Genomic DNA, 57,526 nt, shown 5'->3' with positions numbered 1-57,526 from the left:
GCGAGCATGCATCCGGCGGTGCCGGTGTGGCCGAACCGGTCTAGTTGTCCGGAGTTCAGATAGCGCAGCCGGAAGTCGTGGGGTCCGGGTCCGACGTCGACTCCACAACCCCGACCCCCGACCCCCCCCCCGCACCCCCCGCCGCCGGGTGACCGCGCGGTCAGCCGAGGTCGCGCTCCGGTGCGGGGTGCTGCCGTACCTGGGGAGCGGTCGGCGCGGGTCCGGGGCGGCCGGGGCGGGACCCGGGTTCGGGCTTGGGGCCGGGGCTGGGGTCGGGGCTGGGGTTGTTGCGGCTGGCCTCCGCGCGCAGGAGGGCGCGCAGGACGGCGTACGGGTCTTTGAGCATGGGTTTCCCTCGGTCCGTGCGTGATGGGTGCTGGCGGGGGGCCGGGAGGCCGGGCCGGTCAGCAGCGCAGGACGACGGAGCGCGCGGGGTGCCGGGCGGGCGGTGGCGGGGATGCGGGCGCGGCGCACCGGGTGGCGGGGGGAGCGGGTGGCCACGGCGGGCGCGGGGGCCGCGGTGCCGGGCGCCGGGGCGCGGCCGGGCGGCGGGTGGCGCGGGCGGGTGCCCGCAGGGCCGGGTCGAGCAGGTCGTACTCGGCCGCCGTACCGCCTGCTCCGGTGTCGCCGGCCACCGCGGCGGGCGGCCCGGCCTGTGCCTGTGCGTGTGCGTGCGTGCCGGGTACGAGCAGGGCGAGCAGCAGCACCAGTACGCGCGCCCAGGCGCGTCGGCGGGCGGCGTGCGACGCCGTACGGGAGCCGCTCGATGACTCGGCCATGGTTCATGCTGGCGACGGGCGGGGCGGGGGCGCACGTCGGAGGGGGCCGGTCGGGGTCGGGCCCGGAGGGCGGCGGCGGCCGGTGTTGTTTCTACTTCCTTCTTCTACTGTCTCTCACTTCTCCTTGGCGGCCTTCGCCGCCGCCTTCATCTCCTGCTTGTGCGCGCGGACCTTGGCCAGTGACTCCGGTCCCGTGATGTCGGCGACCGAGCGGAAGGCGGTCGGTTCGCCGTAGGGACCCGCCGCCTCGCGCCAGCCGTCCGGGCGGACGCCGAGCTGCTTGCCGAGCAGGGCGAGGAAGATCTGCGCCTTCTGCTTGCCGAACCCGGGCAGGTCCTGGAGGCGGCGGAGCAGCTCGCGGCCGTCGCCGGCGTCCCGCCAGACGCCGTCGGCGGCGCCGTCGTAGTGCTCCACGAGATAGCGGCACAGCTGCTGGACGCGGCCCGCCATCGAGCCGGGGTAGCGGTGCACCGCCGGTTTCGTGGCGAGCAGCGTGGCGAACTCCTCCGGGTCGTACGCGGCGATGTCGTGCGCGTCCAGGTCGTCCGCGCCCATCCGGCGGGCGATGGTGGCGGGGCCCTTGAACGCCCACTCCATCGGAATCTGCTGGTCCAGCAGCATCCCGACCAGCGCGGCGAGCGGGCTGCGGCCGAGCAGTTCGTCGGCCTCCGGGTCCTGGGCGAGGTGCAGGTTGACGTCCATGAACCGATGATCGCGCGTCGGGTCCCGGGCCGCGCGCCCGGCTCCTCGCGGTCGCCGGGGAGGGCGTACGATTCCGCCATCCGAGCTTTTAGTTAGGTGAGCCTAACCTAATAAGGTGATCAAACAAGGTGGTGATGGCGGGGTGGGCGTCGAGATCCGCCGTGCGGCCCGGGGCGTCCCGCACCTGCGTGCCGACGGTCCCGACGCACTCGCCCGCGCCCAGGGCCGGGCCGTCGCCCGCGAGCACGGCGGGTGGCTGGAACTGCGGCGGCACCGGGCGCAGGGCACCTCGGCCGCCCTCCTCGGACCCGATGCCCTGTCCTGGGACCGGTTCGCCCGCCGCGCCCGCCTCGCCGACACCGCCCGCCGCTGCTTCGCCGCCTTGGAGGAAGGGGAACCGGAGACTGCCGGGTGGGTCCGGGCGTACGTCACCGGGGTCAACGAGGGGCTCGCGGAGAGCACCGGTGCCCGGTTCGGGAAGGCGGGGTTCGCGCCCGGCCGCTGGGAGCCGTGGACACCGCTCGCGGTCCGGCTGTCCCTGCACATCCTCGCCACCGGCTTCCCGGCCAAACTGTGGCGCGAGCAGGTCGCCGGGCGGCTGGGGCCGGCGGGGGTCGCCCTGTTCGGCGGGGAGGGGGAGGGAGCGGACCCGGATCCGGGGGCGGGGATGGGAATGGGAATGGGAATGGGAATGGTGATGGGGCCGTATGCCGAGCCCGATGACCACGCCGGTCATCAGCGACTGCGGCTGTCCTGCCCGGAGTTCGACGTCGTCGGCCTCGCCGTGCCCGGCGTCCCCGGTCTGGTCCGCCGCGCCGACACCGGGACCGTCGCCTGGACCTTCACCCCCGGCGTCGCCGACCGCCAGGACCTCTACCACGAGCGGCTGCGCCGTACCGGCGCCGGTGTCGAGGCGCTCGGCCCGGACGGCCGCTGGCACCGCGCCGCCCGGCACACCGAACTGGTCCGGGTGGCGGGCGAGGGGACCGTCGAGACCGAGGTGATCGAGACCGCCCGGGGGCCGGTGATCGCGGGCGGCCCCGAGGGCCTCGACGACGGCACCCCCGTCGCGCTCAGCCTGCGGTACCCGGCCCGGGTCACCGCCGACCTCGGCTTCGGCGCGCTGCTGCCGCTGCTGCGGGCCCGCCGGGTCGCCGACGTGGACCGGGCACTGGCCGCCCGGACCGAACCGGTCGGCGTAGTACGGGCCACCGACACCGAGGGCGGCACCCTGCACCGGGGCACCGGCCGGGTGCCGGTCCGCGCCGCCGCCAACCTCGTACGACCGGTGCCGGCCTGGGAGCCGGGGCACGAGTGGCAGGGCTGGCGGGAACCGGCGGGTGCCGAGGGGGCGGGTGCCGAGGGGGTGGGCAGCGGGGACGGGTGGCCGGACGCCGACGGTCCGCTGCTGGAGCGGCTCGCCGCCCTGGACGGGCTCAGCCCCGGGGCCGCCGACCTGCGGGACCGTCTGCTGGGCCGGGGCGCGCGGGGGGACGCCGGCGGCGCCGCGTACGCGGCGGTGCGTTCCGCCGTCGTACGGCGACTGGCCGCCGAACCCGCCTTCGCCGCGCTGGCCGCGCCGCCCGCGTACCCCGAACTGTTCCAGCCCTGGCTCGCCCTGACCCCGCGCGTCGCGCACGCCCTCGGCCGGCTGCTGCGCGCCGAGACGCTGTACGCCATCGACCGTACGGCCGTACTGCGCGCCGCCGTCGAGGAGGCGACGGCGGCGGCCACCGCCGACCGGTTCGCTGGAACAGGCGGTGGCGGCTGACCGGCGGTGACCGGTTCGTCGGAGAAGGATGGGGAGGGGGGATCGTGGCGGCCGGTTCGTAGGGGGAGTCGGCGGTGGCCGGCTCGTCGAAGAGGGCGGCAGCCGCCCGGCGGCGTACGCTGCCGCGGATGAGCAGTCCGCCGACCCCCGAGGAACTCGCCGCGCACTACGGGCTGGAGCCGATCCCGCGCGAGGGCGGCCTGTTCCGGCGTACCTGGGCCGGGCCGGAACGTCCCGACGGCCGCCCGGCCGGCACCGCGATCGTCGCGCTGCTGACCGCCCGCCCCGGCGACTTCTCCGCCCTGCACCGCCTGCCCGTCGACGAGATCTGGCACCACTACCTCGGCGACCCCCTGCGCCTGCTCCTCCTCGAACCCGACGGCAGCGCCCGTACGGCGGTCCTGGGACCGGACGTGCTGGGCGGCCAGCAGGTCCAGCTCACCGTCCCGGCCGGTACCTGGATGGGCGGCCGGGTCGTGCCCGGCGGCGCCTGGACCCTCTTCGGCTGCACGATGGCGCCCGGCTTCAGCTACCCGGACTACGAGCACGGCGACGCCGGGAAACTGACGGCGCGCTACCCGGCCGAGGCGGCCCGGATCATGGAACTCTGCCGCCCATGAGCCTTCTTGACGGACAGACGGCCCTGGTCACGGGCGCGGGCGGCGGTATCGGCCGGGGCATCGCGCTGCGCCTCGCCGAGGAGGGCGCGGCGGTCGCACTGCACTGCCGTACGTCGGTGGCGGCGGCCGGCGACGTGGCCGCCCGCGTGCGTGCGCGCGGCGGCCGGGCGGTCGTGCTGCGGGCCGACCTCACCGACGAGGACGCCTGCCGGCACCTGGTCGAGGAGGCCGCCGACTGGGGCGGCGGACGGCTGGACGCGCTCGTCAACAACGCCGCCGTACAGCCGGTGCGGGAACTGCCCGGGATGACGGCGGCCGAGTGGCGGGCGGTGGTGGACACCGACCTGACCAGCGTCTTCGCCTGTACGCAAGCCGCGGCGGAGGTGATGCGCCGTACCGGCACCGGCGGCACCGTCACCCACATCGCCTCCATCGAGGCGCGTGCCCCCGCCCCCGGCCACGCCCACTACGGCGCGGCCAAGGCGGCGGTCGTCATGCACGCCCGCGCGGCGGCCCTGGAGTACGGCCCGTGGGGCATCCGCGTCAACACCGTCTCCCCCGGCCTGACCGACCGGGACGGCCTGGCCGGGGCCTGGCCGGAGGGCGTACGGCGCTGGCTGGACGCGGTGCCCGCCGGCCGGCTCGGGCGCCCGGAGGACGTCGGCGACGCCTGCGTGTTCCTCGCCTCCCGGCTGGCCTCCTTCGTCACCGGGCACGACCTGGTGGTGGACGGCGGGGTGTCGGCGCGTCCGTCCTGGTGATCGACGTGGTGATCGTCCCTTCCTGGTGAGCACGTGGCCCCTCGCGTCCGTACGTATCCCCGAGCCGGTGAGTCGCACGACGGGATGGTGACGTGAGGGGTGGCGGGAAACGTGAACGGCGTGAACACCGTGAGGAACGCCGTGGACGCCGTGGACGCCGTGAAAGCTGTGAAAGCCGTGAACGCGGAGGACGTCGTGGAGTTCAGGGGCTGGTGCTGCTCGGCACCGTGCTGGTCCTGTTCGTCCTCTTCCTCCTCGGCGCCGGACCGGCGTCCGCGCACGCCGCTATCACCGCCACCGATCCCGCCGACGGAACCGTTCTCGAGCACGCCCCGCGGCACCTCACCCTGACGTTCAGCGAGTCCGTCGGCCTGCGCGACGACTCCTTCCGCGTCCTCGGCCCGGACGGCCACCGCGTCCGCACCGGGGAGGCGGGCCGTGCGGACGATCGGTCCGAGACCGCCCGGACCTCCCTTCCCCGCCCGGACCGGCTCGGCGAGGGCACGTACACGGTGGCCTGGCGGGTGGTGTCCGCCGACAGCCACCCGGTCTCCGGCGCGTTCACCTTCTCCGTGGGCCGGCCCTCCGCCACGGCCGTGGACCCCGGTCCGGCCGAGGACCCGCTCACCGGCGCCCTGCACACCACGGCCCGCTACCTCGCCTATCTCGCGGGCGCTTTGCTCGTCGGCACGGCGGCGTTCGTGGTGCTGTGCCGTCCGCCGGACGCCGGGCGGCTGCGTCCGCTGGCGGCGACTGGCTGGTGGACCCTGCTGGCGGCCACCGTCGCCCTCCTGCTGCTGCGCGGCCCCTACGAGGCGGGCACCGGCCCGGCCACCGCCGTCGACCCCGGCGTCCTCGGCCACACCCTGACCACCCGGCCGGGGGTACTGCTGCTGGCCCGGCTGGTGCTGCTCGGGGCGGCCGCATGGCCGGCGGCCCGGCTGCTGCGGCCCGGCGGCGGGACGGAACGCGAGACGGGACGCGGGGCGTGTGCGGCGGGCGCCGCGCTGGCCGTCGTACTGGCGCTGACCTGGGCCGGTGCCGAGCACGCGGCGGCCGGCAGCCAGGTCCCGGTGGCGCTCACGTCGGCGTTACTGCACCTGCTGGCGACGGCCTGCTGGCTGGGCGGCCTCGCGGCCCTGCTCACGCTGCTGCGCCGCACCCCGGCCGGACCGGCGCTTCCGGCCGCCGTCGTCGCCCGGTTCTCCCGGCTGGCCCTGGCCTCGGTGACGGTCCTGACCGTGACCGGCGTCTACCAGTCCTGGCGCGGCCTCGGCTCCTGGCCGGCCCTCACCGGCACACCGTACGGCAGGCTGCTGCTGGCCAAAGGGGCCGCGGTGCTCCTGCTGCTGGCGGCGGCCGGGGTGTCACGCCGGTGGACGGGACGGATGGTGGCGGCGGCGGGGGAACGAGGAGATGCGGTGAGCGCTGCGGCTGGCCCGGGGCTCGCGCCGGTTCCGGGCCTTGCCCCTGTTCCCGCCCTCGCCACTGCTTCTGTACGGGCTTCTGCTCCCGTACACAGCTCAGCGCCCGCGCCCGTTACCGGACCTACGCCGGCGCCCGGACCCGTTCCCGTTCCCGGACCCGCGCCCACACCCGGCCCCCACCCCCCTACCAATACCAATCCCCGCACCATCACCCCCCACCACGCCCACCACCCCCTGCGCCGTTCCGTGTTCGCCGAGACGGTGATCGCCGCCGGTGTGCTGCTGATCACCACCGTGCTCACCGGCACCTCGCCCGGCCGGGCCGACGGCGAGGCGGCCGGGGCCGGACAGGTGGCCGCGCTGAGCCCCGCGTCCCTCACCACGATCCCGTTCGACGTCGGCACCCCGGGCGGCCGGGGAACCGTCCAGATCACCCTGGACCCCGGCCGCACCGGCGAGAACGCGGTGCAGGCCGTGGTCTTCGGCGCCGACGGCGGTCTGACCGCCGTACCCGAACTGCGGCTCTCCTTCTCCCTCCCCGACCGAGACATCGGCCCGATCGACGCGGGCCTGACCGACCGGGGCGGCTACTGGAGCGCCAACTCCGTCACCCTCCCGCTCCCCGGCACCTGGACGATGCGGGCGACGGTGCGGGTGTCGGACCTGGACCAGACGACCGGGACGGGACGGGCCCGGGTCGCGCCGTAGCCGCCGCCGCAACAGCGCTCCAAGCAAGACATGACGCGCCGTCAGGAGACGGCCCGGCCGGTCAGCTCCGGGTCGGCGTGTCCCTCGACCACCTCGCGAGCCACGTCCCGCACCGACCGCCGATGCGCACGGGCGTGTTTGCGCAGGACGTCGAAGGCGTCGTCCGGGGACAGTCCCAGGAGAGTGCCGAGGACCCCCTTGGCCTGTTCGATGACGACGCGGCCGGTCAGCGCCTGCTCCAGCTGACCGGTGAGCGTCCGGCTGCGGTCGGCCTCGCGGGCCCGCTCCAGCGTGACGGCGGTGAAGTCGGCGAGCGAGGCGCCGAGGACCGCCGCGTCCGGGGTGAGGGAATGAGGGGCGTCGGTCAGCAGGACGAGGGCGCCGCCCGCCGTGGGGCGGGTACGCAGGGGGAGGGCCAGGACGCAGGTGTGGCCCAGCCGCGTGGCCCGTGGGGCGTAGCGCGGCCAGCGCCGTCGGCAGACCTCGCCGTCGAGGGCCTCCGGCGCCGGGCGGAGAACGGAGGCGCGGCGGCATTCGTGACCGGGTCCCTCGCGCCACTCCACGGCGTCCCGTTCGAGGCGCGACACCTCGGGGTCCGAGCCCGCCACGAACGCCGGGCCCCGGCCGTCGAGTTCGAACACCACGGCCGCGGCGCGGACGCCGAGCAGGGCGGGGGCGTGCTGGGCCAGGGCCGTGAGCGTCCTGGACACGTCCAGGGGACCGGCCTCAAGGCCGCCGGCCAGGGCCACAAAAGCGTCGGCCAGCCGTTGTTCCGACGTCATGGCACTCCACGCTACGCCGCGGAGGAGGCCAGACACACCGCTTCGGCGCTCTTCCCCCATACCGGCCAAACCTGGAAGAGGTATGCACCTCATTCGGCAACCATTCTCAGGAAATTACACTCGAAGGAGGTAATTAATCGCCAGGGAATCATTTCTCCCCACAAGGCCGCCCCGCTCCCGACACCTGCCGTCCTAGGGTCGAACCAACCGCCACCCTTGCTCCCGGTGGATCTGGCCCATCCTCAAGTCACCGGGAGACCGCGATGCACCAGAAGCCCCAAGCTTCCTGCGATCCCACCCCCACCCCCATCCCCATTCCCGCCCCCACCCCCATTCCCATCCCCATCCCCGCCCCTCCCCCTGCTCCGGCTTCCGTCATTCAGCAGTCGCGGATCTACGAGACCGCCGGCCGCACCGTCGTCCAGTTGCTCGGCGAGATCGACTTCGCGGTGGTGCTGCGGATCGCCGCCCGGCTGGACACGCTCACCGAGTCGCCCGGCCCGGACGTGGTGATCGATCTGCGCCTGGTCGGCTTCCTGGACTGCAGCGGCCTGGGGCTGCTGTGCCGCGCGCGCCGGCGGGTCGAGGAACGGGGCGGGCGGCTGACGCTCACGGGGGCGTCCCCGGGCATCCGCAAACTGCTCCGGATCGTCGAACTCCACCGGACCTTCGAGGCGGTGGACACCCTCGGCGAGGCCCTCGACGTCCGCCCGCGCCCTGAGGCCTGATGCCACGCCCCACTGTGATCGAAAGTCCTGCCGGAAGGCCGGCCGGGAGCCCGACTGAAAGCCCAGCCGGCCATCCGACCCCGCCGAGTCCCTGATCACGCCCCGCAACAACGGCATCACCGACGTACTCCCGGCCGCCGTCCCTCGGCGCGGCCCCGCACTATCGCATCGGCCGCTTCCGTGTCCTACTTCTTGTTAAAGTGACAGTAACCGAAGTACCGTAAGCCGCATGCAAGATGACGTGTGGTCACCACCTCCTGTGCTGCTGACCGTCGACCTGGTGATCCTGACGCTGCGCGAAGGGCGACTGTGCGTGCTGCTCGTGGAGCGGGGCGAAGATCCCTTCCAGGGCATGCAGGCACTGCCCGGCGGTTTCCTCAACCACGCCGGTGAGGAGATCCTGGACGCCGCCCACCGCGAGCTGGCCGAGGAGACCGCGCTGGGTGCCGGATGGGTGCACTTGGAGCAACTGGCCACCTACGGGGACGCGAGCCGTGATCCGCGGGGCCGGGTCGTTTCGGTGGCCCATCTGGCCATCGCGCCGGGACTTCCCGCGCCGGTCGCGGGCACCGATGCCACGGACGCCTCATGGGTTCCCGCGGACGCCGTCCTCAACGGTGACGTGAAACTGGCCTTCGACCATCACCGCATCGTGACGGACGGAATCGAACGCGCCCGTACCAAGCTCGAATTCTCCGCGCTGGCCACGGCGTTCTGTGGAGAACTCTTCACCATAACCGAGTTGCAGCAGGTGTACGAGGCGGTTTGGGGCACTGAACTCGACACCCGTAATTTCTACCGGAAAGTCCAGGCCGTGAAGGGGTTCATCGTCCCCGCCGGCTCCGGACGCAGGAGTACGGGAGGACGGCCCGCACGGCTGTACCGGGCCGGACCGCGGACGGTGCTGTTCCCGCCACTGATCCGCCCCACGCCCTCCCCGACGGAAGAGGAAACGACAGAGGGAGCGGGATAAGAAACGGGCTATGGAACGGAAGTAAAGACAGTCGCGATAGCGGGAGATATTGCGGGAGATATAACGGAAGAGAAGGGGAACGAATGCCGAAAGACCTGGTGGTGATCCTCACCGCCCTCAACCTCGAGTACCAGGCCGTGCGCCGGAAACTGGCCGCCCCCCAACTGCACCTCCACGAGCGGGGGACGCGGTTCGAGGTGGGAACCGTGCAGGGCACCTCATGCCGTGTCGCACTCGGTCTGACGAACAAGGGGAATCACTCCGCCGCGGTGATCGCGGAGCGCGCGATCCAGGAGTTCTCACCGGTGGCCGTGTTGTTCGTCGGCGTCGCCGGTGCCCTGTGGGACACCGCCCGGCTGGGCGACGTGGTGATGGCGACACACGTGTACGCCTACCACGGCGGGACCAGCGAGGACGACGGGCTCAAGGCCCGCCCCCGGGTCTGGGAGGCGGCGCACGGCATCAGCCAGCTCGGCTCGCATCTGGCCCGGCTGAACGACTGGGCCGACGACATCCCCGGCCGGGGACCCGCGCCGCAGGTGCGCTTCGGCGCGATCGCGGCCGGCGAGGTCGTGCAGAACTCGAAGATCTCCGCCGAGGCGCGGTGGATCCGACAGCACTACAACGACGCGCTCGCGATCGAGATGGAGGCCGCCGGTGTGGCGCAGGCCGGTCATCTCAGCGGCGCACCGGTGGCCATCATCCGGGGCATCAGCGACCGGGCGGACGGCACGAAAAGCAGCGCGCAGGACCGCAGCCGGCAACCACGGGCCGCAGCGAACGCGGCGGCATTCGCCGTCCGGCTGGCCGTGGAACTGGTAGGAGAACAGGAGCAGATCGCAATGAACGAGGCAGAAAGGGCCCGTGCGGCCGACAGAACCGCCAAGCGGGTCAGCAACACCGCCTACAACAGCTCCATCGGCATCATGGCCGGGACGGTCGAGAAGAGCACCGTCCACATGAACACGGCGCCGAAGGCGACCGGCCCGGCCGATCTACTCACGGAACTGGACGACTTCCGCGTTCAACTGAAGTCGCGCCACGCCGAGGGCGCCCTCGACGACGACACCTGCCGAGAGGCCCTGGCCGAACTCGATTTCGCCCGCCGGGCGGTACGGGAGAACACTCCCGAATCAGCGAAAAGGGCGACCATGGCACTCAAACGGTTACGCGGCCTCATCGCTGCATTCACCGATCTCACGGCCAGGCTGGCACCGCTGGTGGTCGCGGCGGGCGGGTTGTCATGAACGACGGTACCGGCGGCACGTACAACTCGGCCGCGTACAACTCGGCCGCGTACAACTCGAATGTCGGCATCCAGGCCGAGACGGTGCACAACTCCAACGTGTACTTCGTCCATCCGGACGCGTCGCCGCAGGAGAAGTACCAGGTCGGTGTCCGCTTCCTGGCGGACGGCATCCCCAGCCGGGCCCGCGACATGATCAGCGACGCGATCGCCCACGGGTACGACAACGCGGAGGTCCGCTTCCACTGGGTGCTCGCCATGCTCAGCGCCCGCGCTTACCACGACTTGAGCACCGAGGAACTCCAGCGGCTGCACCAAGCCGCCGGGCTCGTGGGCACCTACGCCGAGGGAGAGTGGAAGGACGCCCTGCGCGCCGCCTACGAACTGCTGGCGATGCTCAGAACCGCGGACGGTGAGCCACAGCGCGTACTGGAGCGGCTGCTGGCCCTGTCACCTCACCAGCGCGACGCGATCCTCCACCACTTCGACCTCGTCCTCACCGGCGGGCTGAAGGACAGCCTGTGGGCCGAGAACCGGGAACGGGCCGAGGCCGCCCGGTTCGCGAACGGCAGGGTCCAGCGAGTCTGGGCCTACTTCGAACCCGACCCCATCGGGCCACGGGCCCTGCCGCCCCGGCCGAGCACCGCCGAGGCGGCCCAGGCCGCCCTGCCCGCCCGAGCCGGTCTGTTCACCGTCATCGCCTCCTTCCTCTGGATCTCGGCGCTGCTCGCGAATCCCGGCGCGGCCGTCGTCGAGTTGCTGCTGGCGCTCGGCGCGGGCCTGACCGCGGCGCACTTCGGCCGCCACTGGCGGTACCAGGACCATCGGCTGAAGGCCGGGAACGGGGAGGCCGGCACCGCGCAGCCGGGCGCTCCCGCCGGCACCGGGGACGGTTTCACCAAGAACGTCCGCCACTCGTTCGACTTCTACTTCAGTACCCGCGTGCCCCACGGATTCGCCCCGCACGAATGGCTCGGTCACACCGCCCACATCCGCGGCGGCCTCGCCGCCGAGATCGCGCTTCTCTACCGTGAGAGCCGGATCAACGTGGATCGGGTCAACTGGCTGATCCGCCATCTCGCCGAGGACGCCCGGGACCGCCACAACAACGGCACCCTGTTCGACAACCGCGGCCAGAACCAGACGCCGGCGGTGGCGAAGGCACTGTGCGTGGCCGCCCTCGTCGTCCTGGGCTGCACGACGCTGGCCCTGTTCGGGACAGGGGTGTCGGACGCCGGCGCGGCGCATGTGCTGCTGTCCTTGCTGGCCGTGGCCGGCGCGTTCTGGTCCGGACGCGCGGCCGCCTCCTCCTGGCTGGAGGCGCGGAACGAGGAGCGCCGACTGGCCGAGGAGACCCGGGAGTACGAGGCGCGGTTGGCCGACAGGCAGGCCGCCTACCACAAATGGAAGACGTTGCTGGACAACACACGTCCCAGTGAGCTGGCGATGGAGACCTGGCTCACCTGCGACAAAACGCTGTTCGTCGACGAGGCACTCCGCCACTACCAGCTCACCTGGCGCGACCTGATCACCCACACCATCCTGATGACACCCGCGCGCCCCTACAAGCGCGGACGTGTGAAGGGCGGTCCCTGGCGGTACTCGCGCTACAGCTTCCGTCTCTTCCTGGTCACACCGGACGGTGTCCCGGAAATCAGCACGGAATACGAATTCGCCGACGGCAGGCGCGGGGACGAGCAGCGAAGCAACTACCGGTTCGACGCGCTGTCCTCCGTACAGGTCACGGAACGTGCCAATGTCGGCTACGACCTGGAGCTCGTCCTCACCAACGGGCCCGCCAAGAACATCCGCGTCAAAGACGCCGACACTCATCAACTGGCGCCGGACGAGAACGCCCAGGAGATCTCCGAGATCAATCTCAACGCGGCGGGGTTCATCCACACCTTCCGTCTCCTGGAGGGAATCGCGGCGGACGGAAAGGGCTGGATAGAACGGAACGACCCCAACAACCTGCCGTCCTTCCGCGCCGACTGAGCCGACCCGCCCTCGAGTCCTCAAGGGCGGGTGGGGAGCCGCAGCACCGGCGCCCTGCCCGTCCACACCTCAGCCCAGTCGGCACGTGAGTTCAGGGGGTTCCGTGGCCGCCACCGAAGACGTCACCGAGGGCAGACTGCTGCTGGCCGAGTACGACCGCATCAAGGAGGAGCAGAAGACCCGGATAGGTTTCCGTGACAACCTGCTCTACTTCACGCTCGCCGCGTCCACCGCGGTCCTGGCGATCACCGTCCAGAGCGGGCAGGCGCAACTACTGCTCGCCGTGCCCGTGATCTGCCTGGTCCTGGGCTGGACCTACCTGGTCAACGACGAGAAGATCTCAGCGGTCGGCTGCTACATCCGCGACCAGCTGGGACCGAGGCTGGCCGAGCTCAGCGACACCCGCAGCGCCGTCTTCGGCTGGGAGACGTACCACCGCGACGACGTGCGACGCACCACCCGCAAACGACTGCAGGCCGCGGTGGATCTGTTCACCTACCTGGCACTGCCGATGATCTGCGTGACCGCCTACTGGTGTTCCCCCACCGTCCGCCCGCTCCTCCTCCTGATATCCCTCGCCCAGACCCTCACCCTGGCCGTACTGGGCTGGCAGTTCCTGCGCTATGCGGAGCGCTAGCGGACGCGATCCGCTCCGCCCGGCCCGCCGCCTCATTACCGCGTGAGGTCAGCGGGGAGGGGCAGGCGGAGCGATGCGGTGGGCGAGGACTGCGGTGCCGACCAACTGGCGAGCAGCCTGAGGCGGACCTCCGAGGGTGCGCCCGGCTCGGCCACGCAGATGATCAGACCGTCGACGGCCCGTCGTGGCAGGGGCAGGTCCGGGGAGCGGAGGCCACCTCCAGACGGCCGACTTCGGGATGGTCCAGCCACTTGCCCCCTTCGCGACGGAGCCCTCCCGGCGAACTGACCGTCGGTCCCCAACGTCGAAGGGCCCCGCAGCAAGTTGCGGGGCTCTTCGACGTATTGCCCGGTGAGAGCAATGGCGGAGGATACGAGATTCGAACTCGTGAGGGGCTGCCCCCAACACGCTTTCCAACTGTTCGTGTGGGGGTTCGGGCGGGTTCGTGGTCGTCCTGACCTGCTAAGTAGCACCGCCAGTAGGTCTGTTCAGACCCCGCCGAACGGAGGTGAATGCAACCCGAACTGCAACCCTCCTGCGTCCAGGGCGACCCCTCTTAGTATCGGCCTTGCGGCTGGTCCGACGGTGCCCGCGTCCCAGGTCCGATGCATGATCAGTACTGTCCGGGTACATTCGGCGAGGCCGAGGACCGTCAGGGGGCTGCGTTCGCCCTTCGCCCGGACCGGGGTGCCCCGACCCCACTGCGCCCCCCGACGTTACAGACAGAACCGATCACGCAACGGACCCTGACTCTGTCGCCCTGGCAGGTTCAGGCCAATTTCACGCCTGCGGCGCGAGGCCAGTGGATGCAGTAATGAGAAGGAAGGCAGAGTAAGCGATCTTCAAACGCATGGCATCTCGATCTTTGGGCGCTCGGAATAAGCCCCTCCACTTGTTGCTGCACTGGTGGGACGCCTCTTCGCGCACTTAGCGTCTCTGAGGTCAAAGCACCTCAACCGAGCGGTTAAGGAGTCTCTGTGCGACGCCTGTTTTCCGACCACCGCAGAAGATCGCTACGTATGACCCTGCTGGCCCTACTGGCGGCCTTCGGCACCACTGTCGTGTCGGCCACCTCAGCGAGTGCCCACTACGTGTACTGGATCGAGCAGGTGTGGTCGAACGCTGACTCTTCCAGGTGCCTACTGAACCGCGCAGAAACTTCGCACGGGTCCACGGGCGGTGGTTACTTCAAGGGGACGGCTGAGTCGCTGGCAGACATCGACCCCAGCCCGCTGGACTGCGTCCTGACGTGGAACCGCAACACCGGTGAACTCGCTGTGGGCATCGTCGTCTTCAAATGGTACGTGGACGTCAACGGTGACGGTAGTTGGCTCGTCTGCGACTATACGGACGATCGCTACTACAACAGCGAGCCAGCCTACCAGTTCAACCTGCAGTGGACTGCTCCGGCGGAAACGCTGTGTGGTGAGGGCTACTACGGCATCCAGAGCAACGCGGGCATGGTGGACAGCGGTGAGTGGGTGGGGCTGAACGCCAGCGTCTGGTCTGGCTCTCACCTGCTCCCGGACTACAGCGAGCTGGCCACCAAGGCCGCAGCCGCAGACGAGCCGGTGGTCCCGGACTGGTTGAAGAGCGCGGACACGAGTGACGATCCCGCCTCCATGCCCGTGGCCAACGAGAACGGCGAGCCTCAGAGGAACAGCGACGGCTCGCTTTTCACAGTGCCACTGGAACTCCCCGAACCGCCTGCTGCTGCGATGAGAAGCGCGCAGCAGGACCCGGCGGGAGAGCGAACGTTCACCACGGACGCTGACGGCAACGTGACCGAGACGGTGACGGTGGCCGGGTCGTTGACACGCCCCGCGCCTTAGCCTGCTCTGGTCGGCACGGCTTGAAGCCAGTCGCCGGTCCATTGTGCCCGGTTGGAGGGTAGGGAACAGCATGCGCGGCATTCGCTCAGCGATGCGCTTACTTGAAGGTGCGTGCGCCGTCACCGTGGTGGTGAGCGTTCTCTATGTCCTGCTCCTGCCGTTGATTGCGAGCCGTCACGCGTTGTTGGACGCTTACAAGCGCGGTGGGCTCACGCCACTGATCCTCATCTTCGCTGGCGCGTGCGTCTGCTGGCTCTGCCTACGCCTGGCCAGAGCGTGGCAACGTACATCGGTCGTGCTGGGTATCGGGGGTGCGTGCGCCGTCGGTCTCCTGGCCTTGGCGTGGTGGGAAATCCCTCGCGGCACAGTGGAAGATCAGCACGTCACGCCTTCCCCGACCACTGGGCGCTTTCACCAGTCGCGGCCCCCGGACAGTATCCCCGGAGCAGCGACTCCCCCGGTATTGCCAGAAGTCGAGCCGTAGATCGACATAGCCCCTCGGTCGCCAAGCGGCGTCCGGGGGGTCGACCATGACGCGTCGCAGATCACGCGTACTCGCGATGGCGCGGTCCCATCCGTCGTGATGACGCGGTCTCAGACACTGCTGCGCTGCGTACTCCAGCAGTAGATTGTGATCACGAGCCGTCGTAGTTGTGGCCGTGGACACCACTCACTGCGGAAGCAGAGGCCTTATTGCCCGCCTAGTCGGAGTACAGCAACCACGTACAGGCTTCCGGACACCGTCAGAAGCAGAAAGGCGAGAGTCGTGTGGAGGGCAAGCCCTCGCCCTGGGGCAAGCCCCAGATGTGCCCGGGCCGCACGGCTCACGCGGGGTCTGCGGACACCTAGTAGGACTCCGTTAAGTTGTTCTGGCTCTTGGGTTCTGGCTGGTGGCGGGCGTTCTGGGCAGGGGACGGTGGCAGGTGGTGCAGGTGCCGGTCCAGCAGTTCAGCAGGTCCTGGATGGTGTCGAGGATCTGGTAGAGGGTGAGTCCGCTGTATCGGCTTTTGGGGCCAGGCGCTGTTCGGTGAGGAACGCGTGGGCGGCGGTGACCAGGGTGACGTGGTGGTGCCAGCCGGTCCAGGAACGTCCTTCGAAGTGGTCCAGGCCGAGGCCGTGCTTGAGTTCGCGGCAGTCGTGCTCGATCCGCCAGCGGATCTTCGCCAGGCGGACCAGTTCGGCGACGGGGGTGTCGGCGGGCAGGTTGGAGAGCCAGTAGTCGGTGGGTGCTTCGGCGTCCTCGGGCCATTCGGCCAGCAGCGTCGCCTCGGGCAGGACGCCGTCCCAGTGGCCGTGCCCGGCAGCGGCGGCGGCCTGGGCCAGGCGGCGGGAGCGGATCCCGGCCGGCCGCACCCGCAGCACCACAAAGCGCGAGCGCATCGGCCCGCGGGAGCCTTCCCGCCAGGTCACCTCGGTGAACGCCTGCCGCCCACGACCGGCCGCCAGGGCGGCCACCGGGGACGGCTTGTCGCGGTAGCGGGGCTGCGGCCTGCGGCCGTTGCCCGACCACGCTGGGGCGGTGGGCCGTGCGTCGTGCGGGTGGACGGTCACATCGGAGCGGACGGCGACGACATAGCCGATGCCCCGGCTGTCCAGGCCGTCGCGGAAGTCGGCGTTCTGCCCGTAGCCGGCGTCGGCCACCACCACCGGCGGCACCAGCCCCCACCCGGCCAGCTCATCCAGGATGTCCAGGGCCAGGCGCCACTTCTCCCGGTGCCCGACCTCCTGCGGCATCCCGGTCTTCTGCCGCCGCACGGCATCGTCCGCCCACTCCTGGGGCACGAACAACCGCCACTGCAGCGGACAGGAAGCGGTGTCGGAGACCGCGTGCACGCTCACCGCGACCTGGCAGTTGGCCTGCTTGCCCATCGCCCCGCAGTACTGGTGCGCGACGGCCACCGACATCTTCCCGTCCTTGGGGAACGACACGTCATCGACCGCCCACGCATCCGGACGGATCTGCGGCACCATGCGCTGCGCGATCCGCCGCCGCACCGGCACCGGATCCCAGGTCGACTGGTTCACGAACTGCTGCAGGTTCTGCTCGTTGCCATCCGGCAGCCGATCCGCCATCGGCTGGATCGACTTCCGCCGTCCGTCCAGCATCAGTCCCCGCAGATAGCAGTCGCCCTTCGCCCGCTGATCTTTGCGCGGCACCGACGAGAACACATCAGCCACGAATAACGCCAACATCGCGCGAGCACGGTTCACTTCATGTGCGTCCACACCCCCAACATGCCCCCAAACAGGACCCCGAGACAGACCTAACGGAGTCCTACTAGCGCGGCGTTCGCGTCCGCCTTCTCGATCGCTCGGCGCAGTTTCCTGCGGCTTCTCTCGGTCGTGATACCCAGGCGTACACTGTGGGCGTCGCGCACCAACAGGGTCCGGTACGTGCCGCCGTACGAGAAGGTCGTCAGCAGTCGGACAGTGGTGATCCGGTTGAGTGCGACGGATCGTTCGCCGGTCAAGGTATGCGCAGTCAGGTGCGACGATGAGTACCGGAACGGGGCTCGCTCCTCGCAAAGCGCCGGTAGCAGGACGGCGCTGGCGATCATGGACAGCAGGCCGATCACGATCGGTGCGCCTTCGGGAACTACTCCTGCCCTGGCCAGGCCGTAGCCGCCGAAAGGCAGCAGGATGACCGTCACCGCCAGGCCAGACCCCATGCGCGCACGCGCCACGCTGCGGAGTGCGGCTGCTTCCACTGATGCCTCCATCTCTACCGGCAGACATCAGAATGCAAGCTTGGCGGGCCTCCGCGCATTGCCAGTGCCCGGCAGTCTTCGACTCGGGAACCAGCGGGCCGGAACTCCAGCCGTAGTCCTCGATCTTGCTGGCTGGGGCGTCCAGGCATGCGTACGGCCACCAGTGATCATCGGTGTGTGAAGACAGAAGAACAGCTGATGGCCGCGGAGCAGAGCATAGAACCTGCCCGCTGGCAGGAGACGTTCGAGGTCCTGATGGGCCGCATCGCCGGGAGGTTCGCCCGGGTTGAACCACGTCGGCATGCCCGTGAGCTGGTCCTCGGGCTGCTGGCCGGTCTGCCCCGCAAGAACTGCTGGACGCTCGCCGAGCACGCCGGCCACTCGACCCCGGACAGCTTGCAGCACGTGCTCGCCCGGGCGAAGTGGGACGCGGACTCGGTCCGTGACGACCTGCGCGGCTTCGTTGTCGACGACCTTGGCACCGACGATGTCGTCCTGGTGGTCGACGAGACCGGTGACCTGAAGAAGGGCACGCACACGGTCGGTGTGCAGCGCCAGTATGCCGGCACCGCCGGGCGCATCGAGAACAGTCAGGTCGCCGTCTTCCTCACCTACTCCACCCCGCGTGGGCACACCGCCATGGACCTCGAGCTCTACGTGCCCCGGTCCTGGACCGAAGACCCCGACCGCTGCCACGCGGCCGGCATCCCCGGCACCCTCACCTTCGCCACCAAACCCCAGCTCGCCATCCGGATGATCGAACGGGCCCTGGACGCCGGGACTCCCGCTGCCTGGGCCACCGGCGACGAGGTCTACGGCGACAACACCCACCTGCGGGACGCCCCTGGAGAAGCGGGGGCAGAACTACGTCCTCGCTGTCTCCTGCCGTCATCACATCACCACGCCGGCCGGAAAGATCCGCGCCGACGCCCTGGCCAAGAAGATCCGGAAACGGGCCTGGCAGAAGCTGTCCGCCGGCACCGGAGCCAAGGGCCACCGCCACTACGAATGGGCCCTGGCCGGCATTGCCGACAACCGGCCCGGTCACCGGCACCTCCTCGTCCGCCGCAACCGCCGCACCGGCGAAATCGCTTACTATCGCTGCTACTCGACCACGCCGACCCCGCTGCAGTCCCTGGTGAGAACGGCTGGACGGCGGTGGACGGTGGAAGAGACCTTCCAGTCCTCCAAGGGCCTGGCCGGACTGGACGAACACCAGGTCCGGCGCTGGACGTCATGGCATCGCTGGGTCACCCTCGCGATACTCGCGCATGCTTTTCTCGCTGCGATCACCGCACTCGAACACAGCTGGCACAAGCCCTCCGACGGTCTGATCCCAATGACCCGCAACGAGATCCAGCACCTGTTCACCTCGCTCGTCACCCAGCCGCTTCACACCGCCTCGCACCGCCTTCGCTGGTCGCAGTGGCGACGGCATCACCAAGCCAGAGCCCGGGCAGCCCACTACCAACGGCAGCACGCTCAGGACACCCAACCAGCGTGGAGATCAACATCTACGGCTGGACTGCTAAGCGCACCGTCTGCTGACGGACGTGCACTTGAGGCGGTCCTCGCTAGCGATTCTTCCTGCGTGAAGCCTTTGCCTGCTTCTGCTGCCGCTTCCTCGCCTGCGCGGCCTGCTTCTGCGCCGCCAGCGCGCGGCGCTCTGCCGGGGAGAGCATGGCTCGACGAAAGGCAGACTCCGTCAGATGCTCATCGGCGCCGAGCCAGGCAGGCGCCTTCCCAGCCGTTGTCTCGTCGTTCGTCAGAGCAGCGGTGAGTTCGTCTTGCAGGTCCGCAGCCCGGTCATAGTTGATGACCTCGATCGGTGCGCCATAGACGACTCCCGGGCCAACCGCAGTCTGCTTGAACCAGTAGTCGTTGTAGGCCACGATCGCGCCTCCGCTGCCACGGGCGTCTCCCTTGGGCAGGCTGGCTCCATACATATCCGAGCCCTCACCTCGGCGGCCTTCCGGGCTGCTCAAGAAGGGGCAAACCATCGCAGCGTAGATCATGCATGTCCGATGCCCCGGGGCCTCGCCGGTGGGCGCCGCGTTGAGGAACTCCTTCTCGACGCCCAGTACGGCGGTGATCATCTCGGCTTCGTCGCCGTCGACGACCCGCCAAACCGGACCGGGCTTCATCTCCCGACCGCAGACTGTGCAGCGGCGCTCTTCGACGCACAGGAACACCCGGCGCATGCTCGTATTGGCGAACTGAGGGGATCCGTCCTCCCACGGGGTGATCGCCGGGACAGGGTAGCCGCGGTCGTCCTGAGGGCGCGCTGCGATGCCAGTAGGCATGGAGACGTCGGTAACTCGCATTCGGCGACTATATGACTGGACTGGTCCATCCCGAGTAGGAATCGGTCAGGTACTGCCGGCCTCGGATCGCCCCAGTTCCTCACCGGGAGAATTCGGTGAGGAACTGGGCAGACTCTGCCCCGCTCAGCAGCGCCGAGCGTGGCGGTGCTCAACTCGCAGCTCTTTGACTCTTCATTGGGTAGGCGGCGGGGCTCGGGTGGCCCGAAGGCCAGGGCCCGCGGGCGCGGGCGGTTGAAGAGTACGGTGCAGCGGTTCGTCCGCCCGCTCCGATTGGGACGTAACGCTCAGTCGGTGATTCGCTCGTCACGTATGCCGTCCACGAGGGCGGCGAACGGCTCGGGCCCGATCAGCAGGACGGAGCCGCTGGCGTTCTTCGAGTCGCGGACGGCGACCGCGCGGTGGGCGGTGTGGGTCAGGTCGGCGACCTCTACGCAGTTGTTGCCGGAACCGCTGCTGTAGGTGGACTTGAACCAGGTGGCCACACCGTCCAGGTCGGGCGCGGTGAGCGTGCGGGTGTGTGTGGTCATTCCGTGATCTCTCGCGATAGTTGGGTCAGGAACTTCGGTGTGTCCTCTGGTGGGAGGGACGACGCCACCAGGGCGTTGAACTTCCGCGCGAACTTCGCGACCTCGCGTGGGGTGTCGGAGACCGACGAGGCGCCCCACGCGTTGTCCACCTGGACCGTGGTCGGCAGCGTGTCACCGAGATGAAGGATGCTGAAATCATTTACCGCGACGTACCCACGCACAGTGTGCGGGAGTACCTGGACGGTCACGTTGTCGAGCGCGGCCAGCCTGGTGATTTCGTCGTACTGCTCGCGCATCACGTCGGGACCGCCGACGAGGTAGCGCAGGGCCGGCTCATACAGGATCGCCCACAGTCTGCCGGGCTCCTCGTCGCGGGTGAGGTACTCCTTGCGCTTCATCCGCAGGGTGACGCCCTGGTCGATGAACTCGTTGGTCGTGTCCTCGACCTGTTTGGCGATCTCGTACAGGGCCCGTGCGTACCGCTCGGTCTGAAGCAGCCCGAGGATCACGATGGGGTGGAACGCCTGCATTTCGACGGCGGCGGACTCGATGCCGATGAAGCGCGGCATGCCCGAGGGCATCGAGCCCTTGAACTGGGTCCACCACTCCCGGCTGGAGGCCGCGCGCTGGATCGCCAGCAGCCGCTCGATGTCCTCTTCCTCGGTCACGCCGTAGCGGCCGAGGAGTTTGCGCAGGTCACCTGCGTTGCGTAGGTCCTGGAGTCCGGTCTCGACCCGGTAGAGCTTGGTGTCCGACATCGACAGTCCGTGGACGGCCTCTTCCAAGGTGAGATCGGCGAGCTTGCGCAACTCACGCAATTCGTAGCCCAGTTCGATCCGCCGTGCTGTCGGTCTGGCTCGTGCTGGCACCCGCTTGCCTCCCCGGCGTATGTGTCCGCTGCCGCTGCGATGTGCGGAGTGTGGCACGGCATGAGCCCGCTGAAACAGCCATGCGCTTGCCCTGGCATGTGCCACTTTCCTTGCAGAGACGTTTTCGGTGCGGTTTCACTTGCGGACCCACTATGCCTGCGGCCACGGTGAATATGACGCCGGATGCAGAAAGTTGGGCACCGGCGGTCACGAAGGAGGTCTGCCCGCTCCGCGCCCTTGCCGGGGCAGGCCATCCACCCGCTGCGGCTTAACCACTCGGAGGCGTCATGTCCTTGCGCTCCAGCTCCAGCTCCATCGAACCGGCGACACACCCGTGCCTGACGGGCAAGAAGGCCGCGGCCCCGATAGCTGCGGACGCCATTGCCTTCCGCGCAGCCCGCGGCTTGCCGGCCGGATGGAGCGCTGAGGACTTCGAGGTCTACTTGGACTTGGAACGCGTCGGCGCCCCGGCTGCTGTTGCGGTGGGAGGCGATGCGGCGTGAGCGGGCAGGAGACGGCACCCTTCCGGATCGGTGACCGCGTACGCGGCATCTCCTACGTGCCGTCCGAGCAGCGCGGTCGGGAGAAGCCCGAGGAGTTCGAAGGCGCTGTGGTCCAGCTTGGCAGCGGCTACGCCGGGGTGGATGCGGACCGTGCTTTCGTGTGGGCGCGGCTGGAGAACGGCACCGAGCGCCAGTCCCTCGTCTGCGAGACCGAGCTGCTCGCGCCGGCTGACAGAGCGGCGGCGGAGGAGTGAGCGCTCGGCACCGCCTGCCCAAGCGACCGAGACCGGACGGGGAAGGCGTGTTCGCTGGGATCATCCTGCTCACGGCCAACCTGCTGGGTCTCGGCGTCATCGTCGCCAGCCAGACTCCGCCCTCAGCCAGTGCGGCCGTCGCCCTCGACGCCCCGCCGGCACAGGGCACCCCGGACGCCGGTTCGGTTACCGCGAAGAAGGGCAGCGGACCGGCTCATGCCACCTCACCCCCGAGGGCGGCGAAGCCCGCGTGCTACGGCGCGGGCTGCACCACCGTCCCGTCCCGCCCGGAGAGCAGTGGCCCGGGCGGGACGGGGCGGCACCAGACGCGCACGACAGCGGCGTCAACCTCCATGGACTCGCCGACCCGTACGAGTCGGGATCTGGCTCCTTCAACCGTCGCCGCGATGCGATCGCAGATGCCTAGGGTGATGTCATGACTACGGTCCGAGAAACCGATGACACGGCGGCCTCGCTCCGCGCGGCCATGGTGAGCGAGCTACGCGAGATGGGCGTGCTCCAGTCCGAAGCGGTCGCGACGGCGGTCGCGACGGTGCCCCGGCACCTGTTCGCGACGGGGGAGCGGCTGGAGGCGGCGTATGCCGCCAACAAGGCCCTGGTGATCAAGCGCGACGAGCAGGGCCACGCGATGAGCTCGCTGTCGGCCACGCACATCCAGGTGGTGATGCTGGAGCAGGCCGAGGTCGAGCCGGGGATGCGAGTGCTCGAAGTGGGCTCCGGCGGCTACAACGCCGCTCTGCTCGCCGAGCTCGTCGGGAAGACGGGCACGGTGGTCACCGCTGACATTGACGGGGAAATCGTGAAGCGCGCCCGCGCCTGCCTGGACGCGGCTGGCTACGGTCGGGTCCAAGTGGTGTTGGCGGACGCCGACGGGGGCGTGCCCGAGCACGCCCCGTTCGACCGGATCATCGTCACGGCCGGAGCATGGGACATCCCGCCGGCGTGGCGGGAGCAGACGTCCGAGCGGGGCAGGCTCGTCGTCCCCCTGCGCATGCGTGGGATCACTCGGTCGTTCGCGTTCGACCAGGTCGGCCAGGATCTCGTCAGCGCCAGCTACCGGCTGTGCGGTTTCGTGCCGATGCAGGGCAGCGGCGCCTACACCGAGCGGCTCCTCCCGGTCGCGGACGGGGTCGCTCTTCAGGTCGACGACCAGCGTCAGGCGTTCGACACCGAGGCTCTGGCCGTCGCTGTGCACGCACCGCGGCTGGAGGTCTGGTCCGGCGTCTCGTTCGATCTGCCCGATGAGCTGGAGTTGTTCCTGGTTACCAGCACGCCCCAGATGGTGATGCTGCACGGCAGCAAGGCTCTGGTCGACCAGGGCGTACTTGCGCCATCGGTGCTGCGCGGGGTCCCGGCTCTGGTGGCCGGCGGCAGCTTCGCGTACCGGACCAAGCGACCCAACGAGGAGACCGGCGGCTTCGAGAGCGGGGTATTCGCCCACGGGCCCGAGGCGGAGTTCGTCGCCGCACAGTACGCGGAACTGCTGCGAAGGTGGGCGACCGATCACCGGCGGCGAGGTGCGGCCCGCATCCGCTACGTGCCGATGCCCGAGGGTAGCGCCGTACCGTCCGCACAGATCGTGGCAAAGCGGCTCGGTGCCCTCGAAGTTTCCTGGTCATAGGCTCCCCGCCCCTGGCAGACCGCCAAGGGTGGGGCCGAAGGCACCATCCGACTCTCATGGAGGTTGTTGTGTCCGCACAGTCCGAGGAATCAGTGGCTACGGTCCCCGCGGCAGCGAAGGGTCCGGATGAGAACGTCGACGACTGGGACCTGGATGTCTCCGTCGTCGAGTCGGGCCCCGAGGCCGACCGGCTCATTCAGATGACCGATGACGGCTGCGGAGCGACCTGCGAGTCCGCCTGCTCGACGACCTGCCCGTAGACCGTCCAGCTTCTCGAATCTGTGGTGTCCGGCCGGGCCTGTGGTCGGACACCACACGCCGATAGGGGACCTCTGGTGTACGAGCCCATCGATGCGGCCCTGCTGCGTGCGGCGGCCTGGTCACCGGATCGCCGCATCCGGTTCTGGCCCACCTTGACCGGCGACAGCGAGGGCCCGGCATCCTGGCGGCCGTGGCTGGAGGAGACCATGCAAGTCCCTGGCTTCGCCGCCGCCGTGGAACAGGCCAGCCCGGTGCTGGCACACCGGGTCCAACAAATCTGTGAGGGGCGTCAGCCGCCCGAGCCGGTCGTCCGTAAAGCGGTGGCCGCTCTCATGCGCTACGTGCTTCGCGCCTCAAGCCGGGCCACGCCCTTCGGTCTCTTCGCCGGAGTGGCGCAGGCCCGCATCGGGGGTGAGTCGGGAGTGTGCGTCGGCACCGGCCACCAGGCCGTCGCCCGGCCGGATGCGGCCTGGCTGGCGACGGTGATCGAACGTCTGGAGGCCGATCGCGTGCTCCAGCCCCGCCTGACGGTCCAGGCTCATCCGCTCGCAGTGGAGCGGAACGGTCACGTGGTGCTGGAACACCGCCCCGCGGGCAGCGACGGTGGCGCCCCGGGGCGGGTGCAGGTGCGTCTCACGACGCCCGTCAAGGCTGCGCTGGAGGCGGCCCGCGCCCCCATCCGCACGAGGGATCTCGTGGCCAAGTTGGGCGCCGACTTCCCCCATGTTCCCGCACCCACGGTCAGTCGGCTCCTGGCCGGCTTGATCGCCCAGCGTCTTCTGGTCACGAATCTCCGCCCGCCGATGTCGGCCACGGACCCGCTCACCCATGTGCTGACCGTCCTTGGTGCTGAAGGCAATGAAGGCAATGAAGGCAATGAAGGCAATGAAGGCAATGAGGGCAATGAAGGCACCGCGGCGGCGGCTGAGCTGACGGTGAAGCTGCATGAGATCACCCGAGCGCTGGTGCGGCACAACACCACCACCGACCCGACGACCGCCCAGGCCGCACGCATCGACATCACTGCGGTGATGTGCGAGCTCAGCCCGGTCGCCGGGCCAGCGCTGTCGGTCGATCTGCGCCTCGACGCCGACGTGACGCTTGCCCACTCGGTCGCGGCGGAGGCCGCGCGGGCGGCCACCGTACTCGTCCGCCTCTCGGGCCGCTCCGCGCTCTCCCGTGCCTGGGTGGCCTGGCACGGCCGCTTTCTGGAGCGCTACGGCCCGCGCGCTGTCGTGCCGCTCCTTGAGGCGGTGGACAGCGACACGGGTCTGGGCTACCCGGCCGGCTTCCGCGGCGGCCCACCCGCCCCTGCGCTCCCTCCCTTGAGCGCGCGGGACACCAAGCTGCTGACGCTCGCGCAGAACGCGGCCCTGCGCCGCCAACGCGAGATCGTGCTGGACGATGCCATGGTCACCGACCTGGCCGAGAAAATCGGCCCGGAGACACGCATCCAGCCGACGACGGAACTGACCGTACGGATCGGGGCCCACAACGTGCAGGCCCTGGACGCGGGAGAGTTCACGCTGGCGGTTGTGGGGGCGTCGCGTTCTACAGGAACGACGACCGGCAGATTCCTGAGCCTGCTCGACACCTGCGACCGAAAAAGGATGGCCGCGGTGTACGCGGCGGCGCCCACCGCGACCGAGAACGCGCTGACCGTCCAGGTATGTGCGCCCCCGCTGTACGTCAGCACCGAGAACGTCGCCCGGACCCCGCTGGTGATGCCCGCCGCCGTCTGCCTCGGCGAGTGCCCCGAAAGCGGCAGTACGGATCTGGTGCCCGTGGAAGACATCGCCGTCACGGCGGATGCCCACCGCCTGTACCTGATATCGATCTCGCGGTGCCAGCCGCTTCAGTTCGTGACCATGAACGCGGTGGAGCCGACCCGCCGCACCCATCCGCTGGTGCGGTTCCTCACCGAAGCCACCCACGCGCTGAGCGTCCCGTGCACCACCTTCGACTGGGGAGCAGCCGCCGGACTGCCGTACCTTCCCGCGCTGCGCCACGGACGCACGATCCTGTCCCCGGCCCGCTGGCGGCTCACCGCCGCCGACCTCGCCGACCTCGCGGTCGGCTGGCGGCAGTGGGACCGGTCCCTGTCCGCGTGGCGCGAACTGGCCACCGTGCCGAACACCGTCTACCTGGGCGACGGTGACCAGCGACTCCGCCTGGACCTGGCCGAGCCCTCACACCGGGCTCTGCTGCACGCTCAGATGCGGCGCGACGGCACGGCGGTCCTGCGCGCCGAGAGTGCCGCCGACGCCGGCTGGATCAACGGCTGCCCCCACGAAGTCGTCATCCCCCTCGCCACCACCAGCAGCCCAGTCAAGGCGCCGCACTGGCTGCGCACCGACCCCGTGGCGGGGCACGCGCACGGCCGCCCGCCCGGCTGCGACGGCCGGTTCTTCATCAAGCTCTACGCACACCCGGACCGCCACACCAGCATCCTTACTCACCATCTGCCTCACCTGCTCGACCGGCTGGGCGACGAGGTGCGGTGGTGGTTCCTGCCCTACCGCGATCCCGACGATCATCTGCGGCTGCGACTGACTGTCCTCGACGGCCAGGCCGCCGACACCGCCGCGCGGATCGGCGCCTGGACCGAGCGACTGCGCCAGGCCGGGCTCCTGGCCCGGGTGCAGTGGGACACCGACTTTCCCGAGACCGCCCGCTTCGGAGGCCCCCAGGCGTGGGAGGCCGCCGAGGCGTACTTCGAGGCGGACTCCGAGACCGCCGCCGCGCAACGAGCCGCTAGCGCGGCCAAGACCGGGCCCGACCCGCGAGCCCTGACAGCAGCCAGCATGCTCGACCTGGTCGTCGGCTTGATCGGAGACCCGGCTGAAGCCATGCGGTGGCTCATCGACTGCTCCCGGACCACCGGCACGGCGCCCGACCGCACCCTGTACGACCAGGCGATCACCCTGGCGAACCCCTACGACCGCACTGCTCTGGCCGCCCAGCCCGGCGGAGGGCAGGTCATCACCGGGTGGACGAGGCGGCACGACACGCTGACCGCCTACCGCAGTGCCCTCGGAACTACGGGAGGGGACACGGCGACCATCTTGCTGCCGGAGCTGCTGCACCTGCACCACACCCGCATGGCCGGCCTCGACATGGAGGCCGAACGCCGCTGTGTGCATCTGGCCCGCGCCGCAGCCCTCAGCTGGACCGCCCGTACGACGAGGGGAGCATCGTGAGGCCGATACCCCAGGCTCTGGCTCTGTCCGACACGCTGGCCGCAGAGGTGTCCGACCCACGCACCGCCTGGGATGCGGCACCGCCGGGCGGACGGTCCTGGCCGCAGTCCCTGGCGGGCGGCGCTGCGGGCATCGCCCTGCTCCACATCGAACGCGCCCACTGCGGCCGGGGCGACTGGGACACCGTGCACACCTGGCTGGCCTCGGCCGCCCATGGCGACCTGACCGCCGCCGCGAACGCCAGCCTCTACATGGGGGCTCCGGCCCTGGCATTCGCCATGAATGCTGCGGCACGGAACTCCAGCCGGTACCAGCGCGCCTTGAAGAGGCTAGACGACGCCACGACCACCGTCACGCGCCGCCGCCTGGACCAGGCTCACGCCCGCATCGCAAGCGGCGGGACCCCGGAGATGAAGGAGTTCGACGTGATCCGCGGGCTGGCGGGGCTGGGCGCCTACCACCTCAAACGTCACCCGGACCACCCGATCACCGCCGATGTCCTCGCCTACCTGGTACGCCTGACCGAACCTCGTGCTCAGGAGCACGAGCTCCCGGCGTGGTGGACCGGTGTAGCACCCAACGGCGACGTCAGTCCCGACTACCCCGGGGGCCACGGGAACTTCGGCATGGCGCACGGCATCGGCTCCGTACTCGCTCTGCTCGCCCTGACCCTTCTCGATGGCCCGGCTGCCCCCGGCACGCGCGAAGCGGTGGAACGGATCTGCGCCTGGACGGACCAGTGGCTCCAGCACAACGCCGTCGGCCCGTGGTGGCCTGGCTTCATCACCCTCGACCAGGCCCGGCGCCACCAGGTCGATCCGGCGCTGCGGCCAAGGCCCTCGTGGTGCTACGGCATCGCCGGCACCGCCCGCGCTCAGCAACTCGCCGGCATGGCCCTGAGCGACGACGCCCGCCGGAAGACCGCCGAAACTGCCATGCTCACCACCCTGCAGAACCCGACCCAGCTGGACGCGCTCACCGAGACCGGGCTCTGCCACGGAACCGCCGGGCTGCTCCAGGCCGCCTGGCGCATGGCCACCGACGCGGCCACCGACGACCTCACAGCCGAACTGCCCTGCCTGGCCGATCGGCTCACCCGCCAGCTCACCCACCTCAAGCAGCACGACCCGGAACTGCTGGAGGGCATCGCCGGAAGCGCGCTCGCCCTGCACACTCTCGGCACCAACGCCGCCCCGGAATCAGGCTGGGACACCTTCCTCCTCCTGGCATAGACGGAATCGGAGCCGACGGACATGGACACCTCCTGGCGGCAGATCAACATCGCCTTCCCGGACTGGGAGAGCGCTGAGCGCAACGCCCTCACCCACCTCGCTCCGCTCCTGGCCACCGCCGAGATCGCCCGCCTTGTCGGCCCGTGGTTCTTCCTGCGCAAAGCCCCTCACTGGCGCATCCGTTACCAACCACCCGGCGACCGGGCCGCGGCCGAGAACCACCTGCTTGACGTCCTCGGCCCCCTCCAGCACGCCCAGCACATCACCGCCGTCACCCCAGTGACCTACGAACCCGAGACCCATGCCTTCGGCGGACCTGAAGCCATGGCTTGCGCCCACCGGCTCTTCCACCTCGACAGCCGCCACCTGATCGACCACCTCGCACGCCACCCCGGCCGGCCGCGCCGCCGCGAGCTGTCGGTCCTGCTGTGCACCGCGCTGCTCCGCGCCGCCGGCCTCGACTGGTACGAGCAGGGCGATGTCTGGGCACGGGTGGCCGACCACCGCGACCCTCCCCGGACCCAGCCCACCGACAAGCTGAAGACCTTGCGGGGTGGCCTGCGCCACCTGATGACCGCAGATATCAACCAACTCTCCCGCGAGGGCGCTCCGTTCACTGTCCCCGCCGCCTGGCCGCACGCCTTCACCACCGCGGGCAGCGAACTCGCCGCCCTCGCCGCCGCCGGCCAGGTGCACCGTGGACTGCGCGGAGTCCTGGCCCACCACCTCATCTTCGCCTTCAACCGCTTCGGGCTTCCCCACGCCACCCAGGCCGCCCTCGCCGCAGGCGCCAGAGCCGTCGTCTTCGGTCCCGACCCGACCACCGAAGGCCCCAGCGCGGAAGGGGCCCCGATATGAACGACCGGTTCCTGGCCTGGTTCCCGCTCGTTCAGCGGCCCCGCCCGCCCGCAATCCCGCTCACGGCCCGCATCCACCAGCTGACGGACCTGGCCGAGCACCCCACCACCGGCGACACTCACCAGCAGGCCACCCGCGCCGCCGAGATCTGCAACAAGGCCGCCCTCATCGCCTCCGACTGCGCCCTCCCCGACCTCGCCCGCCACCTGTGCTGGTCCCAGTACGAGGTGTTCGACCAGGCACGACCGCTCCCCACCTGGGCGGTGGAACTCGCTCTCCAGCCGCTCCTCAACATCGCCCGGCAACTCATCCGCGAAGGCGACGGCAACAACGCCTACGCCATGCTCGACGCCCTCTTCCACGCCGCCCGCGCCCGCACCTCCACCGAGGCCGCCGGACGCACCGTGAACCTCCACACGCTCACCAGCTCCGCCGATGGCCACAGGATCGCCCGCACCCTGCTGTGGGCGGCGCTCCTCGCAGACGGCACCCGGGCCCTGGCTCAGGCCGGCCGCTGGCGCGAAGCCGCCGACGCCGCAGCCGCTCACCGCGGCGTCGGCGCCCGGCTCCTCGACGGCCGCCAGATCACCATCCTCGCCCTCGCCCAGCAAGGACGGCACGATGAGGCAACCGCGTTGATCGAGAACAGCCGACCCGCCGAGCCCTGGGAAGAAGTTGTCCAGAGCTTGCTGCGCGTCGCGTGCCGAGACGCCGACTCCGTACCGGCGACGCACATCGACGACATGCTCACCGCCGTGCTCGCCCTGCGGCAGCAGCCTCCCGCTGGCACGACCGTCTTCCGGTCCCGGGCCGGCATTACAGCGCTGGTCCTGGCGGCAGCCCGTACAGATGAGCGGATACCTCTGCTGCAAGCGGACATCCTGGCCATGGCCCACACCGACGGCTACACGGCTCGGGACGCGCTCGCCCAACCACAACTCCGACGCGTCATGACAGCTGACCAGCACCAGGCCCTGACCAGCTTGGTCCGCACCACAGGGCTCGGCGCCGGGACCATGCCGAAACCGCTGCGCGGCGACCTGATGAGGGCAGTCCGGATGGGTAAGGGGTGGCTACGCCTCTGTCTTGAAAGCAGCGAGGTCACCTCACGGGCCGAGCCTCCTACCGGAAGCTGAGGACCGTGACACCCAGCACCGACCGCGGATTCCGATGTGTTCCGCGTGAGCATGCGCATGGTTGATGCGGGTCGCCTTACGCGAAGCAGTTCAATTTGCATCATGCAAAAGAGTGGGGGCGGGCAGTCGGCCGCCGTCGCCGGGTAGTCCTCGTGAGGTCCGGTTCCACCCGCTCGCGGAGGCACCCTGGCTTTATCGACGTCTCACGACAGCAGTTGTTGACGACCGAGGCGTCCCGTCGCTCGCCCGGCACCTGGGTCCACGTACGTCGGTGACGGGACGAGGGACGGCTTTTCCCCGGCTCCCCACGCGTCCGGTATGTCACCGGGGGTACTCGGCCGCCCGATCAGTACGGGGGACGACAGACGGGCAGGCGAACCATGGAGCAGCGCGTACAGCCGGAGAGCTGGATCGAGGCGGTCGGTTGGTTCAGTCTCTGCGTGGCCTTCGCCAGTGCCCTGGTCATCGCGGCCGACGTGGCCCTCCCCCGACGCCGCCAGCGGATGTGGATCATGAACGTCGTCTATCCGGTCACGGCCCTGTACTGGGGCCCGGTCGCGCTGTGGTTCTACTTCCGGCACGGACGGCGCACCACACGGCCGGAGGGTGGCGCACACGGGGAGCACGGTTCCGACGAGCTGCCGCGGTGGCAGGTGCGGTCCAAGGCCGTCAGCCACTGCGGCGCCGGGTGCACCCTGGGTGACATCGGTGCCGAGTGGCTGGTCTTCGCCGCGTCCCTCACGCTGGCCGGCAAGGCGCTCTATGCGGATTTCGCCCTGGATTTCGCCTTCGCGTGGGTACTGGGCGTGGTCTTCCAGTACTTCTCCATCATGCCGATGCGGAACATCAGCAGGGCTAAGGGCATCTGGGCCGCCGTGAAGGCGGACACCCTGTCCATCGTCGCTTTCCAGATCGGCCTCTTCCTCGGCATGTGGCTCTACCAGGAGGTGCTCTTCTCGCCAGGTCTGCCCAAGACCACCGCCGCGTACTGGATGATGATGCAACTCTCCATGATCCTCGGCTTCTTCACCGCCTGGCCCGTCAACGCCTGGCTCGTGCGCGTGGGCTGGAAGGAGAGGATGTGACGGGATGTCCCCGCCACGATACGAGCACACCGCCGCAGCGTATTCGGCCGCCGGAGCGGGGGCCGGCCGAGTCGGCTCGGGCCAGCGGGGAGCGCGGTCGCTACGGCGATTCACACCGTGGGCTCGGCTGGGTCGGCACCGGGCGTCCCTGAGCGCTCTTTCGCCTCGCCGCCGTCGGGCGGGGGCCCTTGGTGGCGTACCAGCAGCATCGCGGCGTCGTCGTGCGGCGGTCCGGCGAGATGCTCCGACAGGTCCTCGCGCACCGTGCTCAGTGCTTGGTGGGCGTCTGGATCCTTGAGCAGATGCGCCCGGTCGGCGAGGGGATAGAAGGCACCGGCCTCGTCACGGGCCTCGGTGACACCGTCGGTGTAGAGCAGCAGCTGGTCGCCCGGTACGAACCCGACACAGTACGGCTCCGGCCCGTCAGTGCCCTGCATCCCCAGTCCCAGTGGCAGCGCGTAGAACGGCGGCTCCGGGAACTCGACCGTGCCATCGGCGCGTACGACCATGGGGGCCGGATGCCCGAAATTGAGGAAGGCCACCTCGTCCGAGGTCCCGAACTCCGCCAGGACGGCGGTGACGAACTTCTCGCCCCGGAGTTCCCGGGACAGGCTGCGCTCCAGACGGCCTCCCAGCCTGACCAGGTCCGGCTCGTCGTGGGCGGCCTCGCGGAACGCGCCGAGCACCACCGCGGCCGTCTCCACCGCGGCGAGCCCCTTGCCCTGGACGTCTCCGACGATCACCCGCACGCCGTACGGGGAGGCGACCACCTCGTAGAGATCTCCGCCGATGCGGGCGGCAGCGATGGCCGAGGTGTAGGAGACGGCCACCCGCAGTGGACCGGCGGTCAGCGGCACCGGGCGCAGCAGCACCCGCTGGGCGGCCTCCGCCACCGAGCGGACGCCGGCCAGTTCCGCTTCCCGGCGCTCCCTCATCACCGCGGCGGCCAGACCGACGCCGGTGACGCCCGCCACTGACACGCAGGCGATGAGTCCCCGCCGCCCCTCGAACAGGCCGTCGTACAGACCGAGCCCCACCGACAGCGCGAGGGCCGCCGCACCGATCAGCGCGGTACGGCGCCGGCCGCCGACCAGACTGGCGAACGCCGGTCCCAGTGAGACCAGCGGCAGGAAACCGACGTCCGGTCCCGCGACGACGTCCGCGACCGCCACCACGGCCATCACCGTCCATGGTGTCCAGGTCAGCACCACTGAACCGGACGTCGGCCTGTTCGCACTCATGACGCCGCCCAGCGCTGCCGCGGACCCGAAAAGCCGGCTGCTCTTCCCATGTAGCCCTCCCTCAGCTTTAGACTATGCAAAGTTTCTTCTGGCTAAGTGTTTTCGCCCGACAGGTGTGCCCGATCGAATGCAGAACCGAACATCGGCCGACTCCAGGAGGTGAGCATGGAACACCACCCCGTACCACCCGTACGACCGCGCGCACCGACCGGGTGGCGGCGACTGGCGGCGCGCGCGCCGGTCCTCCTCTTCCACGCCGGGCTCGGTCCGCTCCTCGGCGGACGGCTCCTGCTGTTGCACCATGTGGGACGGGTCACCGGCCTCGACCGGCGGGTCGTTCTCGAAGTCGTCGCCTACGAGCCGTCCCGCCGAGTCTGGACGGTCGCCTCTGGCTACGGTGACCGTGCCGACTGGTACCGCAATCTGCGCGCCCGCCCGAAGACCGTCGTGCAGTTCGGCAATCGCCACCATGCCGTGACCGCCCGCTTCCTCGCCGCGGAGGAGGGCGCCGAGACCATGGCCGACTACGCCGCCCGGCGCCCTCGGGCCGCCCGGCGGCTGTGCTCGTACCTGGGCCTGTCCGCCGACGGCAGCGAGGCGTCGTGGCGCGAGGCCGGCCGGAGCATTTCCTTCGTCCGCCTGGAAGAGGACCCCGCACCGAGGGCCGGTACCCACCGTGCGTGACACGGCGCGGCCCACGAGACCCGTACCACCTGCTGGAGAAGCCGTGCCAGAGTCCGTACCCGAGTCGGTGTGGAACCAGTTCCTCACGGACAACGAGCGAGCCATCCGCAGGTCGGCGCCGAAAGAACCCTCGGCGCGAGAACGCATGGCCGCACGGACGGACAACCACGTCGCGAAGACCGATGCCGTGGGTGACCTGTGGCAACGGGCCGACGGTGCGCCCGAGCCGCCGTGGAGGCTCCTCGACGCACGGCAGAAACGACACCGCGCGGGACGCCTTCTAGGAGGCTTCGCCGCACTCGCCCTTCTGCTCGGCCTCTTCTCCTGTCTGCCCTCGACCCCACAGGACCCGCCCGGCGAAGCCCAGCACACCGTGCCACAGCAGTCGCCGGGCGCCACGGCCGAACAGCCGTCGGCGGAGGAACCGCTTCCGAAGCGGACGAGTACGACGTAGCCCGGCGTCTCACTCGGCTCGACGCCTCCTGCCGCCTCATGGCGGCGCCGCACGAGTTCCGTCCTCCCCGTGCTTGTCCAGACCCAGGTGAGTGGTCAGACCGGCTCTTGCCGCGGCGGCCCTGACGACCGCGCTGGCCTCGGTGAGCAGCACCTCGATCCCGGCCAGCGGCAGGGTCCGGCGGATGCCCAGCAGGGTGTACAGACTCGCCGGGTCGGAGAACGTGACGCCCGACAGGTCCAGTACCAGCAGACCGACGGTCGTGCGGGCGGCGAACGCCGCCAGTTCCTCTCGCAGTTCGGCGGCGGTGTCGACATCCAGCTCACCCTCAAGACGCAGCCTCTGCACGTGCGAGGGACGATCACCGGCCTCGGACCGCACCAGAAGCCTCGGTGTGGCCTCAACCACCTGGAGTTGCTCGTCCCCGCCGGTCGGTAGCCCACCGCTCTCCGGCCGACCGGTGGCCGCCTCATCACGTGGGGTGGGCTGGGGTGGTGACATGGTCGGGCCTCCTGGGAGTACGGCGTACAGACGCCGACCAGGCTTCCCGGCACTCCAGGCCGAGCCGTAGCTCCGCCACGTTCGTAGTTTTGCACAAGGTAAAGAAGAGCGCCATGCAGGCCCGGTCAGCTGCGCCGCAGCGGTAGGGCGACGGTCGTACACAGGCTGCTCCGCTACGCCGTTCGATCAACGGCGCGGCAGCGGCCTCCTGGTGTTCCAGGACGAGCCCGGCCGTACTTCTGCGCCTCCGCGCGGTCCCGCTTCACACGGACCCGCCCGTCCGGCACCGGAACCGATCGGCTGCTTCTCGGGGCCCTACTGCGGACCTTCTCCATTGCCCAGGGCACTACTTGAGTTAGGGCGAAAGCGACCCCGCGTGAGAGGCCGCGCGGCTCATCCGCCGTTCCCGGGCGAGTCTTCACTCGCGCTGGTGGTACGCAGTCGCATGACCGCACGGGTCAGCTCCTCGAACGCGCGTTGCTCCTGCTGTTCAGTGGTACGGGATGCGTTGAGGAGGCTGCGACGATTGCCTCGGACACGCGCATAAGCATCGAAGCAGGCCACCAGCTCCGCGAGTTCCTTAGGGCATCCGTGCCCAGCGAGGTCGCTATAGGAGGACATCATTGCCCTTTCGGGGTCGACGGGGGTTGTTCATCGCCGTGCCCACCTGCCAGGAGGCGATATGCGCCGAGGAGGAGAGGAGGCGCAGTACCTGCCGACTGTCCGGCGAGGCGCGCGTGACGGTGAAGTGCGTGCCGGACCGGTGAGCGGCGACGTGATCGGCCTGGTCGTTCGTCAAGTCCCCGTGAAGACGGACCACGCGATGTGCGGCTCTACGGGGGAACGGGGGAGGCACAGCGGCGGGCCTTTCGGGCAGGACGGGAGAAGCCGCCGACCGGACTTCCCGGCACATCACCCGGCTGGGAACAACAGACGAACTGCCGTCAGCCTACCCAGAGCCGAGCGGCGGGGGACCTCCGAGGGTGAACACATGAGCGGCTTCAGTGGCTGGTTCAGTGCTCGGAGCACGCCCGCGCTGCAGCACCGAGCCGCACGGGCTGCTCAGGGGGACCGGCGTCCCGCAAGGGGATCAGCGGAGGCAGGGTGGTGGACACCCGCCTTCTGGTTCACCCGACAGAGCCGCCGGGCAGATCGCCCACCCATCCCAGCGGATGCGCCGCCGTACCCTCACCAGCTGGCGCCGACGGCTCCGCCCCGGCCCTGTTGAAGGCGGTGAGGGCCTCCACCAGCGCCAACCGCTGTACCGGGGTGAGTCTTTCGACGATCGATGCGATCTCGGCACGTCGCCGCGCCGTGACGTCCTCGACCGTGCGCCGCCCCTCGGCGGTGAGCTGCAGCAACGTCTCCCGACGGCTGTGCGGATTGGCCTGCCGGTCCGCGAGACCGGCCACGATCAGACGGTCGATCATCCGCATCGCCGTGGACGGCGCCACGTGAAGCTGCTCGGCCAACGTGACGAGCTTGGTGGCTCCCCGTGTGGCCAGTACCACCAGCATCCGGAACTGCGGCAGCGTGACCCGTTCCTCGACCTCGGCGAGGGAACGCGCGGACACCGCGACCAGCAGGCGGGACGCGGTCAGCACCGCTTGGGTCACGGCGTCCACATCGTCCACCGCCCGCACCGGGATTTCGCTCTCACGCATGCCTCCTTTCTACCGCGCCACGATCGCTGGGAGCGTGCGGGTCAAGACCCGGCTTCCTCGTTACCACCGCGGAGGAACATCGCCATGGTGAGCAGCACCACGCGTTGCGGACACTCGGGGCCACCACCGCATCCGCGACGCCGACCTCGCCCGTGACGTCATCGACGGCAGCGCCGTCCTCCCACCCCGCACTACCGACCGCGGCGGCTCCGTTGACCAGGCCCCATGACTCCCGGGGAACGACCACACGAGACAGTGAGGGTTCCCCCGCGCAGACTGGCCGTGGCGCCGCCGGCGAAGTTGTGTGGGCTCCTTGGGCGGAGTGCTGGCCGGGTAATCGCCGGATCAGCGGCTTGGGCGCTGACGGTGCACATCCGCCGGTTGGAGCTGCACGGTCGCTATGGCGGAGTCACGCGTGTTCGTCGATAGCTGGGCACTGCGACTACTGCGGGTGGCCGCGCTCCGGGCCCGCTGGCTGACTTGCTCGGCGGTGGCATTCAGCAGGCGCCAGACCAGAACTTCGGCAGGGCGGTCCGCGGTAACAAGCTCCCGTTGTCCGGACAGGTCGGCCAAGGCCAGGCGGGGCGGGGTGCCGGCGGATTCGGCCTGGGCGAGAGCCGTGGCCAGCGCAGGCCAAGCGGGGTCGGCGAGGATTCGCTGGGCGTGCTCAGGAACCGTGGCCCAGACGGCTGCGACGAGCCGGTCCTGTGCCTGGGGACTCGGGGCGCGTGCGGAGAGCTGGGCGATGGCCGGCCGGGCTGCCTGCTGCTGAGCGGCTCGGAGGTGGACGAGGGACTGCTGGGCGGCTGCCGCCTGTTGCTCGTGGCCGCGCTGGGCGTGCCACTCGGTGAGGGCGATGAGCAGGAAGACGGCGGAGACGAGCGCGGCAGCGACGAAGTCGCCATCCTTGCCGGTGGATGAGGTCAGCAGCGTCTTTCCGGCCTGACGCAGGGCGTCGGCGGCCCGGTGCTCGGCTCGGACGGCGGAGCGGTTGGCGCGGTTGAAGGCGATGGCTGCCGCTCGCAGCTCCGCCCGGTGCTGGCGGGGAGCCGCGACTGCGGTGTTGTGCAGCAGTTCGGCGAACGCAGCGGCATGGGCCTGCACTCGGGCCTCGACCTCACCTTCCGCTGTCTCGCCGCTGGCTGTGACGACGAGCGCGTAGGCGGTGCGCAGCTCCCTGTCGGCGTGCCGCCAGGAACTGCCTGCATCCACCCGGTTCGCAGGCACCGCCGGCGCCTGTTCGCCGTCTCCGCTCTCGACGGGGGCGAAGCGCTCGCGGAGCCGGTTCAGGGACAGGTCTGGAGCGAGTGCGGACCCGCCGTAGAAGATGGGCTCGCCCTTGGCGTCGGTGTCATCGATCGCGGCGAGGCTGTAGCCGGTGACTTCCCCGGTGACGGGACCGAGGCGAGGGCGGACCTGGATGCCGAGGGCCGTCAGCACGGCGAAGAACTCGGTCTCGTCGCGCGCCGCTGCGGCGGCGGCATAGGCATGCTCGCGAAGCCACACCCGTGCCGTGTTCTTGCGGCCTCGGCGTTCGGCCTTCGCGACTTCCGACCCCGTCGGAGTCTTCGGTGCTGTCGCGTCACCAGGCTTGAGACGGCGAAGTCCGAGTTCGGCCTCGATCCTGCGGCATTCGGCCTGGGTCCGGCGGCCGTCACCCTTGTTGCGGGGGCGGCGGCCGTCTTCGCGGACGCTGGTCGCCATGATGTGGATGTGGTCCTCGGCGTGCCGTACCGCGATCCACCTGCAGGCGGCATCGTCCCCGTGTTCGGCGATGCCTGCGGCGTGGACGATGCGGCGGGCCACCTCGGCCCACTCGTCGTCGGTGAGGTAGCGGTCGCCCGGTGCGGTGCGGACGGGGCAGTGCCACACGTGCTGCGGCACCTTCTTGCCGAGTCGCTGCTCACGCAGCTTCACCGGCTGGTCGAGGTAGTCGGCCAGTTCGCTGAGGGCGTCGTGGTGCTGGTCGAGGGATACGCGACCGGGGTCGGTGATTCCGGGCATCGAGAACGCGGCGACGATGTGCGGGTCGGTGTGCTCGTTACGGCGGCCGGGACCGAAGAGGTAGGACAGGAGGCCGCGGCTGCGGTCGCCGGTGGAGACATCAGGCACCACGGCGGCCACCTCCGGCCAGGGCCTGGTCCAGCAGCAGGCGGGCACGCTGGGCGACCTGATGCAGCTCGTTGAGGATCTCTTCGGCTCGGTCGGGCAGCTCTCCCTGGTGGACGGCACGGACGAGCTGGTTGAGGTTGTTCCCGGCGCGGCCGAACTCCCTGATCAACCTGCCGAACAGAATCATCAGATCCTGGGTGGCCTGTGGGGACGGGAGGGGGGCGACACCTTCGGGGCGGCGGTCTGACAGGTAGGCGTGCGCGAAGGTGAGGGCGCAGTCCATGAGGTAGGCCGAGCGTGAGCGCTTCGCATTACGGGCGGCGAGGTCGATGAAAGCGCGTTCCGCAGGTTCGGCCGAGCAGGTCAGTTGCAGGGTGCGCTTGGTCCCGGAGCGAGGCCGGTACAGGACCTCGCTCAGGTGCCGGCGGCGCTCGGCGCCGGGAGCGGTGTCGGCGTGAGCGGGGGCAGGGACATCGCCGGCGGCAACACCGTGGTGCACGAACACGTCGGCGTTCACGGTCGGCGTGTAGCGCACGGTGGCGTCGGCGGTTGTCCCACCCGGCTCGCCGGGTGGCTGCTTGTCCTGGAGGAGGCCGCGCTCGGCCTCCCTCCCCGCCTCGGTCCCGGCCCCGTGGGCCGGGCCGGTGTCCGCCCCCACCGGGGCGGACACGAGCGCGAAGTCCGCATCGCCCTCAGGCGATGTGGACTTCGCCCCAGCTCGCTCCGCTGTCGGGCGGTGGGTGTCCTCGTCAACGCCCTGGCCGAGCGTGGCTGGGTACGTCGCGAGGAGGTTAGGGGGCGGCGAAGACTTGGCGTGCCTGGCCTTGCGGGAGAACGGATTACGGCTCACGGGAGGCTGGGGGCTCCTGTCTGTGTGTGGTCTGCGGAAGGGCGGGGCGAGGGTCAGGGAATTCGGCGGCTTGGCTCAGATGCGCATCTCGTGTAGTGGGCCGGGAAGAGGGCGCTGCCCGGAATCGGCTCGGTTCCGGGCAGCGCCTTGCGGCGAGGGTCAGCCGGCCGGGTGCGGGCGGGCGTTGGCGCCCTCCCGCACCAGGGCCATTGCCTCGGTGAGCCGGTCGGTGCCGGCGCCGAGTCCGGCGTCGGTGATGGCTTTGCGGGCGCTGTCGCGAGTCAGTCCGGAATTCCCTGGGTGGGCGGCGCTGATGACGCTGGCCAGCTCGGCGATGGAGGCCATCGCGGGACGTCCACCAGGGCTGGTCGCCGGAGGCTGACCCGAACGCCCGTGATGGTTATGACCTGCGAGGTCTCGCTGTTGTCCGGGCTTGTCGTCGGAGTCGTCCGGATCGTCATCCCTACCGTGTCCGGTGTCGGACGCGGTTCCGTCGGCCGCAGGTGAGAGGGCAGTCTCAGCGGCGACGGGGGTGGGTTGCTGCTGAGGCGGGGCTGCCGTGAGCAGGTCCGCGCAGGCGGCGTACGAAACTCCGACCGCTCGCTCCGGCGCCGGTTGCGTACCGTCCTTAACCTCAGGCGCAGTGGCGGTCACCGACGTTCCGGCGGCGGAGGTGCCGCCGTAGCGGGTGATCAGGATGTGCAGGTGGGTCGCTCCGGCCAGGGCGAGCGGTGCGATGGCGGACAGCACGGTGACGGTGCCGTCGTCCAGGTGAAGGGTGACCGTGCCGGGCCGGTTCAGGTCGAGGGCGTGCAGGCCGTTGGCCCAGATGCTGGCGGCGGTCGCCGTGATGAACAGTGTCCAGGCGTACAGCCGCGCTGGCATCGGTGCTTCGCGCAGGACCAGCAGGGCGCGGACGCCGTAGGCGATGAACCCGTCGATCACCACGGGGAAGAGGTAGGTCAACTGGTGTCGGACGTGCACGGCAGTGGCCATCTGCCGCAGCGCGTCGTAGGAGAGCGCGCATCCGGCGACGCCGAGCAGGACGATGGCGAGCCGGTCCCACCAGGTGGCGTGGTGGCGGCTGGTCGGCGCGGCGGGGATGGCGGAGTCGGGCATGAGCGTGGGGACCCCCTTGGGGTGCGGTCTGGAGTGGTGGTGCGCGTTTATCCGTCTTGGCCGTCTTGCCGTTGACGCGGCTGGTCAGGGGCGGTACGGCAGTCGTGTGGCACGGCGTCTCAGTGCCGCGCGGGACGCGTCCTTGCCGAGCGGTGCCCTCCCGCCGGCCGACACGTCGGCGGGCGACGCGCCGGAAGTGCGGTGTCGTCAGTTCGGTTGCCGGGACGGTTGGTCATCCGTCTTGGGACGCCGTGCCGTCTTGGCTGAACCGGCCCTGACCTGCATTTAGACGGCTGGGACGGCAGGGACGGCACGAGACGGATATGGATGGGGGTTCGCGATCGCAGGCGGGTGTTCCGCACTGCGGTGGCCCGGTATGGGTGCCGCCGATGAGTGGTCGACGGCACCCATGCGGGTCAGTTGGCCGGCGTGTCTCTGCTGCCGTCCGAGCTGGTGTCGGGGTGGACGGTGGGGCAGTAGCGCTTCCAGGCGTCGGCGAACTTCGCCCGGGTGTAGCCCTTGAGCTGGGTTCCGTCGGGCATGCGGACGTTGCCGGAGCGGATGCCGTACTCGCGCAGCATCCCGGACAGCGCGCGCGGGTTCAGGCCACCACGCCCCGCTTCGGCCCACGGGGCTTCGGGGTCGGAGTTGAGCCGGTAGAGCAGGGCGTCGGTGGACACGCTCTCGGGATCGCCGGCGGCGGCGAAGGCGCGGCGGATGTCGGCGAGGATCCGGGCGTTGGAAGGGTTGTCCTCCTCGGCCTGGGCCTCGGCGGCGACCATCTGCGCGCACGCCGCACGGGCGCGCTCAGGCCAGGTGCCGCCCGCGAGGTCGGCGATGATCACCAAGGGCTCCCAGGTGTCCGCCGCCCGGTCTTCGACCGGCATCCCCGGTTCCAGGTGGAGGGCCTGCTCGGCCACCGAGGTGGTCCAGCGCGCGAGGCGGGCCCGAAGGGCATGCAGGGTGGGGCTGTCGCGGCGGGTGCGGTACGGGCTCACCTGCTCGCCCTCCGCGCGGCGGCGCATCCGGATCACGACGGACCGGTCCATGATCGTGTCGGGTAGGTCGCCGATGCCGGCGAGCGCCGCCATGGCGAAGGTCGCGAAGGAGTGAGGCGTGTGCTCTTTGCCGACCACCCGCAGCACCGGTCGGCCGCGCTGGTGCCCGGCGTTGAGCAGGCCGCGCATCTCCTCGTTCTTCTCCGCCACCTTGGGACTGCCGAAGATGGTGTCGGCCTCGTCCACCAGCAGGGTCGGCGGCTCGTCCGAGATCGAGCGGAAGATCGCCGCCGCCGTGGAGTTCACGGTGATGACGGGCTTGTGCACCGTCTCGGTGAGCAGGTCGAGCAGGCGGGACTTCCCGCACCGCTTCGCCGGGCCGACCACGGCCAGACGCGGGGCGTGCTGCCACACCTGTTGCAGGTGGGTTGCCGCGATCCACAGCACGGCCGCGTCCAGGGCCTGCTCGCTCGGAAGGATTACGAAGCGGGCCAGGGTGGTGCGCAGCTCGTCCAGCAGCGCGGCGGCGTCCGCCCGTCCACAGTCTGGGGACGGGGGTCCGGTCGGACGGGCTGCCGCAGGGGCGGCGGGGGCGGTACTCTCGTTCACGGAGATCCTCACTCGGCGGCTCCGGGGGGCAACCCGGTCCGCCGCAGTCGACTGTCCTGGGATGGGCGGTGGCGAGGTTTCCTGCGGCCCCCGGTGTTCGTAGCGCCGGGGGTTTTCGCGTTCCTCGGGGCGCCTGCGCGCTTCAACCTCCAATCGGCTCGCCTACCGATGCCCTACTGGCATAAGTATCCACGAGCGCACACCCACAGTCAACCCCCAGGCGCATGGAAATCTGAGTCGACGGCAGCATAAGTGCAGGTCGGCAGGATGGTGATTTGAATCACTCTTTGAGCTATTCGCTTGTGGGTTGGCATATCCATGCTGGTACAGTTTAAGGGTCGGAGTTACGAGAACCCCGGGAGAAGAGGAAGGAGTGGAAGAAGTGGACGATGCCAAGCCGCAGCGCTGGGCCCCGCCGGAGGGTGAAGCCCTGGTCGCGCATAATCTGAAGGTCCTACGGGTGACGGCCCGTCTCTCTCAGGAGGACATGGCCGAGCGCATGCGCCGCCTGGGCTACAAGATGCACCAGACCCAGATCGCCAAGATCGAGAACGGCACCCGGAGCATCAGCTTCAACGAGGCTCTCGGCTTCGCCAAGGCCCTCGGCGTCCCGGCCGGCAACTTCATGCTCGAAGCCGTCGCCAGCCGCGACGACCCTCACTGGGAGCTGCAGGAAGCGGCCTTCGACATCCAGAAGGCCGAGCAGGAGCACCAGGTCGCCCAAGACCTCGCCGACGCCGCGAAGGCCAGACTTGAAGCGGCCGAGGCCCGATACGACGAGATCGCCGAGCGCCTGGGCGTCGAGCCGGATCCGGGAAGCTTCTCGTTCTACCCGGCGCCGAACTCGCCCGGGGACCCGCTCCGCAGCGCCTCCATCGACGACGAGTAACTGCTCGGCGGAGATTGTCTCAGGCGCCTGCTCACGGGCCACGTTGCCTGCAAGCCGATCCCATCCTCCGCCGTCCCTCGGTGCTACGAACACCGAGGGCCACCAGCGCGGACGCCCAATCAAGCCCACCGCCCATCCCGGACAGTCCAGCGGTCACGTTGCCCCGTGACCGCCGAAAGGCGATCCTCCATGCCCACCGCCCTGCCCCCGCTCACCCGCATCGCCGACGCGCTCGGCATCCCCGAGCAGCGGCTCCGTACCCTCGTGCTGGAGCACACGGCGCCCACCCCCGACTCCGCCGTCGTCGCTCTCACCGTCGAGGAGGCCGCCCGTCGCCTCGGCGTCGGCCGCACCACCATGTACGCGCTCATCGCCTCCGGCGAGGTCAGCTCCGTGCTCATAGGCCGCCTGCGCCGAGTGCCGGCCGAGGCCCTGGCCACCTACCTCGCCGACCGCTCCCGGGCAACTGCCCCTACCGCCGCCCACGCGGCCTGAAGGGGGCGGACATGGCCAAGACCCGCCAGCCCAACGGTGCCTCCTCGATCTTCCTCGGCAAGGACGGCAAATGGCACGGCTACGTGACCGTCGGCGTCAAGGACGACGGCAAGCCCGACCGGCGCCACGTCAAGCGCAAGACCCGCGCCGACACCACCAAGGCGGTCCGCGACCTGGAGCGCAAGCGCGACTCCGGCACCGTCGCCAAGGCCGGCCAGACCTGGACCGTCACGACCTGGCTGACCCACTGGGTCGAGAACATCGCCGCACCACACGTGGGCGAGAACACCATCGACGGCTATCGCGTCGCCGTCTACCACCACCTCATCCCCGGCCTCGGCGCGCACCGTCTCGCCAAGCTGGAGCCCGAGCACCTGGAGCGCTTCTACGCCAAGATGCAGAAGGCCGGCAGTGCCGCCGGTACCGCGCACCAGGTCCACCGCACCGTGCGGACCGCCCTCAAGGAGGCGGTGCGCCGAGGCCACCTCACCGTCAACCCCGCCTCCGTCGCCAAGGCACCGCGGCTGGAGGAGGAAGAGGTCGAGCCCTACACGGTCGAGGAAGTGCAGAAGCTTCTCGATCTGGCCAACAAAACCCGGCACCCGGCGCGCTGGGTCATATCCCTGGCGCTCGGCCTGCGCCAGGGCGAGGTCCTCGGTCTCAAATGGACGGACGTCGACTTCGATCTGCGCGTCATGACGGTCCAGCGCAACCGGCTGCGGCCCCGGTACGAGCACGGCTGTGGCGACCGCTGCGGACGCAAGCCCGGCTACTGCCCCCAGAAGGTCAACATCCGCCGCGAGACCAAGGACACCAAGTCCCGCGCCGGACGCCGGCCCATCGGCATCCCCGACCCTCTGGTGCAGCTCCTGCTCCAGCACCGGCGCGAGCAGGAGCGCGACCGGCGACTGGCCGGAGACCTCTGGACGGAGAAGGGGTACGTCTTCGCTTCCCCGACCGGCGAGCCCCTCAACCCGAACACCGACCACCACGAGTGGAAGGACCTCCTCAAGGCGGCGGGCCTGCGCGCAGGCCGTCTCCACGACGCCCGTCACACGGCAGCGACCGTGCTGCTGATCCTCGGCGTACCCGACACGGTTGTCGACGCGATCATGGGCTGGGAACCCGGCAAGTCCGCCCGGATGCGCCGCCGCTACCAGCACCTCACCAACCGGGTGCTCACCGACACAGCCGACAAGATCGGCGGGCTCCTCTGGCCGCTGCCTGAGGAGCCGCCCGCCGTCTGATCGCGCGCACCAACTACAGCCCACGATGCCGAAGGGCCGCCACCACGAATGGTGGCGGCCCCTCGGCATCGTGTCTTGTGAAGCCCGACACCGAGGTTGCTCGCCATCACACCGCCGAGCCTCGTCGTGCCGGTGCTCCGCCTCCAGACTGCTCAGACGGCGTGGAGGGCGAAGGTACTTCCATACTCGGACCTGAATTCTCGGAGCTGCAGGCCGACCACGGTGGCAAGCTCTTTGTCGGAGTACCCGTGATCGGCCCGATGCGTTTCGAGGATGCTGGCGAGGATGCCTGGTTCCTCGCGGGCCGGCTCGGCGGGTTCGTTCCTGCGGTAGCCGTGCTGGGACAGTTGGACCTGCAGGCTCTTGTACCGGCTGTCATCGATACGGCCGAGGCGCTTTGCGGTCTGGATCACTGCGGTCATGGATGCTTTCCAGTGCTGCTTCAGATGGATCGCGCGCTGGAGAGTCAGGCCCGACAAGTGCGGGCCGATGAGGCGTCCTGGCATGAGGATTTCGGCTGCAAATACGTCTGCTTCGCGTTCGCCGTTGTCGCTGGGTAGCTGGTGCATGACTAGGTGGCCCAGTTCGTGGAGAACGGTGAAGCGTTCCCTCGCTGGCGGCATCCCACGGTTGAGGATGATCACGGGAAGGCCGTTGGGAGGCCGGACGCTCAGTCCGGAGATCTTGGGCGACTCTAGGTCGCGCCGTACGACGACGACCCCTGCCCTCTCGACGGTTCGGATCACGTCGTGTACTGGGCCGTCCGGCAGGTGCCAGCTCGCGCGAATCTTGGCCGCGGCCTCCTCCGGAGTGTGTTCGTCAGCGTCGAGAACGGGGAGCCTGTAGATCGGTTCGATGTCCACGCTGGCTTCGAGTCGGCGAAGCTGCATGAGGAGCAGGTTGACCTCGGCTTCGATCCGCTGGAGAGCGGTTTTGCCGAGGCCAGACTGCTTGCGGTGGTAGAAGCCGGACGGGCCCAAGCCCACCGGCTCATCAGGCCAGTCGAGCAGTCCCCTCGGGTAGCCGAGGGCCTCCGCCACTGCTTGCACTCGTTCGGGAGCCAGCGTTCCGACGCCGTTCTCTGCCTTGGACAGGGCTGCTTGCGAGATGCCTGCGAGTCCAGCCAGCTTGGACTGGGACAAGCCACGAGACTCCCGCGCGAGTTGCAGAAGGCGCGGGTTCATGGGGTGGCTACCTCTCTTCAGTACCGGTCTGATCTGCGATTTCACGCCGCTTGGGCCGGACAATCGTATCCTGCGGCGGGGCCGCTGGCATGGGGGTGACGGGAGCTGTGACACCAGGCTCACCGAGGCCGAGATCCAACTCCAGAACCCAGAGCCGATCATCATTGAGACTGCACGCGATGGCCATCCGCTCCAGGCCCAGCCCCTCCTTGTCGGGCAGGTAGCCAGCTACCAGATGGGTCAGTGCCTCCATGCCTGGCAGCACCTGGTTGGCGAACTCTCTCTGCTGCTGAGTAGGCACGCCACTGGTCCGCAGCTTGCGGTCCCTGAACTTTTTGAAGCGCAGGACGACCTTCTCTTCGAAGGTCAGGAGGAGGAAGCCTCGGCTGTCCCCGACCTCGACACCTTCGCAGCTGTCGAACGCGTTCACCGCCTCGTAGCGGATGAAGTCGTACACGAGGTTGGCCCGCGAACGGGTGCTGATCACGATTCCTAGTTCGCTGTCCTGCTTCAGCAGGCCGAGCCAACGTCGCCATCCGAGTTCGATGCAGCCGCCGATCTTCTGGAGATGCGGCGACAGGACCAACTCGGCCTCTACTGCGCTGAGAGGTTCGGTCACACGGAGATCTTGACGGACTTAACTATCCCTTGTCAATTATTCCGCGAACTATTCCTTGCTTCGGAGAGTGCCGGGGCTGGAGGTGGCGAGGAGCCCGGAGTTTGGAGTGCGTGTTCGTTCTGGTCTGCACCGCCCGAAGTCGGCGTGACCGACCTGCTCATGCGTCTGGAGTCCCCGCGCATCACCGCCAGTCCGGCGGACTCCATGACCCCGTCGTGCCGCAGGCGCAGCCGTGCTCGCCCGCGCCCTCGGAGTCGCAGGCGTTGTCGTGGGCGTGGGATGGGGGCCGGGTGTAGGTCCGGCCGAATGCGCCGGCGGTGCCGGTGCTCTACGCACTGGGCGCCGAAGGACACTGCCGGCAAGTCCGCTTCCCTTCTATGAGGCGAGCGCGCGGACCAAACGCAACCCAAACTGCAACCCTCAACGTCGAAGGGCCCCACCGCGAACGGTGGGGCCCTTCGACATCGTGCCCGGTGAGGCACTGGCGGAGGATACGAGATTCGAACTCGTGAGGGGTTGCCCCCAACACGCTTTCCAAGCGTGCGCCCTAGGCCTCTAGGCGAATCCTCCGCTGGAGACATTACATGACGTCGGAGGGTGCTTGCGAACTCGTTCCTGGGGTGCGCGATCAGGTAGGCTGGGCGCAGCCCCTCACGCGGCGCTATCTGACTGAACTCCCCCAGGGCCGGAAGGCAGCAAGGGTAGGTCGGCTCTGGCGGGTGCGTGGGGGGCGTCTGCGTTGCCGGGGGATTCCCGGGGTCGGGCCGGTTGTCAGTCGTCGCCTATAACCTCGTATGCGTGTCGTCTCTCGCGCTCTACCGCCGCTACCGCCCGGAGACCTTCGCGGAGGTCATCGGGCAGGGGCATGTCACCGACCCGTTGCAGCAGGCGCTGCGGAACAACCGGGTCAATCACGCGTACCTGTTCAGCGGTCCGCGCGGCTGCGGCAAGACGACCAGCGCCCGCATCCTGGCGCGGTGTCTGAACTGCGAGCAGGGGCCGACGCCCACCCCCTGCGGCACCTGCCAGTCCTGCCAGGACCTCGCGCGCAACGGGCCGGGTTCGATCGACGTCATCGAGATCGACGCCGCCTCGCACGGTGGTGTCGACGACGCGCGTGACCTGCGCGAAAAGGCGTTCTTCGGGCCCGCCGGCAGCCGGTACAAGATCTACATCATCGACGAGGCCCACATGGTCACGTCGGCCGGTTTCAACGCGCTGCTCAAGGTCGTCGAGGAGCCGCCGGAGCACCTCAAGTTCATCTTCGCGACCACCGAGCCCGAGAAGGTCATCGGCACCATCCGGTCGCGGACCCATCACTATCCCTTCCGGCTGGTGCCGCCCGGCACCCTGCGGGACTACCTCGCCGAGGTGTGCGGCAAGGAGGACATCCCGATCGAGGACGGGGTGCTTCCGCTGGTCGTGCGGGCCGGCGCGGGGTCCGTGCGTGACTCCATGTCCGTCATGGACCAGTTGCTGGCCGGGGCCGGCGCGGACGGTGTGACGTACGCCATGGCGACGGCGCTGCTCGGGTACACGGACGGCTCGCTGCTCGACTCCGTGGTCGAGGCGTTCGCCTCGGGGGAGGGGGCGGCGGCCTTCGAGGTCGTGGACCGGGTTATCGAGGGGGGTAATGATCCGCGGCGGTTCGTGGCCGATCTGCTGGAACGGCTGCGGGATCTGGTGATCCTCGCCGCAGTGCCCGACGCCGCCGAGAAGGGGCTCATCGACGCCCCGGCCGATGTCCTCGAGCGGATGCAGGCCCAGGCGCGGTCCTTTGGCGCCGCCGAGCTGAGCCGCGCCGCCGATCTCGTCAACGAGGGGCTCACCGAGATGCGCGGCGCCACCTCGCCGCGGCTCCAGCTGGAATTGATCTGCGCGCGCGTGCTGCTGCCGGCCGCGTACGGCGACGAGCGGTCGGTGATGGCCCGGCTGGACCGTATCGAGCGTGGAGTGAACTTCTCCTCGGGGGCGGGCTTGCCGGCCGCCGCGTATGTACCGGGGCCCGAGGCGCATGGCCAACCCCATGGCCAACCCCATGGCCAAGCCCACGCGAGTGCCGCGCCTGTGCCGCCGGGGGCTCCCATGCCGCCGGGTGGCGGTGCCGCCGCGGCCCGGGCGGCGGTGCGGGGGCCGGGGGCGCCCGCGGCGGCCGAGGGTCAGGGCAGTGGCTCTGGTGGCTCTGGTGACGGGGCTGACTTCGGCGGATCTGCGTCTGTGTCTGCGTCTGCCTCTGCTCCCGCGCCCGCGCCTGCTCCTGCGCCGACTCGGGCGCCTACCTCTACTCCTACTCCTACTCCCACTCCTACTGCTCCGGCCGCTCCCGCTCAGCCCTCCGCTCCCGGCGCCTGGCCCACCGCGACTCCCGCGGGGGGCGGCCGACGTCCCGGTGGCTGGCCGACGGCGGCATCGTCGGCTCCGGCCGGCCCCGCCGACAACCCCCCGAGCCCGACTCCAGCCACCGCACCCGCACCCGCACCTGCTCCAGCCCCGGCCCCGGCCCAGTCCGCCCCCGGCGCCGCCTTCTCGGCGCCCGGCGGTCTCGACCCCCGCACCCTCTGGCCGAACATCCTGGAGGCGGTCAAGAACCGCCGGCGGTTCACCTGGATCCTGCTCAGCCAGAACGCCCAGGTCACCGGCTTCGACGGCACGTCCCTGCGGCTCGGCTTCGTCAACGTCGGTGCCCGTGACAACTTCGTCAGCAGCGGCAGCGAGGACGTACTGCGGCAGGCCCTGAGCGAGCAGTTCAACGTCCAGTGGAAGATCGAGGCGGTCGTCGACCCGTCCGGTGGCTCCGCGCCCCCGCCGCCGTCCGGTCCCGCCGGGGGTGGCGGCGGCGGTTACGGCGGCGGCAGCGGTGGCGGATACGGCGGTGGCGCCCCCGCCCCGGCCCCCGCTCAGCGCCCGGCGGCACCCTCCCCCGCGCCCTCCGGACCCTCCGCCCCCACCCCGCCCTCGGCGTCCGCGAGACCCGCGTCCGCCCCCGTACCCCAGTCGCCGGCCCCGGTTCCCGAGTCGCCGCCGGTCTCCATCGAAGACGACATCCCCGAGGAGGACGACCCCGACCTCGACGAGTCGGCCCTCTCCGGCAAGGAGCTGCTCGTCCGGGAGCTGGGAGCGACGGTGGTGGAGGAGATCGCCAACGAGTGAGCGTGCGGTGAGTGCGTACGGCGGCGTGCGTACGGCGGTGCGCGGCGGTGTGTACGGCCGTGGGTGCGGCCGGAGTCGCGTACTCCGCATGCTCTTGGCGGACCCGGCTCCCCGGCCGGAGACCACCGCGTCTCGGAGGTTCCGACCAATCCCCGCCCCCCGCCCTCTCGGCGGCCCGCACAAACCGCTCCCGCCCGCTCCCGTTAGGCTGACCCCGTGAAGGTCCTCGTCATCGGCAGCGGTGCCCGCGAACACGCCCTGTGCCGTTCCCTGTCCCTCGACCCCGACGTCACGGCGTTGCACTGCGCCCCCGGCAACGCCGGGATCGCCGAGGTCGCCGAGCTGCACCAGGTCGACGCGCTCGACGGCACGGCGGTGACCGCGCTCGCCACGCGCCTCGGCGCCGAACTGGTCGTGGTCGGCCCGGAGGCGCCCCTGGTCGCCGGAGTCGCCGACGCCGTGCGCGAGGTCGGCATCCCGGTCTTCGGTCCGTCCAAGGAGGCCGCGCGGCTGGAGGGCTCCAAGGCGTTCGCCAAGGACGTCATGGCGGGCGCCGGCGTGCCCACGGCCCGCTCCTACGTCTGCGCCACCCCGGAGGAGGCCGACGCGGCCCTCGCCGCCTTCGGCGCCCCGTACGTCGTCAAGGACGACGGTCTCGCCGCCGGCAAGGGCGTCGTCGTCACCGACGACCTCGAAGCCGCCCGGGCCCACGCGCGCGCGTGCGGCCGCGTGGTCATCGAGGAGTTCCTCGACGGCCCCGAGGTCTCCCTCTTCGCCATCACCGACGGGGACAACGTACGACCGCTCCAGCCCGCCCAGGACTTCAAGCGCGCGCTCGACGGCGACGCGGGCCCCAACACCGGCGGCATGGGCGCGTACTCCCCGCTGCCGTGGGCCGACCCGAAGCTCGTGGACGAGGTCGTGCACACCGTCCTCCAGCCGACCGTCGACGAGATGCGCCGCCGCGGCACCCCCTTCTCGGGTCTCCTCTACGCCGGGCTCGCGATCACCTCGCGCGGCATCCGCGTGATCGAGTTCAACGCCCGGTTCGGCGACCCCGAGACCCAGGTCGTCCTGGCCCGCCTGCGCACCCCGCTCGCCGGGCTGCTGATGGCCGCCGCCACCGGCAACCTCGCCGACCTCGAACCCCTGCGCTGGAGCGACGCCGCCGCGGTCACCGTCGTCATCGCCTCGCACAACTACCCCGGCACCCCGCGCACCGGCGACCCGATCACCGGTCTCGACCAGGTCGCCGCCGAGGACGCCCCGCACGCCTACGTGCTGCACGCCGGCACCAGGACCGAGGGCGACGCCGTCGTCAGCGCCGGCGGCCGGGTGCTGTCCGTCACGGCCACCGGAACCGACCTCACCGAGGCCCGCGACCGCGCCTACCGGGCCGTCGCCCGCATCGGCCTCGACGGCTCCCAGCACCGTACGGACATCGCGGCGAAGGCGGCGGCCGAGGCGTAACCCGGCACCTCGCCACCAGCGGTCCAGCAGGCCCCGGTTCTCCAGAGAGCCGGGGCCTGACGCTTGCCGTGTGTCATCCACCTCTCCCCAAAGCCATTCCATCGAGTGACCGATGCCCCATACGGCTGACGGGCCCCGACCCCCCAACTAGGGTGCGGCGCAAGCATTCCGGCACTTGGCCCACCGCGCATTGCGATGTCAGTGGCGGGTGCCACAGTGGGGGAGTGAGCACTACCGGCAACGGCACCACAGGCAGGCGCGTCAGGTCAGTGAGGGGATGAGGTCGGGTCATGAGCGGCATGGGCGTGGAGGAGCGGGGAGCGCAGGGCGCGCGGGCCCGGGCCCTGGCCGTGCTGCGGGTCCGTAGCCGGGCCCTGGCCGTCGCGCTGCTGCCGGCCGCCGCCGCGGTGATCCTGCTGGTGGGCGGTTCCGCCGGCCATCTGGTCGGCGCGGGCTGGGACGCCGCCCGCTGGACGGTCAGCGTGCTCGCCGTCCTCGTCCTGCTCGCCGCCGCCGGCGTCGCCGCGGTCGTCGCCCGCGCGCGGCCGGCCGTCACCCCGACGGTCGCGATCGCCGAGGCGTCGGCGCCGGACCTGTACCGGATGGTGCGCGACCTCGCCGACCGGCTCGACGTGCCCGCCCCGTCCGCGATAGCGCTCACCCCGGACTGCGACAGCTGGCTGGAGGACCGCACCCACCGGGCGCACGGCCGCCCCCCGCCCCCGGCGGACCGCGCCGACACCACCTCGCTCCCCGACTCCGCCGCTGCTTCCGCCTCCGCCACCGCCCCGGCCACCGCCCCCACCGCCTCCACCGCCCCCGTCCTCGTCATCGGCTCCCCTTTCCTGTGGTGGATGCGGGTCGGTGAGCTGCGCGCGGTGCTCGCCCCGGTCGTCGCCGGTACGGGACCGTCCGCGCACCCCGACATAGCCGCCGCCCGGCGCTTCGTACGGGGCCTGGACGCGGCGGTGGCGGTGGCCTCGGAGCCGGGCCGGCACGCGCTGTCCCGCGGTGTGCGGGCCGGCCTCGGCTGGGTGGCCCGGCTGCTGCTGCGCAGTTGCCGTACGCACGCCGCCGAGATGGAGCGCGGCGTCGCGACGGCCGCCGCCGAGCGCGCCCAGGCGGTGGACTACGGACTGCGGATCGTCGCCCAGGAACAGGTCGGTCTGGCCTACGCGGGCTGGGACCGGCTGCTGACCCGGGTGGCGCTGCCCGCCTGGCGGACCGGCCGCTGGCCCACCCGGCTGGACGCGGGCGTCGTCGCCGCGCTGACCGAGCTGTCCCGGCGGGACCGGCTGGCCGAGGGCTTCGCCTCCCGGCTGGGTGAGCGTCCCGCCTGTGACCTGCTGGAAGAGCCCGGTGCGATGGACGAGGCGACCTCGCTGCTCGCCGCCCGTCTCTTCCACGGCGGCCCCGCCGAGCCCGGCCCGGACTGGGCACCGCTGGAGTGGCACGAGTACCCGGAGGAGGTCGTCGACCGCACCTGGCGCACCGACGCGGCTCGCTTGCACCGCGTCCTGGACTCCCTCGGCGTCCGCCGCACCGCAGACGGCACCGGCCCGGACACCGACGGCCCCACCCTGGCCCGCGTCCTGGACCACCTCACGGACCCCACGGACCCCACGGACCCCACAGACCCCACAGACGACCTCACGGACCAAACACCAGGCACAGCCCACACAGACCACACGGACCTCCTCACAGACCCCGCGCAGCCGGCGCAGTCCACGAGCCCCACCCCCAATCCGCCCCCCGTCGCCGCGCCCTTCCCGGACGACGACGAAGACCTGGCCGGCACCACCGCCCGCGGCGCCGCCCTCGCCGCCGGACTCACCGCCGAGCTGGCCCGCGAGGAGACCACGGCCACCTCGGCCGCCCCGGGAAGCCAGTCACACGACTCCTCTCCCAACACCCCCGAATCCGCCCTCTGGGACGACCGCCCCCTCCCCCTCCTCCCGCTGCGGCCCCCGCGCACCGGCCGCGAGATCCTCACCGATCACGTCACGGCGATGGTGTGCTGCGCGGCGATGGACACCGCGGGCGCGGCCCCCGGCCTGGACTGGCTGGACGGCCCGTCCCTGCTGATCCGCGGCGAGCGCGCCGCCGATCTGGCCCCCCGCATCCTCGCCCTCGTCGAGACCGGCGATCCGGCCCCCCTGCGCGCGTGGCTGACCGACCAGGGCATACGCCCGGAGAAGCCCGTCCGCCTGGTCTGAGCCACCCCGCCCCGCACGAACCGCCCCCACCGCCCCCGTCCCTCCACCCCCCGGTCCCCCCGGTCCCCATCGGTCCCCATCGGTCCCTCAACCCCCTCGGCCCCACCAGTCCCACCAGTCCCTCCACCCCCTCCCCATCATTCCGGACCCCCTAATTCCACTTTGGCTCAGTTCGCAACGAACCGTGACAGCCTGCGTGCGAAATGTGATGTGCTGGGACCGATCGCGCACATGGCAATCGCGTACGTCATACGCACGACCACGGGGGCAAGAGGGAGGGGAATGACCCATGGGGTCCGAGCAGATCCGCCGATGGGAATCCGGAGCACTCGCCCACGCCGTGACGGACCCCTTCGGACTGGGACCGGTGCCGTGGCTGCGCGGCGGCGAGACGTACTTCGGCGACAGCGGTCAGATCGTCCCCTGGTACGTGGACCAGGACCCGGACCCGGACAAAGCCAACGCCCCCGCCAGGACGACCCGAAAACCGCCCCGCCACTCCGGCGACGGCCGCCCCCGCTCCGCCGACGACGTGCGCCGGCAGATCAAGGGTTTCACCTCCACCGGCGCGGTCGCGCCCGGCGACGCCATCGACTTCCACATCACCGTCGACCCGCCCCAGCAGTTCTCCGTCGACGTCTACCGCATCGGCCACTACGGCGGTGACGGCGCCGCCAAGATCACCAGCAGCCCCCGGCTGTCCGGCATCGTCCAGCCGCCGCCGCTCACCGCCGACCGTACGGTCTCCTGCCACCACTGGTGGCTGTCCTGGCGCCTCCAGGTCCCGACGTACTGGAACATCGGCGCGTACGTCGCCGTCCTCACCACCGCCGACGGCTACCGCTCGCACGTCCCCTTCACCGTCCGCGACAACCACCCCGCCGACCTGCTGCTGCTCCTGCCGGACATCACCTGGCAGGCGTACAACCTGTACCCGGAGGACGGCCGCACCGGCGCCAGCCTCTACCACGCCTGGGACAAGGACGGCCGGCTGCTCGGCGAGGCCGACGCCGCGACGACCGTCTCCTTCGACCGCCCGTACGCGGGCGCGGGCCTCCCCCTCCACGTCGGTCACGCCTACGACTTCATCCGCTTCGCCGAGCGCTACGGCTACGACCTCGCCTACGCCGACGCCGGCGACCTGCACGCCGGCCGCGTCGACCCGACCCGCTACCGGGGCCTGGTCTTCCCCGGCCACGACGAGTACTGGTCGGCCGCCATGCGCCGCACCACCGAACTCGCCCGCGAGCAGGGCACGTCGCTGGTCTTCCTCTCCGCCAACACCATGTACTGGCAGGTGGAGCTGTCCCCGTCGCCGTCCGGCGTCCCCGACCGTCTGCTCACCTGCCGCAAACGCAAGGGCCCCGGCAAACCCGTGCTGTGGCGCGAGGTCGACCGCCCCGAGCAGGAGATACTCGGCATCCAGTACGCGGGCCGGGTCCCCGAGCCGCATCCGCTGATCGTCCGCAACGCCGACCACTGGCTGTGGGAGGCCACCGGCGCGCACGAGGGCGACGGGATCGAGAACCTGGTCGCGGGCGAGGCCGACCGCTACTTCCCACGCGCCCCGCTGCCCCCGTACGACGAGCGAGTGCTGCTCGCGCACTCCCCGTACCAGGACATCGACGGCGCCCCGCGACACCAGGAGACGTCCCTGTACCGGGCGTCGTCCGGCGCCTGGGTGTTCGCGTCCGGAACGTTCGCCTGGTCCCCGGCCCTGGACCGTCCCGGCCACGTCGACCCCCGTATCCAGCGCGCCACCGCCAACCTGATGGACCGCATCTGCAAACGCGAGTGAACCAGCCAGTGAACCGGCCCGCCCCTGCCCCCCTGTCCGCGACCGGCACGCCGTACGGGAGAATGCGGAGGCATTGGACAGAACCACGGGGAGGAACCGTGTCCGGATTCGTCGAAAAGCCCGAGCCGCTTGAGGTTCCGGGCCTGGTGCACCTGCACACCGGCAAGGTGCGCGAGCTGTACCGCAACGAGGCGGGCGACCTCGTGATGGTCGCCAGCGACCGCATCTCCGCCTACGACTGGGTACTGCCCACCGAGATCCCGGACAAGGGCCGGGTCCTCACCCAGCTCTCCCTGTGGTGGTTCGACCAGCTCGCCGACCTCGTACCCAGCCATGTGCTGAGCACCGAACTGCCGGCCGGCGCCCCCGCCGACTGGGCGGGCCGCGCGCTGGTCTGCAAGTCGCTGAACATGGTCCCGGTGGAGTGCGTGGCCCGCGGCTACCTCACCGGCTCCGGCCTGGTCGAGTACAACGAGACCCGGACCGTCTGCGGCCTCGCCCTGCCCGAGGGCCTGGTCGACGGCTCGGAGCTGCCCGCCCCGATCTTCACCCCGGCCACCAAGGCCGAGGTCGGCGAGCACGACGAGAACGTCTCCTACGAGGAGGTCGCCCGCCAGGTCGGCGCCGACACCGCCGCCACGCTGCGGCAGGCGACCCTCGCGGTGTACTCCCGGGCCCGGGACATCGCCCGCGACCGGGGGATCATCCTGGCCGACACCAAGTTCGAGTTCGGCTTCGAGGGCGAGGAGCTGATCCTCGCCGACGAGGTCCTCACCCCGGACTCCTCCCGCTTCTGGCCGGCCGAGACGTGGGAGCCGGGCCGCGCGCAGCCGTCGTACGACAAGCAGTACGTCCGCGACTGGCTGACCTCGGCCGAGTCCGGCTGGGACCGCAAGAGCGAGCAGCCGCCGCCGGCGCTGCCGCAGCGAGTGGTGGACGCCACCCGCGCCAAGTACATCGAGGCGTACGAGCGGCTGACGGGCACCAACTGGTCCTGAGCACCGGAACACGAGAAAGCCCCCGGCCGAAACCGGGGGCTTCTCTCATGACGACCATATGACGATCATGATGAAGATGATGAAACTGGAGCGAACGACGAGGTTCGAACTCGCGACCTCAACCTTGGCAAGGTTGCGCTCTACCAACTGAGCTACGTTCGCCTGTGCTCCGCGCTGCGGTGCGAGCACCACTATACCCAACCTCGCTCGCGGGCGAGACGCACCGCGGTGTGCCGGTTCTCCGCCCCGAGTTTCGTCGCCGCCGACGACAGGTAGTTCCGTACGGTCCCCTCGGCGAGCGCGGCCCGTTCGGCGATCTCCGCGACCGGCGCGCCGTCGGCGGCCAGCTCCAGCACCTCGGCCTCACGGGCGGTCAGCGGCGAGTCCCCGGCGGAGATCGCGTCGGCGGCCAACTCCGGGTCGACGTAGCGGTTTCCGGCCTGCACCGTGCGGATGATCTCGGCGAGCCGCTGGGCGCTGACGGTCTTCGGCACGAACCCGCGCACCCCGGCGGCCAGCGCCCGCTTCAGATGTCCGGGCCGGCCGTGACTGGTCACGATCAGCACCTTGCAGCCGGGCAGCTCGGACCGCAGCGATGTGGCCACCCTCACACCGTCCGCGCCGGGCATCTGGAGGTCCAGGACCGCCACATCGGGCTCGTGCGCCCGGGCCATCGCCAGCGCCTCCGGACCGGTGGCGGCCTCGGCGACCACCAGCAGGTCGTCCTCCAGGGACAGCAGGGCGGCCAGCGCCCCGCGGATGAGGTGCTCGTCGTCGGCGAGCAGCACCCGTACGGCGTCGCTCACGACGCGACCTCCAGCCCAACGCCATCCGTACCGTGGCCACTGGCGGTACCGCTGCCCGTACCGCCAGTACCCCCCGTACCGCCAGCACCCCCATCTCCCAACGGCACCTCCGCCACCACCCGGAACAAGCCCTCCTCGGCGTGCCCCGCCGTCAGCGTTCCGTCCACCGCGGTCAGCCGTTCCCGCAGTCCGGCCAGCCCCGAGCCGCCGCGCCCGCCACCGCGCCCGCCGCCCCGTCCGCCGCCCCGTCCGCCGATCCGTTCCCCCGCCGGCTCGCCGGCGCCGTCGTTCTCCACGGTCAGTACCACTCGATCTCCGGTCGTCCGAACCGTCACGGCGCACCGTTCCGCCGCCCCGTGCCGCAGTACGTTGGTGGTCGCCTCGCGCACCACCCAGCCGAGCGCCGACTGCACCCGGTCGGGCAGTCCGGCCGTTTCGCCGGTCACCTCGCAGCGGATGCCCGCGGCGTCCAGCACTCCCCGGGCGCCGGTGAGTTCGGCGTTCAGGTCGGCCTCCCGGTAACCCCGTACGACATCCCGCACCTCCCGTTGCGACTCCCGGGCGATGCGCTGCACCTCGATCATCTGGTCCACGGCCTCGGGCCGCTCGCGCCGGGTCAGCTGGACGGCGAGTTCGCTCTTGAGCGCGATGACGGCGAGGTTGCGCCCGATCACGTCGTGCAGGTCCCGGCCGAACCGCAGCCGTTCCTCGGCGACCGCCAGCCGGGCCCGGGTCTCGCGGGCCTCGTCGAGCGCGTAGACGGCGTTGAGCAGCCACACGGAGAAGAACGAGGTGAGCGCGAGGAAGCTGGTTCCGAACAGCACGCTGACCGTGGTGACCAGCGCCGCGGCCGGGGGCGCGC

The 57,526-nt window shown here is 70.6% G+C and carries 48 protein-coding genes, 2 tRNA genes and 1 other RNA gene (1 of these 51 running past the window's edge); 29 read left to right on the top strand and 22 right to left on the bottom strand.

The features are described from left to right. Positions 1 to 160 precede the first annotated feature (160 nt). From AB0G32_RS23445 to AB0G32_RS23435, 3 genes are all read right to left on the bottom strand, one after another. The gene (locus AB0G32_RS23445; RefSeq protein WP_361166440.1) at positions 161 to 346 is read right to left on the bottom strand and encodes a hypothetical protein; all 186 of its coding nucleotides are present in this window, start codon (positions 344 to 346) and stop codon (positions 161 to 163) included. Positions 347 to 404: 58 nt separating this feature from the next. Continuing rightward, on the bottom strand, positions 405 to 779 hold the full coding sequence (locus AB0G32_RS23440; RefSeq protein WP_361166437.1) for a hypothetical protein: 375 nt from the start codon (positions 777 to 779) through the stop codon (positions 405 to 407). A 114-nt stretch (positions 780 to 893) separates the two neighbouring features. Next, positions 894 to 1,481 carry an HhH-GPD-type base excision DNA repair protein gene (locus tag AB0G32_RS23435; protein WP_361166434.1) on the bottom strand — a complete coding sequence of 196 codons (588 nt, stop codon included), beginning with the start codon at positions 1,479 to 1,481 and terminating at the stop codon, positions 894 to 896. A 115-nt stretch (positions 1,482 to 1,596) separates the two neighbouring features. On the opposite strand from AB0G32_RS23435, the gene AB0G32_RS23430 reads away from it, so the two are divergent. From AB0G32_RS23430 to AB0G32_RS23415, 4 genes are all read left to right on the top strand, one after another. Further along, positions 1,597 to 3,252 (top strand): penicillin acylase family protein, encoded by a 1,656-nt coding sequence (locus tag AB0G32_RS23430; RefSeq protein WP_361166431.1) that lies wholly within the window; start codon positions 1,597 to 1,599, stop codon positions 3,250 to 3,252. Between the two features lie 128 nt (positions 3,253 to 3,380). After that, positions 3,381 to 3,872, top strand: coding sequence for a cupin domain-containing protein (locus AB0G32_RS23425; protein ID WP_361166428.1), 492 nt, complete (start codon positions 3,381 to 3,383; stop codon positions 3,870 to 3,872). Beyond that, complete coding sequence (locus AB0G32_RS23420; protein WP_361166425.1) at positions 3,869 to 4,633, top strand: SDR family NAD(P)-dependent oxidoreductase; 765 nt, start codon at positions 3,869 to 3,871, stop codon at positions 4,631 to 4,633. The genes AB0G32_RS23425 and AB0G32_RS23420 overlap by 4 nt, the downstream gene beginning before the upstream one ends. 212 nt (positions 4,634 to 4,845) lie before the next feature. Next, positions 4,846 to 6,768: a copper resistance CopC family protein gene (locus tag AB0G32_RS23415; protein ID WP_361166422.1), complete on the top strand. Its 1,923-nt coding sequence runs from the start codon at positions 4,846 to 4,848 to the stop codon at positions 6,766 to 6,768. A gap of 41 nt (positions 6,769 to 6,809) precedes the next feature. Here the strand turns inward: AB0G32_RS23415 and AB0G32_RS23410 are convergent, their stop codons facing one another. Continuing rightward, complete coding sequence (locus AB0G32_RS23410; RefSeq protein ID WP_361166419.1) at positions 6,810 to 7,550, bottom strand: ANTAR domain-containing protein; 741 nt, start codon at positions 7,548 to 7,550, stop codon at positions 6,810 to 6,812. A gap of 263 nt (positions 7,551 to 7,813) precedes the next feature. Here AB0G32_RS23410 and AB0G32_RS23405 point away from each other — a divergent pair, with 263 nt between their 5' ends. From AB0G32_RS23405 to AB0G32_RS23380, 6 genes are all read left to right on the top strand, one after another. After that, positions 7,814 to 8,278 carry an STAS domain-containing protein gene (locus AB0G32_RS23405; protein WP_361166416.1) on the top strand — a complete coding sequence of 155 codons (465 nt, stop codon included), beginning with the start codon at positions 7,814 to 7,816 and terminating at the stop codon, positions 8,276 to 8,278. A gap of 229 nt (positions 8,279 to 8,507) precedes the next feature. Further along, on the top strand, positions 8,508 to 9,251 hold the full coding sequence (locus AB0G32_RS23400; RefSeq protein ID WP_361166413.1) for an NUDIX domain-containing protein: 744 nt from the start codon (positions 8,508 to 8,510) through the stop codon (positions 9,249 to 9,251). Positions 9,252 to 9,334: 83 nt separating this feature from the next. Next, positions 9,335 to 10,498: a 5'-methylthioadenosine/S-adenosylhomocysteine nucleosidase gene (locus tag AB0G32_RS23395; RefSeq protein ID WP_361166410.1), complete on the top strand. Its 1,164-nt coding sequence runs from the start codon at positions 9,335 to 9,337 to the stop codon at positions 10,496 to 10,498. Next, positions 10,495 to 12,492: a hypothetical protein gene (locus tag AB0G32_RS23390; protein ID WP_361166408.1), complete on the top strand. Its 1,998-nt coding sequence runs from the start codon at positions 10,495 to 10,497 to the stop codon at positions 12,490 to 12,492. The genes AB0G32_RS23395 and AB0G32_RS23390 overlap by 4 nt, the downstream gene beginning before the upstream one ends. A gap of 103 nt (positions 12,493 to 12,595) precedes the next feature. After that, on the top strand, positions 12,596 to 13,129 hold the full coding sequence (locus AB0G32_RS23385; RefSeq protein WP_361166406.1) for a hypothetical protein: 534 nt from the start codon (positions 12,596 to 12,598) through the stop codon (positions 13,127 to 13,129). A gap of 1,019 nt (positions 13,130 to 14,148) precedes the next feature. After that, positions 14,149 to 14,961, top strand: a complete 813-nt coding sequence (locus AB0G32_RS23380; RefSeq protein WP_361166404.1) for a hypothetical protein — start codon at positions 14,149 to 14,151, stop codon at positions 14,959 to 14,961. A 948-nt stretch (positions 14,962 to 15,909) separates the two neighbouring features. Here AB0G32_RS23380 and AB0G32_RS23375 read toward each other — a convergent pair. Together AB0G32_RS23375 and AB0G32_RS23370 are read right to left on the bottom strand one after the other, a co-directional pair. Beyond that, positions 15,910 to 17,187, bottom strand: a complete 1,278-nt coding sequence (locus AB0G32_RS23375) for an IS701 family transposase (RefSeq protein ID WP_361166401.1) — start codon at positions 17,185 to 17,187, stop codon at positions 15,910 to 15,912. Between the two features lie 38 nt (positions 17,188 to 17,225). Beyond that, positions 17,226 to 17,669: a hypothetical protein gene (locus AB0G32_RS23370; protein ID WP_361166398.1), complete on the bottom strand. Its 444-nt coding sequence runs from the start codon at positions 17,667 to 17,669 to the stop codon at positions 17,226 to 17,228. Positions 17,670 to 17,846: 177 nt separating this feature from the next. On the opposite strand from AB0G32_RS23370, the gene AB0G32_RS23365 reads away from it, so the two are divergent. After that, positions 17,847 to 19,217 carry an IS701 family transposase gene (locus tag AB0G32_RS23365; protein ID WP_361166395.1) on the top strand — a complete coding sequence of 457 codons (1,371 nt, stop codon included), beginning with the start codon at positions 17,847 to 17,849 and terminating at the stop codon, positions 19,215 to 19,217. A 26-nt stretch (positions 19,218 to 19,243) separates the two neighbouring features. On the opposite strand, the gene AB0G32_RS23360 is transcribed toward AB0G32_RS23365, so the two are convergent. The 3 genes from AB0G32_RS23360 to AB0G32_RS23350 form a co-directional block, all read right to left on the bottom strand. After that, positions 19,244 to 19,972: a hypothetical protein gene (locus tag AB0G32_RS23360; RefSeq protein ID WP_361166392.1), complete on the bottom strand. Its 729-nt coding sequence runs from the start codon at positions 19,970 to 19,972 to the stop codon at positions 19,244 to 19,246. Positions 19,973 to 20,277: 305 nt separating this feature from the next. Next, a complete protein-coding gene (locus AB0G32_RS23355) occupies positions 20,278 to 20,520 on the bottom strand; it encodes a DUF397 domain-containing protein (RefSeq protein WP_361166389.1) in 243 nt (80 codons plus the stop codon). Further along, on the bottom strand, positions 20,517 to 21,389 hold the full coding sequence (locus tag AB0G32_RS23350) for a helix-turn-helix transcriptional regulator (protein ID WP_361166386.1): 873 nt from the start codon (positions 21,387 to 21,389) through the stop codon (positions 20,517 to 20,519). The genes AB0G32_RS23355 and AB0G32_RS23350 overlap by 4 nt, the downstream gene beginning before the upstream one ends. Positions 21,390 to 21,888: 499 nt before the next feature. Here AB0G32_RS23350 and AB0G32_RS23345 point away from each other — a divergent pair, with 499 nt between their 5' ends. The 8 genes from AB0G32_RS23345 to AB0G32_RS23310 all read left to right on the top strand — a co-directional run bounded on the left by AB0G32_RS23345 (position 21,889) and on the right by AB0G32_RS23310 (position 31,560). Continuing rightward, on the top strand, positions 21,889 to 22,146 hold the full coding sequence (locus AB0G32_RS23345) for a hypothetical protein (RefSeq protein WP_361166383.1): 258 nt from the start codon (positions 21,889 to 21,891) through the stop codon (positions 22,144 to 22,146). A 436-nt stretch (positions 22,147 to 22,582) separates the two neighbouring features. Then, positions 22,583 to 23,788 carry a methyltransferase, FxLD system gene (fxlM, locus tag AB0G32_RS23340; RefSeq protein WP_361166380.1) on the top strand — a complete coding sequence of 402 codons (1,206 nt, stop codon included), beginning with the start codon at positions 22,583 to 22,585 and terminating at the stop codon, positions 23,786 to 23,788. 92 nt (positions 23,789 to 23,880) lie between these two features. After that, entirely contained in the window at positions 23,881 to 24,048 is a 168-nt protein-coding gene (locus AB0G32_RS23335; RefSeq protein WP_361166377.1) for an FxLD family lanthipeptide, read from the top strand. 24 nt (positions 24,049 to 24,072) lie between these two features. Then, positions 24,073 to 27,249: a lantibiotic dehydratase gene (locus AB0G32_RS23330; protein WP_361166374.1), complete on the top strand. Its 3,177-nt coding sequence runs from the start codon at positions 24,073 to 24,075 to the stop codon at positions 27,247 to 27,249. Continuing rightward, positions 27,246 to 28,481: a lanthionine synthetase C family protein gene (locus AB0G32_RS23325; protein WP_361166371.1), complete on the top strand. Its 1,236-nt coding sequence runs from the start codon at positions 27,246 to 27,248 to the stop codon at positions 28,479 to 28,481. Before AB0G32_RS23330 ends, AB0G32_RS23325 begins: the two co-directional genes overlap by 4 nt. 21 nt (positions 28,482 to 28,502) lie before the next feature. Next, complete coding sequence (locus AB0G32_RS23320) at positions 28,503 to 29,339, top strand: thiopeptide-type bacteriocin biosynthesis protein (protein ID WP_361166368.1); 837 nt, start codon at positions 28,503 to 28,505, stop codon at positions 29,337 to 29,339. After that, positions 29,336 to 30,475, top strand: coding sequence for a hypothetical protein (locus AB0G32_RS23315; protein ID WP_361166365.1), 1,140 nt, complete (start codon positions 29,336 to 29,338; stop codon positions 30,473 to 30,475). The genes AB0G32_RS23320 and AB0G32_RS23315 overlap by 4 nt, the downstream gene beginning before the upstream one ends. A gap of 380 nt (positions 30,476 to 30,855) precedes the next feature. Next, on the top strand, positions 30,856 to 31,560 hold the full coding sequence (locus AB0G32_RS23310; RefSeq protein WP_361166362.1) for a DUF4396 domain-containing protein: 705 nt from the start codon (positions 30,856 to 30,858) through the stop codon (positions 31,558 to 31,560). Between the two features lie 110 nt (positions 31,561 to 31,670). On the opposite strand, the gene AB0G32_RS23305 is transcribed toward AB0G32_RS23310, so the two are convergent. Continuing rightward, positions 31,671 to 32,801 (bottom strand): PP2C family protein-serine/threonine phosphatase, encoded by a 1,131-nt coding sequence (locus tag AB0G32_RS23305; RefSeq protein ID WP_361166359.1) that lies wholly within the window; start codon positions 32,799 to 32,801, stop codon positions 31,671 to 31,673. Positions 32,802 to 32,966: 165 nt separating this feature from the next. Between AB0G32_RS23305 and AB0G32_RS23300 the strand changes: the two genes are divergently transcribed. After that, positions 32,967 to 33,485 carry a nitroreductase family deazaflavin-dependent oxidoreductase gene (locus AB0G32_RS23300; RefSeq protein WP_361166356.1) on the top strand — a complete coding sequence of 173 codons (519 nt, stop codon included), beginning with the start codon at positions 32,967 to 32,969 and terminating at the stop codon, positions 33,483 to 33,485. 490 nt (positions 33,486 to 33,975) lie between these two features. Here the strand turns inward: AB0G32_RS23300 and AB0G32_RS23295 are convergent, their stop codons facing one another. From AB0G32_RS23295 to AB0G32_RS23270, 6 genes are all read right to left on the bottom strand, one after another. Then, positions 33,976 to 34,287: an STAS domain-containing protein gene (locus AB0G32_RS23295; protein ID WP_361166353.1), complete on the bottom strand. Its 312-nt coding sequence runs from the start codon at positions 34,285 to 34,287 to the stop codon at positions 33,976 to 33,978. A 1,280-nt stretch (positions 34,288 to 35,567) separates the two neighbouring features. After that, positions 35,568 to 36,104 carry a MarR family transcriptional regulator gene (locus AB0G32_RS23290; protein WP_361166350.1) on the bottom strand — a complete coding sequence of 179 codons (537 nt, stop codon included), beginning with the start codon at positions 36,102 to 36,104 and terminating at the stop codon, positions 35,568 to 35,570. 345 nt (positions 36,105 to 36,449) lie between these two features. Further along, entirely contained in the window at positions 36,450 to 38,219 is a 1,770-nt protein-coding gene (locus AB0G32_RS23285) for a mobilization protein (RefSeq protein WP_361166347.1), read from the bottom strand. Beyond that, positions 38,209 to 39,066 (bottom strand): plasmid mobilization relaxosome protein MobC, encoded by an 858-nt coding sequence (gene mobC / locus AB0G32_RS23280; RefSeq protein ID WP_361166344.1) that lies wholly within the window; start codon positions 39,064 to 39,066, stop codon positions 38,209 to 38,211. The genes AB0G32_RS23285 and mobC overlap by 11 nt, the downstream gene beginning before the upstream one ends. A gap of 159 nt (positions 39,067 to 39,225) precedes the next feature. Further along, positions 39,226 to 40,185 (bottom strand): DUF2637 domain-containing protein, encoded by a 960-nt coding sequence (locus tag AB0G32_RS23275; RefSeq protein ID WP_361166341.1) that lies wholly within the window; start codon positions 40,183 to 40,185, stop codon positions 39,226 to 39,228. Between the two features lie 416 nt (positions 40,186 to 40,601). Then, positions 40,602 to 41,702, bottom strand: a complete 1,101-nt coding sequence (locus AB0G32_RS23270) for a DUF3631 domain-containing protein (RefSeq protein ID WP_361166446.1) — start codon at positions 41,700 to 41,702, stop codon at positions 40,602 to 40,604. Between the two features lie 472 nt (positions 41,703 to 42,174). On the opposite strand from AB0G32_RS23270, the gene AB0G32_RS23265 reads away from it, so the two are divergent. From AB0G32_RS23265 to AB0G32_RS23255, 3 genes are all read left to right on the top strand, one after another. Beyond that, positions 42,175 to 42,681 (top strand): helix-turn-helix transcriptional regulator, encoded by a 507-nt coding sequence (locus AB0G32_RS23265; RefSeq protein WP_361166338.1) that lies wholly within the window; start codon positions 42,175 to 42,177, stop codon positions 42,679 to 42,681. Between the two features lie 189 nt (positions 42,682 to 42,870). Further along, positions 42,871 to 43,176 carry a helix-turn-helix domain-containing protein gene (locus AB0G32_RS23260; protein ID WP_361166335.1) on the top strand — a complete coding sequence of 102 codons (306 nt, stop codon included), beginning with the start codon at positions 42,871 to 42,873 and terminating at the stop codon, positions 43,174 to 43,176. Positions 43,177 to 43,187: 11 nt separating this feature from the next. Beyond that, a complete protein-coding gene (locus AB0G32_RS23255; RefSeq protein WP_361166332.1) occupies positions 43,188 to 44,423 on the top strand; it encodes a tyrosine-type recombinase/integrase in 1,236 nt (411 codons plus the stop codon). 152 nt (positions 44,424 to 44,575) lie between these two features. Here AB0G32_RS23255 and AB0G32_RS23250 read toward each other — a convergent pair whose 3' ends face one another. The 3 genes from AB0G32_RS23250 to AB0G32_RS23240 form a co-directional block, all read right to left on the bottom strand. Then, positions 44,576 to 45,607: an XRE family transcriptional regulator gene (locus AB0G32_RS23250; RefSeq protein WP_361166329.1), complete on the bottom strand. Its 1,032-nt coding sequence runs from the start codon at positions 45,605 to 45,607 to the stop codon at positions 44,576 to 44,578. Positions 45,608 to 45,614: 7 nt separating this feature from the next. Beyond that, complete coding sequence (locus tag AB0G32_RS23245; RefSeq protein WP_361166326.1) at positions 45,615 to 46,226, bottom strand: hypothetical protein; 612 nt, start codon at positions 46,224 to 46,226, stop codon at positions 45,615 to 45,617. Positions 46,227 to 46,708: 482 nt separating this feature from the next. Further along, positions 46,709 to 46,796, bottom strand: a tRNA-Ser gene (locus AB0G32_RS23240). A 72-nt stretch (positions 46,797 to 46,868) separates the two neighbouring features. Between AB0G32_RS23240 and ffs the strand changes: the two genes are divergently transcribed. From ffs to AB0G32_RS23210, 6 genes are all read left to right on the top strand, one after another. Continuing rightward, an RNA gene (ffs, locus tag AB0G32_RS23235) (signal recognition particle sRNA small type) lies at positions 46,869 to 46,965 on the top strand. A gap of 59 nt (positions 46,966 to 47,024) precedes the next feature. Next, a complete protein-coding gene (locus AB0G32_RS23230; RefSeq protein WP_361166323.1) occupies positions 47,025 to 49,376 on the top strand; it encodes a DNA polymerase III subunit gamma and tau in 2,352 nt (783 codons plus the stop codon). A gap of 216 nt (positions 49,377 to 49,592) precedes the next feature. Continuing rightward, positions 49,593 to 50,846, top strand: coding sequence for a phosphoribosylamine--glycine ligase (gene purD, locus AB0G32_RS23225; protein ID WP_361166320.1), 1,254 nt, complete (start codon positions 49,593 to 49,595; stop codon positions 50,844 to 50,846). A gap of 290 nt (positions 50,847 to 51,136) precedes the next feature. Then, positions 51,137 to 53,062 carry a hypothetical protein gene (locus tag AB0G32_RS23220; RefSeq protein WP_361166317.1) on the top strand — a complete coding sequence of 642 codons (1,926 nt, stop codon included), beginning with the start codon at positions 51,137 to 51,139 and terminating at the stop codon, positions 53,060 to 53,062. A 289-nt stretch (positions 53,063 to 53,351) separates the two neighbouring features. Further along, the gene (locus tag AB0G32_RS23215; RefSeq protein ID WP_361166314.1) at positions 53,352 to 54,860 is read left to right on the top strand and encodes a N,N-dimethylformamidase beta subunit family domain-containing protein; all 1,509 of its coding nucleotides are present in this window, start codon (positions 53,352 to 53,354) and stop codon (positions 54,858 to 54,860) included. A gap of 98 nt (positions 54,861 to 54,958) precedes the next feature. After that, positions 54,959 to 55,858: a phosphoribosylaminoimidazolesuccinocarboxamide synthase gene (locus tag AB0G32_RS23210; protein ID WP_361166311.1), complete on the top strand. Its 900-nt coding sequence runs from the start codon at positions 54,959 to 54,961 to the stop codon at positions 55,856 to 55,858. Positions 55,859 to 55,944: 86 nt separating this feature from the next. Here the strand turns inward: AB0G32_RS23210 and AB0G32_RS23205 are convergent. The 3 genes from AB0G32_RS23205 to AB0G32_RS23195 all read right to left on the bottom strand — a co-directional run. Beyond that, a tRNA-Gly gene (locus AB0G32_RS23205) sits at positions 55,945 to 56,020 on the bottom strand. 29 nt (positions 56,021 to 56,049) lie between these two features. Next, complete coding sequence (locus AB0G32_RS23200; RefSeq protein ID WP_361166308.1) at positions 56,050 to 56,664, bottom strand: response regulator transcription factor; 615 nt, start codon at positions 56,662 to 56,664, stop codon at positions 56,050 to 56,052. After that, positions 56,661 to 57,526, bottom strand: partial view of a histidine kinase gene (locus AB0G32_RS23195; RefSeq protein ID WP_361166305.1) — the 3' portion only. Its footprint extends 478 nt past the window's final position; only the last 866 of its 1,344 coding nucleotides appear in the window; its start codon lies beyond the right edge, outside the window; it ends in the stop codon at positions 56,661 to 56,663. The genes AB0G32_RS23200 and AB0G32_RS23195 overlap by 4 nt, the downstream gene beginning before the upstream one ends.

The sequence above is a fragment of the Streptomyces sp. NPDC023723 genome (assembly GCF_040639815.1).
GTDB lineage: Bacteria > Actinomycetota > Actinomycetes > Streptomycetales > Streptomycetaceae > Streptomyces.
The sequence above is the reverse complement of the archived record's forward strand: the minus strand, read 5'-3'. Positions and strand labels throughout refer to the sequence as shown.

Bases quoted from the DNA above. Each gene is read 5' to 3' on its own strand.
- AB0G32_RS23445 (WP_361166440.1), bottom strand. From the start codon at position 346: ATGCTCAAAGACCCGTACGCCGTCCTGCGCGCCCTCCTGCGCGCGGAG.
- AB0G32_RS23440 (WP_361166437.1), bottom strand. From the start codon at position 779: ATGGCCGAGTCATCGAGCGGCTCCCGTACGGCGTCGCACGCCGCCCGC.
- AB0G32_RS23435 (WP_361166434.1), bottom strand. From the start codon at position 1,481: ATGGACGTCAACCTGCACCTCGCCCAGGACCCGGAGGCCGACGAACTG.
- AB0G32_RS23425 (WP_361166428.1), top strand. From the start codon at position 3,381: ATGAGCAGTCCGCCGACCCCCGAGGAACTCGCCGCGCACTACGGGCTG.
- AB0G32_RS23420 (WP_361166425.1), top strand. From the start codon at position 3,869: ATGAGCCTTCTTGACGGACAGACGGCCCTGGTCACGGGCGCGGGCGGC.
- AB0G32_RS23410 (WP_361166419.1), bottom strand. From the start codon at position 7,550: ATGACGTCGGAACAACGGCTGGCCGACGCTTTTGTGGCCCTGGCCGGC.
- AB0G32_RS23405 (WP_361166416.1), top strand. From the start codon at position 7,814: ATGCACCAGAAGCCCCAAGCTTCCTGCGATCCCACCCCCACCCCCATC.
- AB0G32_RS23400 (WP_361166413.1), top strand. From the start codon at position 8,508: ATGCAAGATGACGTGTGGTCACCACCTCCTGTGCTGCTGACCGTCGAC.
- AB0G32_RS23395 (WP_361166410.1), top strand. From the start codon at position 9,335: ATGCCGAAAGACCTGGTGGTGATCCTCACCGCCCTCAACCTCGAGTAC.
- AB0G32_RS23390 (WP_361166408.1), top strand. From the start codon at position 10,495: ATGAACGACGGTACCGGCGGCACGTACAACTCGGCCGCGTACAACTCG.
- AB0G32_RS23380 (WP_361166404.1), top strand. From the start codon at position 14,149: ATGACCCTGCTGGCCCTACTGGCGGCCTTCGGCACCACTGTCGTGTCG.
- AB0G32_RS23360 (WP_361166392.1), bottom strand. From the start codon at position 19,972: ATGCCTACTGGCATCGCAGCGCGCCCTCAGGACGACCGCGGCTACCCT.
- AB0G32_RS23355 (WP_361166389.1), bottom strand. From the start codon at position 20,520: ATGACCACACACACCCGCACGCTCACCGCGCCCGACCTGGACGGTGTG.
- fxlM (WP_361166380.1), top strand. From the start codon at position 22,583: ATGACTACGGTCCGAGAAACCGATGACACGGCGGCCTCGCTCCGCGCG.
- AB0G32_RS23320 (WP_361166368.1), top strand. From the start codon at position 28,503: ATGGACACCTCCTGGCGGCAGATCAACATCGCCTTCCCGGACTGGGAG.
- AB0G32_RS23315 (WP_361166365.1), top strand. From the start codon at position 29,336: ATGAACGACCGGTTCCTGGCCTGGTTCCCGCTCGTTCAGCGGCCCCGC.
- AB0G32_RS23310 (WP_361166362.1), top strand. From the start codon at position 30,856: ATGGAGCAGCGCGTACAGCCGGAGAGCTGGATCGAGGCGGTCGGTTGG.
- AB0G32_RS23305 (WP_361166359.1), bottom strand. From the start codon at position 32,801: ATGAGTGCGAACAGGCCGACGTCCGGTTCAGTGGTGCTGACCTGGACA.
- AB0G32_RS23300 (WP_361166356.1), top strand. From the start codon at position 32,967: ATGGAACACCACCCCGTACCACCCGTACGACCGCGCGCACCGACCGGG.
- AB0G32_RS23290 (WP_361166350.1), bottom strand. From the start codon at position 36,104: ATGCGTGAGAGCGAAATCCCGGTGCGGGCGGTGGACGATGTGGACGCC.
- AB0G32_RS23275 (WP_361166341.1), bottom strand. From the start codon at position 40,185: ATGCCCGACTCCGCCATCCCCGCCGCGCCGACCAGCCGCCACCACGCC.
- AB0G32_RS23260 (WP_361166335.1), top strand. From the start codon at position 42,871: ATGCCCACCGCCCTGCCCCCGCTCACCCGCATCGCCGACGCGCTCGGC.
- AB0G32_RS23255 (WP_361166332.1), top strand. From the start codon at position 43,188: ATGGCCAAGACCCGCCAGCCCAACGGTGCCTCCTCGATCTTCCTCGGC.
- AB0G32_RS23250 (WP_361166329.1), bottom strand. From the start codon at position 45,607: ATGAACCCGCGCCTTCTGCAACTCGCGCGGGAGTCTCGTGGCTTGTCC.
- AB0G32_RS23220 (WP_361166317.1), top strand. From the start codon at position 51,137: ATGAGCGGCATGGGCGTGGAGGAGCGGGGAGCGCAGGGCGCGCGGGCC.
- AB0G32_RS23215 (WP_361166314.1), top strand. From the start codon at position 53,352: ATGGGGTCCGAGCAGATCCGCCGATGGGAATCCGGAGCACTCGCCCAC.